The sequence below is a fragment of the uncultured Bradyrhizobium sp. genome (assembly GCF_936928535.1).
GTDB lineage: Bacteria > Pseudomonadota > Alphaproteobacteria > Rhizobiales > Xanthobacteraceae > Bradyrhizobium.
The window spans coordinates 1-48,462 of the sequence record NZ_CAKZHY010000079.1; the positions used below are offsets into that span (position 1 = coordinate 1).

General features: G+C 64.5%; 47 protein-coding genes and 1 riboswitch. Of the genes, 30 read left to right on the plus strand and 17 right to left on the minus strand.

The features are described from left to right. Window positions 1–96 precede the first annotated feature (96 nt). Window positions 97–651 (minus strand): 6,7-dimethyl-8-ribityllumazine synthase, encoded by a 555-nt coding sequence (locus Q0687_RS12255; protein ID WP_298876678.1) that lies wholly within the window; start codon window positions 649–651, stop codon window positions 97–99. A gap of 74 nt (window positions 652–725) precedes the next feature. Then, window positions 726–884: riboswitch (FMN riboswitch) on the minus strand. A 409-nt stretch (window positions 885–1,293) separates the two neighbouring features. Between Q0687_RS12255 and Q0687_RS12260 the strand changes: the two genes are divergently transcribed. After that, window positions 1,294–1,794 (plus strand): YbjN domain-containing protein, encoded by a 501-nt coding sequence (locus Q0687_RS12260; protein ID WP_298876681.1) that lies wholly within the window; start codon window positions 1,294–1,296, stop codon window positions 1,792–1,794. 123 nt (window positions 1,795–1,917) lie between these two features. Then, window positions 1,918–2,790: a pyrroline-5-carboxylate reductase gene (gene proC, locus Q0687_RS12265; RefSeq protein WP_298876684.1), complete on the plus strand. Its 873-nt coding sequence runs from the start codon at window positions 1,918–1,920 to the stop codon at window positions 2,788–2,790. Between the two features lie 94 nt (window positions 2,791–2,884). Here proC and Q0687_RS12270 read toward each other — a convergent pair whose 3' ends face one another. The 5 genes from Q0687_RS12270 to Q0687_RS12290 all read right to left on the minus strand — a co-directional run bounded on the left by Q0687_RS12270 (window position 2,885) and on the right by Q0687_RS12290 (window position 7,139). Next, window positions 2,885–3,289, minus strand: coding sequence for a thioesterase family protein (locus Q0687_RS12270; protein WP_298876686.1), 405 nt, complete (start codon window positions 3,287–3,289; stop codon window positions 2,885–2,887). Window positions 3,290–3,466: 177 nt separating this feature from the next. Then, window positions 3,467–3,733, minus strand: coding sequence for a tautomerase family protein (locus tag Q0687_RS12275; protein ID WP_298876689.1), 267 nt, complete (start codon window positions 3,731–3,733; stop codon window positions 3,467–3,469). A 55-nt stretch (window positions 3,734–3,788) separates the two neighbouring features. Further along, window positions 3,789–5,309 carry a histidine--tRNA ligase gene (gene hisS, locus Q0687_RS12280; protein ID WP_298876692.1) on the minus strand — a complete coding sequence of 507 codons (1,521 nt, stop codon included), beginning with the start codon at window positions 5,307–5,309 and terminating at the stop codon, window positions 3,789–3,791. A gap of 47 nt (window positions 5,310–5,356) precedes the next feature. After that, entirely contained in the window at window positions 5,357–5,770 is a 414-nt protein-coding gene (locus tag Q0687_RS12285) for a DUF2314 domain-containing protein (protein WP_298876696.1), read from the minus strand. A 286-nt stretch (window positions 5,771–6,056) separates the two neighbouring features. Then, complete coding sequence (locus Q0687_RS12290; protein ID WP_298876698.1) at window positions 6,057–7,139, minus strand: branched-chain amino acid aminotransferase; 1,083 nt, start codon at window positions 7,137–7,139, stop codon at window positions 6,057–6,059. A 404-nt stretch (window positions 7,140–7,543) separates the two neighbouring features. On the opposite strand from Q0687_RS12290, the gene Q0687_RS12295 reads away from it, so the two are divergent. Genes Q0687_RS12295 through Q0687_RS12305 form a run of 3 tightly spaced genes read left to right on the plus strand, consistent with a single transcriptional unit; the run spans window position 7,544 to window position 10,140 of the window. After that, a complete protein-coding gene (locus tag Q0687_RS12295; RefSeq protein ID WP_363323947.1) occupies window positions 7,544–8,008 on the plus strand; it encodes a MarR family transcriptional regulator in 465 nt (154 codons plus the stop codon). Then, window positions 8,005–8,736 carry a response regulator transcription factor gene (locus tag Q0687_RS12300; RefSeq protein WP_298876708.1) on the plus strand — a complete coding sequence of 244 codons (732 nt, stop codon included), beginning with the start codon at window positions 8,005–8,007 and terminating at the stop codon, window positions 8,734–8,736. Before Q0687_RS12295 ends, Q0687_RS12300 begins: the two co-directional genes overlap by 4 nt. Window positions 8,737–8,754: 18 nt before the next feature. Further along, window positions 8,755–10,140 (plus strand): ATP-binding protein, encoded by a 1,386-nt coding sequence (locus tag Q0687_RS12305; RefSeq protein ID WP_298876710.1) that lies wholly within the window; start codon window positions 8,755–8,757, stop codon window positions 10,138–10,140. 54 nt (window positions 10,141–10,194) lie between these two features. On the opposite strand, the gene Q0687_RS12310 is transcribed toward Q0687_RS12305, so the two are convergent. Both Q0687_RS12310 and Q0687_RS12315 read right to left on the minus strand, forming a co-directional pair. Beyond that, the gene (locus tag Q0687_RS12310; protein ID WP_298876713.1) at window positions 10,195–10,728 is read right to left on the minus strand and encodes a DUF3617 family protein; all 534 of its coding nucleotides are present in this window, start codon (window positions 10,726–10,728) and stop codon (window positions 10,195–10,197) included. Between the two features lie 47 nt (window positions 10,729–10,775). Beyond that, entirely contained in the window at window positions 10,776–11,069 is a 294-nt protein-coding gene (locus Q0687_RS12315; RefSeq protein WP_298876716.1) for a hypothetical protein, read from the minus strand. Window positions 11,070–11,251: 182 nt separating this feature from the next. Between Q0687_RS12315 and Q0687_RS12320 the strand changes: the two genes are divergently transcribed. The 4 genes from Q0687_RS12320 to Q0687_RS12335 all read left to right on the plus strand — a co-directional run bounded on the left by Q0687_RS12320 (window position 11,252) and on the right by Q0687_RS12335 (window position 13,997). Continuing rightward, window positions 11,252–11,713: a hypothetical protein gene (locus tag Q0687_RS12320; protein WP_298876718.1), complete on the plus strand. Its 462-nt coding sequence runs from the start codon at window positions 11,252–11,254 to the stop codon at window positions 11,711–11,713. A 118-nt stretch (window positions 11,714–11,831) separates the two neighbouring features. Then, window positions 11,832–12,533: a ribonuclease T2 gene (locus tag Q0687_RS12325; RefSeq protein ID WP_298876721.1), complete on the plus strand. Its 702-nt coding sequence runs from the start codon at window positions 11,832–11,834 to the stop codon at window positions 12,531–12,533. Between the two features lie 136 nt (window positions 12,534–12,669). Beyond that, window positions 12,670–13,530, plus strand: coding sequence for a 23S rRNA (adenine(2030)-N(6))-methyltransferase RlmJ (gene rlmJ / locus Q0687_RS12330; RefSeq protein WP_298876724.1), 861 nt, complete (start codon window positions 12,670–12,672; stop codon window positions 13,528–13,530). A 251-nt stretch (window positions 13,531–13,781) separates the two neighbouring features. After that, a complete protein-coding gene (locus Q0687_RS12335) occupies window positions 13,782–13,997 on the plus strand; it encodes a cold-shock protein (RefSeq protein ID WP_027534220.1) in 216 nt (71 codons plus the stop codon). Between the two features lie 86 nt (window positions 13,998–14,083). On the opposite strand, the gene Q0687_RS12340 is transcribed toward Q0687_RS12335, so the two are convergent. Continuing rightward, window positions 14,084–14,707, minus strand: a complete 624-nt coding sequence (locus tag Q0687_RS12340) for an outer membrane protein (protein ID WP_298876733.1) — start codon at window positions 14,705–14,707, stop codon at window positions 14,084–14,086. 252 nt (window positions 14,708–14,959) lie between these two features. Here Q0687_RS12340 and uvrC point away from each other — a divergent pair, with 252 nt between their 5' ends. From uvrC to Q0687_RS12385, 9 genes are all read left to right on the plus strand, one after another. Further along, window positions 14,960–17,029 (plus strand): excinuclease ABC subunit UvrC, encoded by a 2,070-nt coding sequence (uvrC, locus tag Q0687_RS12345; RefSeq protein ID WP_298876735.1) that lies wholly within the window; start codon window positions 14,960–14,962, stop codon window positions 17,027–17,029. Between the two features lie 93 nt (window positions 17,030–17,122). Continuing rightward, complete coding sequence (gene pgsA / locus Q0687_RS12350) at window positions 17,123–17,740, plus strand: CDP-diacylglycerol--glycerol-3-phosphate 3-phosphatidyltransferase (RefSeq protein WP_148751106.1); 618 nt, start codon at window positions 17,123–17,125, stop codon at window positions 17,738–17,740. Next, window positions 17,737–17,988 carry a molybdopterin converting factor subunit 1 gene (gene moaD, locus Q0687_RS12355; RefSeq protein WP_237864493.1) on the plus strand — a complete coding sequence of 84 codons (252 nt, stop codon included), beginning with the start codon at window positions 17,737–17,739 and terminating at the stop codon, window positions 17,986–17,988. The genes pgsA and moaD overlap by 4 nt, the downstream gene beginning before the upstream one ends. Window positions 17,989–17,991: 3 nt before the next feature. Further along, window positions 17,992–18,474, plus strand: coding sequence for a molybdenum cofactor biosynthesis protein MoaE (locus Q0687_RS12360; protein ID WP_298876752.1), 483 nt, complete (start codon window positions 17,992–17,994; stop codon window positions 18,472–18,474). Continuing rightward, a complete protein-coding gene (gene prmB, locus Q0687_RS12365) occupies window positions 18,474–19,433 on the plus strand; it encodes a 50S ribosomal protein L3 N(5)-glutamine methyltransferase (RefSeq protein WP_298876755.1) in 960 nt (319 codons plus the stop codon). The genes Q0687_RS12360 and prmB overlap by 1 nt, the downstream gene beginning before the upstream one ends. A gap of 78 nt (window positions 19,434–19,511) precedes the next feature. Next, window positions 19,512–20,099, plus strand: a complete 588-nt coding sequence (locus tag Q0687_RS12370) for a phage holin family protein (protein WP_298876757.1) — start codon at window positions 19,512–19,514, stop codon at window positions 20,097–20,099. Between the two features lies 1 nt (window position 20,100). Beyond that, complete coding sequence (locus tag Q0687_RS12375; protein WP_298876759.1) at window positions 20,101–21,231, plus strand: YihY/virulence factor BrkB family protein; 1,131 nt, start codon at window positions 20,101–20,103, stop codon at window positions 21,229–21,231. 150 nt (window positions 21,232–21,381) lie between these two features. Further along, window positions 21,382–22,875, plus strand: a complete 1,494-nt coding sequence (locus Q0687_RS12380; RefSeq protein WP_298876761.1) for an EAL domain-containing protein — start codon at window positions 21,382–21,384, stop codon at window positions 22,873–22,875. A gap of 15 nt (window positions 22,876–22,890) precedes the next feature. Then, complete coding sequence (locus Q0687_RS12385) at window positions 22,891–23,745, plus strand: TIGR01459 family HAD-type hydrolase (protein WP_298876763.1); 855 nt, start codon at window positions 22,891–22,893, stop codon at window positions 23,743–23,745. A 69-nt stretch (window positions 23,746–23,814) separates the two neighbouring features. Here Q0687_RS12385 and Q0687_RS12390 read toward each other — a convergent pair whose 3' ends face one another. Further along, on the minus strand, window positions 23,815–24,210 hold the full coding sequence (locus tag Q0687_RS12390) for a response regulator (RefSeq protein WP_027551917.1): 396 nt from the start codon (window positions 24,208–24,210) through the stop codon (window positions 23,815–23,817). 229 nt (window positions 24,211–24,439) lie between these two features. On the opposite strand from Q0687_RS12390, the gene Q0687_RS12395 reads away from it, so the two are divergent. The 8 genes from Q0687_RS12395 to mutL all read left to right on the plus strand — a co-directional run bounded on the left by Q0687_RS12395 (window position 24,440) and on the right by mutL (window position 35,543). After that, a complete protein-coding gene (locus Q0687_RS12395) occupies window positions 24,440–25,411 on the plus strand; it encodes a bifunctional riboflavin kinase/FAD synthetase (protein WP_298876776.1) in 972 nt (323 codons plus the stop codon). A 205-nt stretch (window positions 25,412–25,616) separates the two neighbouring features. Beyond that, a complete protein-coding gene (gene ileS, locus Q0687_RS12400) occupies window positions 25,617–28,625 on the plus strand; it encodes an isoleucine--tRNA ligase (protein ID WP_298876778.1) in 3,009 nt (1,002 codons plus the stop codon). Between the two features lie 177 nt (window positions 28,626–28,802). Then, entirely contained in the window at window positions 28,803–29,297 is a 495-nt protein-coding gene (gene lspA, locus Q0687_RS12405; RefSeq protein WP_298876780.1) for a signal peptidase II, read from the plus strand. Between the two features lie 101 nt (window positions 29,298–29,398). Then, entirely contained in the window at window positions 29,399–30,127 is a 729-nt protein-coding gene (locus Q0687_RS12410; RefSeq protein WP_298876782.1) for a hypothetical protein, read from the plus strand. Window positions 30,128–30,320: 193 nt separating this feature from the next. Next, complete coding sequence (locus tag Q0687_RS12415) at window positions 30,321–31,715, plus strand: pitrilysin family protein (protein WP_298876784.1); 1,395 nt, start codon at window positions 30,321–30,323, stop codon at window positions 31,713–31,715. After that, entirely contained in the window at window positions 31,712–33,085 is a 1,374-nt protein-coding gene (locus tag Q0687_RS12420; protein WP_298876786.1) for a pitrilysin family protein, read from the plus strand. Before Q0687_RS12415 ends, Q0687_RS12420 begins: the two co-directional genes overlap by 4 nt. A 118-nt stretch (window positions 33,086–33,203) precedes the next feature. Beyond that, window positions 33,204–33,620, plus strand: a complete 417-nt coding sequence (gene arfB / locus Q0687_RS12425; RefSeq protein WP_298876788.1) for an alternative ribosome rescue aminoacyl-tRNA hydrolase ArfB — start codon at window positions 33,204–33,206, stop codon at window positions 33,618–33,620. Window positions 33,621–33,728: 108 nt separating this feature from the next. After that, a complete protein-coding gene (gene mutL / locus Q0687_RS12430) occupies window positions 33,729–35,543 on the plus strand; it encodes a DNA mismatch repair endonuclease MutL (RefSeq protein WP_298876789.1) in 1,815 nt (604 codons plus the stop codon). Between the two features lie 108 nt (window positions 35,544–35,651). On the opposite strand, the gene rsmD is transcribed toward mutL, so the two are convergent. Next, window positions 35,652–36,206 (minus strand): 16S rRNA (guanine(966)-N(2))-methyltransferase RsmD, encoded by a 555-nt coding sequence (rsmD, locus tag Q0687_RS12435; RefSeq protein ID WP_298876790.1) that lies wholly within the window; start codon window positions 36,204–36,206, stop codon window positions 35,652–35,654. A gap of 1 nt (window position 36,207) precedes the next feature. Next, window positions 36,208–38,217, minus strand: a complete 2,010-nt coding sequence (locus Q0687_RS12440) for a pseudouridine synthase (RefSeq protein WP_298876792.1) — start codon at window positions 38,215–38,217, stop codon at window positions 36,208–36,210. Window positions 38,218–38,337: 120 nt separating this feature from the next. Here Q0687_RS12440 and Q0687_RS12445 point away from each other — a divergent pair, with 120 nt between their 5' ends. Next, window positions 38,338–38,796, plus strand: a complete 459-nt coding sequence (locus tag Q0687_RS12445; RefSeq protein WP_298876794.1) for a nucleoside deaminase — start codon at window positions 38,338–38,340, stop codon at window positions 38,794–38,796. Here Q0687_RS12445 and Q0687_RS12450 read toward each other — a convergent pair. After that, window positions 38,793–39,698 (minus strand): alpha/beta hydrolase, encoded by a 906-nt coding sequence (locus tag Q0687_RS12450; RefSeq protein WP_298876796.1) that lies wholly within the window; start codon window positions 39,696–39,698, stop codon window positions 38,793–38,795. The genes Q0687_RS12445 and Q0687_RS12450 overlap by 4 nt on opposite strands. A 212-nt stretch (window positions 39,699–39,910) precedes the next feature. Next, a complete protein-coding gene (gene purD, locus Q0687_RS12455) occupies window positions 39,911–41,194 on the minus strand; it encodes a phosphoribosylamine--glycine ligase (RefSeq protein ID WP_298876798.1) in 1,284 nt (427 codons plus the stop codon). 353 nt (window positions 41,195–41,547) lie between these two features. Between purD and Q0687_RS12460 the strand changes: the two genes are divergently transcribed. Together Q0687_RS12460 and Q0687_RS12465 are read left to right on the plus strand one after the other, a co-directional pair. Continuing rightward, window positions 41,548–42,792 (plus strand): hypothetical protein, encoded by a 1,245-nt coding sequence (locus Q0687_RS12460; protein ID WP_298876800.1) that lies wholly within the window; start codon window positions 41,548–41,550, stop codon window positions 42,790–42,792. Window positions 42,793–43,091: 299 nt separating this feature from the next. Continuing rightward, on the plus strand, window positions 43,092–43,694 hold the full coding sequence (locus tag Q0687_RS12465) for a hypothetical protein (RefSeq protein WP_298876803.1): 603 nt from the start codon (window positions 43,092–43,094) through the stop codon (window positions 43,692–43,694). Between the two features lie 731 nt (window positions 43,695–44,425). On the opposite strand, the gene Q0687_RS12470 is transcribed toward Q0687_RS12465, so the two are convergent. From Q0687_RS12470 to Q0687_RS12480, 3 genes are all read right to left on the minus strand, one after another. After that, window positions 44,426–44,725 (minus strand): transcriptional regulator, encoded by a 300-nt coding sequence (locus Q0687_RS12470; RefSeq protein WP_298876806.1) that lies wholly within the window; start codon window positions 44,723–44,725, stop codon window positions 44,426–44,428. Next, window positions 44,725–45,276, minus strand: a complete 552-nt coding sequence (locus Q0687_RS12475) for a hypothetical protein (RefSeq protein ID WP_298876808.1) — start codon at window positions 45,274–45,276, stop codon at window positions 44,725–44,727. The genes Q0687_RS12470 and Q0687_RS12475 overlap by 1 nt, the downstream gene beginning before the upstream one ends. A 247-nt stretch (window positions 45,277–45,523) precedes the next feature. Then, window positions 45,524–46,534 carry an alpha/beta hydrolase gene (locus Q0687_RS12480; protein ID WP_298876811.1) on the minus strand — a complete coding sequence of 337 codons (1,011 nt, stop codon included), beginning with the start codon at window positions 46,532–46,534 and terminating at the stop codon, window positions 45,524–45,526. A 119-nt stretch (window positions 46,535–46,653) separates the two neighbouring features. Between Q0687_RS12480 and xseA the strand changes: the two genes are divergently transcribed. Further along, window positions 46,654–48,294 carry an exodeoxyribonuclease VII large subunit gene (xseA, locus tag Q0687_RS12485; protein WP_298876814.1) on the plus strand — a complete coding sequence of 547 codons (1,641 nt, stop codon included), beginning with the start codon at window positions 46,654–46,656 and terminating at the stop codon, window positions 48,292–48,294. Window positions 48,295–48,462 lie beyond the last annotated feature (168 nt).

A 48,462-nucleotide genomic window follows, 5' to 3' on the forward strand; every position in this document is an offset into this window, starting at 1 on the left:
GCCGGGCCGTCGCCCTTCGAGGCTCGCCGAAGAGGCGAGCACCTCAGGGTGACGGGTCTCGCTCCTCAGAATGACGAGCGCGAGTCTTTGCGACCGTTACACAATTCCCGCCGCGACCTGGCCGCGCAGGCGCTCCAGGCCGTGCAACGTCTCGGCACAGGCGGTCGCGACCTCGATGCCTTTGATGGTGAAGTGCCTGCGGAAGAAATCGTAATGCACTTCGGTCTCGTGGAATTGCTGCGGCGTCAGCACGGCCGAGAACACCGGCACCTCGGTGCGCAGCTGCACGTCCATCAGCGCCTTGATCACCGTGTCGGCGACGAATTCGTGGCGATAGATGCCACCGTCAACGACCAGGCCTGCCGCGACGATGGCGGTGTAGCGCCGCGTCTTGGCGAGGATTTGCGCATGCAACGGGATCTCGAACGAGCCCGGCACCTCGAACACGTCGACATGGGTGAGATGCCGTGCCTCGGCCTCCTTCAGGAAGGCGATGCGGGCTTCCGCGACCACGTCGCGATGCCAGCAGGCCTGCACGAAGGCCACCCGCTGCGGCTTTGCGAAGCGCGGATGCTCGGTCGCCGGTCCTCGCGGAACCGGTGGCTGTGCTTGGGACGTTTCGGTTTGGGGATCTTGCAACATCTGATTCATGGTTTTCCTCTTCAGGACCAGAATCAGGGCACACGGAACGACAAACAGCCGCATCTTGCGATGCGTCTGCCACCGACCGTTCTCTTTCATCCGGACTTTAACCGTCGGCTTCGGAGTTGCACCGAATCTGCTGACCCTTTCCCTCGGCCACGACCTTGGGGAAGGCGCTCGCGGGCTTAGGCCTTTCGGCCCTTACCGCCGGTGGGGACTTTCACCCCGCCCTGAGAACATCGGCCGCCCGGGATTGAGCGACCTGAGAGAAATATGCCGCCGGTCCGGGGCCGCAAGCAAGCGTGTTCCCTAGCCAAAAATCGCATGGTCCCATGCCGCCAGGGCGGTGCGGCCTCGCACAGCGGAATTAACGATTGGCGGCGCTCGGGAATCCGATTCCGATTTGTTCTCAATCGTTAACAATTGTGGCCGAGATGAGCTGTGGACGAACGAGTCATGGCTTGTGGACGGACTCGGGACCCAGTTGCGCAGATTCCGCAAATCACATCAGTTGATCCGCGACAAGCCCGCGCTGATCCCGGGATCGCGATAGCGACTCTCAAGGATCGCCTTAAGCGAAATTGAGGAAGCGCGCGCCGGACCAACCGCGTGCGTATCAAAGACAACAAGAAGGCAAGAGGTCGAGACGGCATGTCCCTGCTCGAAGGTACCATCGATTCCCGAAATCACCCGCTTGCGGTGGTCGAGGATATCGCTGCCAGCAACAACTGGCCGTTCGAACGCTCCGGCGAGGACGAGCTGACCATTGTCTCGAAGGGACAATGGACCGACTACCAGATCTCCTTCACCTGGATGGGTGAGATCGAGGCGCTGCACCTGGCCTGCGCTTTCGACATGAAGATTCCAACCGCGCGACGGGGCGAGGTGCAGCGGCTCGTTGCCGCGGTCAACGAGCAATTGTGGATCGGCCATTTCGACCTCTGGACCAACACCGGCATGATCATGCATCGCCAGGCGCTGGTGCTGCCGGGCGGCCTCACCGCCTCGACCGCACAGTGCGAAGCCATGCTCGCCGGCGCGATCCACGCCTGCGAGCGCTACTTCCCGGCGTTCCAGTTCGTGGTGTGGGCCGGCAAGACCACCGCGCAAGCCATGGACGCCGCGATGTTCGATACGGTGGGCGAGGCTTAGGAACCAAACCACAGCTCCCTCCGCGACGTCGTCCCGGCGAAGGCCGGGACCCATACTGCGTGATTTCGCTTGTGGCACGCGGCTTGTTGCCAACATCTTGATCCACTAGAACCGGCTGTGGTTATGGGTCCCGGCCTTCGCCGGGACGACACCGAATTTGTGGTGATCACAGTGGCAAACAGCACTCTCCAGAACATCACCGGCACCATCCTGCTTGCCGGCGCCGGCAAGATGGGCGGTGCGATGTTGACCGGGTGGCTGGCCGGCGGGCTCGATCCGCGCCGCGTCGCCGTGGTCGATCCGTATCTATCGCCCGAGATCACCGCGCTCGCCGCCAAGGGCGTTGCGCTCCATCCCGATGCGAACGCGGCAGGCTTTGTCGAGACGATGATCGTCGCCGTGAAGCCGCAGATGTTCCGCGAGGCCGGCGCGAAGCTGAAATCGTTCGTCTCGGACAAGACGTCCGTGGTCTCGATCATGGCGGGAACCACGATCGCCGCACTCGAGGAAGTCTGCGGCGGCGCCGTGGTGCGCGCGATGCCGAACACGCCGGCCGCGATCGGCCGCGGCATCACGGTCGCTGTCGCGGCGAACAATGTCAGCGCCGCGCAGCGCGCAGTCGCCGATGCCCTGCTGCGCGCCACCGGCTCGGTCGAATGGGTCGAAGATGAAAGCCTGATGGATGCGGTGACGGCCGTATCCGGCTCGGGCCCGGCCTATGTGTTCCTGCTCGCCGAGGAGCTCGCGCGCGCCGGCGTGGAAGCGGGATTGCCCGAAGCGCTGGCGACCAAGCTCGCCCGCGAGACGGTCACCGGCTCCGGCGAGCTGCTGCATCAATCGGAGCTGCCGGCCGCCACACTGCGGCAGAACGTCACCTCGCCCGGCGGCACGACAGCCGCGGCACTCGGCGTACTGATGGGCGAGCCGGGCCTGCGCGATCTCATGATCCGCGCCATTGCGGCGGCGACGAAGCGGTCGAAGGAATTGGCGAAGTAAGACGATGCCGTAGGGTGGGCAAAGCGAAGTGTGCCCACGATCTGTGTCTATCGCGGCGAGATCGTGGGCACGGCGCTTCGCGCCTTTGCCCACCCTACGATTTCGGGCCCGCGGCTAGCCGCTTGTTGAACATCTCGACATTGACCAGCCCGCGCGCGTGACGGCCTTCGCCGAGCTTGCGTGCGCCTTCGAATGCTTCGACCTCGAAGCGGATGACGCGGCGCTCGACGGCGATCACTTTCGCCGTGGTCCGCACCGTCGCACCGACCAGCGCCGCCGCAAGATGGCGGATGTCGACCTCGGTGCCGACAGTGACCCAGCCCGGCTGAAGCGCGGCGCGGATTGCATCGCCCGACGTCATCTCCATTTCCAGGATCATCATCGGGGTCGCATAGACCATCGGCATGCCTGGTACGAAATGCCCGACCGTGCGCTCGGCCGGCACGACCAGCGTACGCTCGGCGCTCATGCCTGGTGTGATGAAGTCGCGTGCGTCCATGGTTTACCTCGTCGTCCTGGACAAGCGAGCAAAGCGAACGCTGATCCAGGACCCACTACCCCAACTGCATAGCGTTTGGCGTGATCTTGACCACGACCTCCCGCAACAACACAAAGCCGGGGTAATGGGTCCTGGCGTTCGCCAGGACGACGGCTGTGTGTGCCGCGCGAGCGCGTCCTACTTCTTCGCAGCCGCGGCGCGCTCCACGAAGGTCTTGCCGCCCTTCATCTTGTGGCGGAGCGGGGCTTCGTTGATCTGGATGACGACGGCATCGGCGTCGACGCCGAGATTCTTCACCAGCGCCTGCGTGATGTCGCGCATCATGCCGGCCTTCTGCTCGTCGGTGCGGCCTTCGGCCATGCTGACGGTGATCTCAGGCATTGTCTTCTCCCTGCTGCTGTCGTCATGGCCGGGCCTGTCCCGGCCATCCACGTTCTTTTCCATCAAACAAGACTGACATGCCCGGGACAAGCCCGGGCATGAAGACGTCTGCGAATGGCTAGCCCCACTTTACGTCATGGCGCGCCAAGACTTCGCGCACCTTGGTGACGAGATCGGCTTCGCTGCACGAGAACTGTGCCGGGCGCGTCTCGCGCCATTCCTGGTTGGAGGCGATCGCGGCGGCGGCCTTGGCGCCTTCGATGAGATCCTTGATCTGAAGCTCGCCGCGCGCTTTTTCATCCGAGCCCTGGATGATCACGCAAGGCGAGTTGCGGCGGTCGGCATATTTGAGCTGGTTGCCCATATTCTTGGGATTGCCGAGATAGAGTTCGGCGCGGATGCCGGCAGTGCGAAGGCTTGCGACCATCTTCTGGTAGTCGGCGACGCGGTCACGCTCGAACACGGTGACGACGACGGGGCCGACCTCTCGCCGCGTGTCGAGCTTGCCGAGCAGCGTCAGTGCAGCCTGGAGCCGCGACACGCCGATCGAGAAACCGGTCGCCGGCACCGGCTCGCCGCGGAAGCGGGAGACGAGACCATCATAACGACCACCGCCACCGACCGAGCCGAAGCGCACCGGACGGCCCTTTTCGTCCTTGGTGTCGAGCAGCAGTTCGACCTCGTAGACGGGACCGGTGTAATATTCGAGGCCGCGCACGACGGAGGGATCGATCTTGATGCGGTCGGCGCCGTAACCCGATGCCGTCACCAGTTTTGCAATTTCTTCCAGCTCGCTCACGCCGGCCTGACCGATCTCGCTCTTGGCGAGGTAGGTTTCTGCCGCAGCAATGGCTTCTTTCCAATCCTCGCGTGGCTTGGTGATGGCGAGGACGACGTCGGCCTCCGCCGCACTGAGGTTGGCGCCCTTGGTGAAGTCGCCCTTGCCTTCTTCGCCGCCATCCCATCGTCCGGGACCGAGCAGCTTGCGCACTTCGTCGGCGGAAAACTTGTCGAGCTTGTCGATCGCGCGCAGCACGGTCAGCCTGCGGCCGGCGTTCTCCTCGCCCGCGAGCCCGATGGCTTCAAGAACGCCATCGAGCACCTTGCGGTTGTTGACCTTCACGACGTATTGGCCGCGCGCAATTCCGAGCGCCTCCATCGTGTCGGCGGCCATCATGCAGATCTCGGCATCCGCTGCCGGCGTCGCCGAACCGACCGTGTCGGCATCGAACTGCATGAACTGACGGAAGCGGCCCGGGCCGGGCTTCTCGTTGCGGAAGACGTAGCCGACGCGATAGCTGCGATAGGGCAGCACCAGGCCGTCGGTGCCGTAGCGCTCACCGACGTAACGGGCCAGCGGCGCGGTCAGGTCGTAGCGGAGCGAGATCCACTGCTCGTCGTCGTCCTGGAACGAGAACACGCCCTCGTTCGGACGATCCTGATCGGGCAGGAACTTGCCGAGCGCGTCGGTGTATTCCATCGCCGGCGTCTCCACCGGCTCGAACCCGTAGAGCTCGTAGACGGCGCGGATCTTCTCGACCATCTCGCGAGTCGCCCGGATCGCGGCGGGATCGCGATCCTCAAGCCCGCGCGGCAGCCGCGCCTTCAGTTTCTGGGGTTTTTTGGGTTTTTCGGCCATGCGGGCGTTTACCAGCCGACGCGCGATGCGGCAACTGCCGGCTGGCCCTAAGGCTGCTCCATCCGAGCCCGGAGCGCGTCGGCGTCGGTCCTCGGCATGGATTTGAGCAGCGGCTTGATGGTTTCGCCGCCGACGATCTTGCCGTTGCGCATGAACATCCAGTCCGAAATGTCGGCATCCTTGAACCCAGTGAGGTCTCCAAACTGCTTTCCGGGCATGTTCCGAGGCGTGTCGGCGAACCGCGCCGCATAGTCCCCGCCCGGAAGCTTCTTCACATCACTCATCCAGATGTACTCGTCATTCCCGCCGATCTGAAATCGCACCTTAAGAGAGTGGTCCGTCTCCCCGCGTTTTGGCGCGTCGTACGAAGCCCAGAAGATCGGCAGCGTGGCGCGAGCGTGAACGATCGCCGCGTTCATTTCCGCGTCAGTGTCGGACACGCTGATGACGCGGTCCACCATCTCGAGCTCGGGCCCGCGCCCCCATGACAGAATAGCGAAGAGAAAAACGGCCGTTAGGACCGCAGACGCGACCCATTTTGCCAGCTGAGGGGCAGAGGTGAACATGACTGCAATATCTGAGAACCTTGATGTCTCAGAAGTTGTCGCACAGTTGCACTCATGTATTCAACAACTAAGGGTTATTGCCATCGGACGGGGCGCAACGCGCCGCCTTCGCAACTGGCGCGCTGCCGATCCGCTAGTCGCTCGAGAGCGCGGTCCCGGCTCTCGGTCCGGGACACGGGGATCAAATCACCTTGCGGATCCAGTTGTGCGGATCGTTGGTGCGGCCGTACTGGATGTCGACGAGCTGCTTGCGCAGGCCCATGGCGACCGGACCGGCGACGCCGCCGCTGATCTCGAAGTCGCCGCTGACCGAGCGCACCTTGCCGATCGGCGAGATCACGGCCGCAGTGCCGCAGGCGAACGCTTCCTTCAGTCGGCCCGAGGCCGCATCCTTGCGCCACTGGTCGAGCGAGTACGGCTCCTCGCGCACGGTCTTCCCGGCATCGCGGGCGAGCGCGATGATGGAGTCGCGGGTGATGCCGGGCAGGATGGTGCCGAGTGGCGGCGTCGAGAGCGAGCCGTCGTCGAACACGAAGAACACGTTCATGCCGCCGAGCTCCTCGATGTAGCGGCGCTCGACCGCATCGAGGAAGACGACCTGATCGCAGCCATGCTGGATCGCCTCGGCCTGCGCGCGCAGGCTCGCCGCGTAATTGCCGCCGCATTTGACCGCGCCGGTGCCGCCGACGGCGGCACGCGTGTAATTCTCCGAGACCCAGATCGAGACCGGCGCGGGGCCGCCCTTGAAGTAGGAGCCGACGGGCGAAGCGATGACTGAAAAGATGTATTCGGACGACGGCTTGACGCCGAGGAAGGTCTCGCTCGCGATCATGAAGGGCCGCAGATAGAGGCTGCCCTCGCCGCCCGGCATCCAGGCGCGATCGATCCGCACGACCTGCTCGACCGCCTCGATGAAGACGTCCTCCGGCAGCTGCGCCATCGCCATGCGGTCGGCGGAATCCTTGAAGCGGCGCGCATTGGCGTCGGGGCGGAACAGGTTCACGCCGCCGTCGTCGCGCTTGTAGGCCTTGAGACCTTCGAAAATCTCCTGGGCGTAGTGCAGGACCGCGCCGGCCGGATCGATCTGGAAGTTGGCGCGCGCCTCGATCTTCGCCTCGTACCAGCCGCCCTTGGCCTGGTTGTAGCGGACCACAGCCATGTGATCGGTGAAGACCCGCCCGAAGCCGGGGTCCACCAGCTTGGCGACCCGGTCCTTCTCTGACGTCGGATTGGATGCGGGTTGGATGTCGAATTTCATGCTCATGTTCTTGCCTCCCGCTGCCGGTGGCGGCGCTGATTCTCGCGCCCGCCTGCCCAGCTGGCTTGATGTGGTTTCTGGCCGAACCACCGCCAGCCTTGTTACGGCCGGTTTCCGTGGCCAGCATGTCCTCCGAGGACATGCTTTTGCGGAAGGCGGAAGTCCAGTATGTTTTGCCGAAATGCCGTTCGACAGTCGCACGGTAGATCTGATCCGGCCGTCGCCGCCTGTCCGGCTAGTCTCCGGCCACTGTTCGGAATGCCACCCGATGCGAAGCGATCTAAAATTTCGTGCGGGCTGATCGTTTTGTAACATTGAACCCAAGATACGTCAATATGCCTGACATAAATTTCGCAACTCCCCCTCAAGACGTTGCCGAGCCACGGCCGGCGGCAGGCGAAGGAGGCAATTTGCGCTGGGATATCATCGAGCTGCTGTTCTTCGCCTATCGCGACTTCGTCGGCGATCCCGACCAGGAGCTGGAGGCGTTCGGCTTCGGCCGGGCCCATCACCGGGTCATGCACTTCGTCTACCGCTATCCGGGCCTGAAGGTCGCCGACCTGCTTGACGTGCTCCGGATCACCAAGCAATCACTCGGCCGGGTGCTCAAGCAGCTGCTGGACGAGGGCTACATCGTGCAGAAGACCGGCGACAATGATCGACGCCAGCGCCTGCTCTACGCAACGCCGAAGGGCGAGGCGCTGGTGCAGAAGCTCGCCGGCCTTCAGACCACGCGCATCACCAAGGCACTCGCCGAGATGGCGCCTGATGATGCCGAGACGGTCAAGCGCTTCCTGCGCGCGATGATCGACCGCGACGATCCGGACAAGGTGCTGGAGACGATCTTCGCCACCAATCAAGACCCAAAGGAGTGACGGTGCCGCTCGCTGCCACGCTCGCCCGCCCGCCGGCGCAACCCGCCGACGATGCCCCGCATCTGCTGCTGGTCGACGACGACCGCCGCATCCGCGATCTGCTCTCGCGCTTCCTCGCAGCCGAAGGCTATCGCGTCTCCACCGCCGCCAGTGCCAGCGATGCCCGCGCAAAACTGCTCGGGCTGCATTTCGACCTGCTGATCCTCGACGTGATGATGCCCGGCGAGACCGGCTTCGATCTCGCCCGCTTCATCCGCACATCCTCCTCGGTGCCGATCGTGATGCTGACGGCGCGGCACGAGGCCGAGGCCCGCATCGAGGGCCTGCAGATCGGCGCCGACGATTATGTCGCAAAACCGTTCGAGCCGCGCGAGCTGGCGCTGCGCATCAACAACATCCTCAAGCGCGCCGCGCCGCCGGTCCAGGCCGCCGCGGTGGAGAAGATCGCGTTCGGCCCTTACGTCTATCACCTCGATCGCGGCGAGTTGCGCCAGGGCGAGGAGGTGATCCATCTCACCGATCGCGAGCGCGAGATGCTGCGCATTCTCTCGGAGACGCCGGGCGAGACCGTGCCGCGCAGCGCGCTGACCGGCAACGGCAGCGTCAACGAGCGCGCCGTCGACGTGCAGATCAACCGCCTCAGGCGCAAGATCGAGACCGATCCCGCCAATCCGCTGTTCCTGCAAGCCGTGCGCGGCATCGGCTACCGGCTGGTCGCCTCGCCATAGTCAAGTGAAGCGCGTCCTATGAGCACGATCGATACCGGCCTGACGCTGCTCCGAAGCGCCGCCGGGCGCGTCTCTGCCGTCAATGGCTGGATGGGCAACGCATTCAAGAGCTGGATGCCAACCGGCCTCTATGCGCGCGCCTTGCTGATCATGATCGTGCCGATGGTGATCCTGCAGACCGTGGTCGCCTTCGTGTTCATGGAGCGGCACTGGAACACGGTGACGCGGCGCCTGTCGCAAGCCGTGGCGCAGGACGTCGGCAGTCTCGTTGAGGTCTACAAGACCTATCCGCAGGACAAGGACCGCGCGCAACTGCGCGCCATCGCGATGCGTATGCAGCTGTTGGTCGATTTCCTTCCCGTCGGCGACATGCCGCCGCCCGGACCGAAGCCATTCTTCTCGCTGCTTGATCAGACGCTCTCGGTGCAGCTCAGGCGGCAGCTCAATCGACCGTTCTGGATCGATACGGTCGGCAATTCCAATCAGGTCGAAATTCGCGTCCAGCTCGACGATGCCGTGATGCGCATCTTCGCACAGCGCAGTGCGGCCTATGCCTCGAACTCCGAGATCTTCATCTTCTGGATGGTCGGCACGTCCTCGATCCTGCTGATCGTGTCGGTGCTGTTCCTGCGCAACCAGATCAAGCCGATCCTGCGGCTTGCGGACGCGGCGGAGAGTTTCGGCAAGGGCCGCGAGGCGCCGAACTTCCGCCCGCGCGGCGCGCGCGAGGTGCGGCGCGCGGCGGGCGCTTTCCTCGAGATGAAGTCGCGCATCGAACGCGCGATGGAACAGCGCACCGCGATGCTCGCCGGCGTCAGCCATGATCTGCGCACCATCCTGACCCGCTTCAAGCTCGAGCTGGAGCTGATCGGCGATAGTCCCGAGCTCGAGGGCATGCGCAAGGACGTCGACGAGATGTCGATGATGCTGGAGGATTACCTCGCTTTTGCCCGCGGCGATTCCGGCGAACAGTCGCAGCCGACCGACATGGCACAGGCGCTCGAGGAATTGCGCAGCGACGCCGAACGCCACGGCCACACCGCGACCGTGACATTCAACGGCCTGCCTGTCGTGACGGTGAAGCCGGCCTCGTTCAAGCGCTGCCTCGCCAATCTCGTCACCAATGCCGCGCGCTACGGCAAGGCCATCGCCATCTCCGGCCAGCGCGACCATCGCTATCTGACTGTCACGGTCGACGACGACGGCCCCGGCATTCCCGCGCATTTGCGCGAGGAAGTGTTCAAGCCGTTCCTGCGGCTCGACAACGCCCGCAACCAGGACGAAGGCGGCACCGGGCTCGGGCTCGCGATCGCCCGCGACATCGCCCGCTCCCATGGCGGCGACATCACGCTGGGCGACAGCCCGATGGGTGGGCTAAGGGCGAGTGTGCGGATTCCGGTGTAGTCGTTCTTACCTCGCCCCGTTTGCGGGGGAGAGGGAGCGCACCGGTTTCCGGTACTACTTTTTCGGCAGCAGCGCCTTCAGCTTGTCGACGTCGCGGACGTTCATCTTGAAGCCGCCGGGCATCACGATGTCGCCGGGCTTCTGGTCCGGCTTGCAGGCGCCGAGCCATTTCGCCTCCAGCGTCATGGTGGTGTCGCGTCCCGCTGTGCCGGCGGCGCCGCCTTGCGCATGCGACGACGTCTTCACGGTGTAGGCCGAATTGAAGTCACCGGTGATCTCGGCATGCGAGGTCGTGGACATGCCTGCGACGCTGCATTCGGAATCGCTGACATAGCCAGTGGCCGTCTTCTTGATGTCCTGCTTGGAGCAGACCTGCTTGGCCATCGGCGAGATGTTGTTGCTCATCTCCTTGTCGACGGCCTCGTCGGTGCAATGCTGCATGGTCATCTCCGGCATCGCCGAGCCAGTCCGGACCATCTTCATTTCCCAGAGACCAGCCTTGCGCACCGGCAGATCGTCGGCGATGGCGCTACTTGCCGACAACACGAAGCAAACGGCTGATCCGAGCAAAGCAAGCTTGCGCGTCATAGCAGGGACTCCCGGCTGAGATGTCGTGGCTGGCGTTCCGAAACGCCTCAGTAGAGCGTGCGGATCGGCCGGTTGGCGGCGCCATAGGGCACCCAGCGGCAGGAAAACGAGATGTAGCCGCCCTCATAGGCCTGCACCGCGAGGAATTTCACCACCTTGCCGTAGCGCGCGCAGTGATCGACCGCGACCTGGCGCGCATCGACCTGCGTCGCCATCGAATAGGCGATGATGCCGCCGGTGTCGTTGCCCTTGAAAGGCGGCACCGGAAACAGGTCGGCGCGCGCCGACTGGCTCGCCATCATCCCCAAGGCAAGAAGGCCCGCGGCCGCAATGATTCGCATTCCCGTCACTCCGATTGGTTGGCCCCAGTCTACGGTGCCGGCGTGGCGGTGAAAAGAACGGAAGGCCTGTCGGCTGCGACGTTGTGATCAACTCGTGGCCGAGTGTTGCCGCGCTGCACTTGACCTCCCCCGCCCTTCGCGGCACCGTCCGACCCTCTCAGATCATGCTGTCTGGATTGCCCATGCGCGCCCTCTCCCTGAAATCGCTCCGCTTTGCCGCCGTTCTTGGCTTCATGCTGGGGGCACTGTCGCTCGGTGAGGCCAAGGCAGCCAATCCGCTAGAGCTGAACTTCTGGCTGAGCGGGCCGCGTTACGATGGCAATGTCGCCGAATGCGACAGGGCGCTGCCGACGATCTCGACCCAGTTCTGGGAGAAGGAAAGCTCGTTCTGGAATTCGCCGCTGCGGATCACGGGCTTCGCTAACGTTCACGAGACCGCCTTCCGCCCCTGGGCATCGGACAACATTCCGCGCCGCTACTGCACCGGCGAGGCCATGCTCACTGACGGCAAGATGCGCCGCGTGCACTTCTCGATCATCGAAGATGGCGGCTTTGCCGGTTACGGCCAGGGCGTCGAATGGTGCGTGGTCGGGCTCGACCGCAACTGGGCCTACAATCCGTCCTGCCGCGCCGCCAAGCCTTAAGCTGAAGCGCCTGATTCGGCCGGAGCAAGCGACCGGACGTCGGTCGCCTGAATTTTGTTCTTGAAATGTTCTCCATGGCTGCTAGGCTGATTGCACAGTCTGGTTGAGGGGCGTCGCCATGTTTCATTTTAGATTGCAATCACTCTCCCGTCTCGTGATCTCCCTGACCCTTGCTGCCGGGTTGGTCTCGCTCGCGGGCGGCGCGAGGGCCCAGGACAAGCGGCAGAACGCGCCCGGCGAATTCGATTTCTATGTGCTGTCACTGTCGTGGTCGCCGTCCTTCTGCGAGGAAGCGGCCGAGCGCGGTCGCAGCGGCGGGCGTTCGAACATCCAGTGCGAGGGACGGCCCTATTCCTTCGTGGTGCACGGCCTGTGGCCGCAATATGAAAGCGGCTTTCCGGAATATTGCCAGCGGCCCTCGCCGCGGCTGAACCGCAACATCGTCTCCTCGATGCTCGATTTGATGCCGGCGCCAGGCCTGATCTTCAACGAGTGGGACAAGCACGGCACCTGCTCCGGGCTCGACGGCCGCAACTATTTCGAGACGATCCGCAAAGCGCGCGCCGCGATCAAGATTCCTGCCGAATATCTCGACCTGTCGGAGGCCAAGACGGTGGCGCCTGGTGAGGTCGAAGAAGCCTTCATCAAGGCCAATCCGGGCCTGAGCAGCGCAGCCGTGTCGGTCACCTGCAACCGGACCCGGCTGTCCGAGGTTCGCATCTGCCTCAGCAAGGACCTGCAATTCCACGCCTGCGAGGAGCTCGAACGCCGCAGCTGCCGCCGCGACCAGGTGACGATGCCGCCGATCAGAGGCGGGTGAGAGGGCGCCGTCTCCGTAGTCATTCCGGGATGGCGCGTTAGCACCAGACCCGGAATCTCGAGATTCCGGGTTCACGCTTCGCGTGCCCCGGAATGACGGCAGTTACTTTCGTCGCGCGATGTCGTAACTCTCCGTCATGAACTATCGCCACGCCTTTCATGCCGGCAACTTCGCCGATGTCATCAAGCACATCGTGCTCGCGCGCATCCTGACTTATCTGCAGGACAAGCCGGCCGCCTTTCGGGTCATCGACACCCATGCGGGTGCAGGGCTCTATGATCTCGACAGCGACGAGGCGCGCCGTAGCGGCGAGTGGCTGACCGGGATCGCGCGACTGATGCAGGCACGCCTCTCGAACGAGACAGTGGCGCTGACCAAGCCCTACATGGATATCGTTCGCGCCTTCAATCCGAAGGGCGAGCTCAAGGCCTATCCGGGCTCGCCCCTGATCGCCCGCGGCTTGATGCGGCCGCAGGACCGGCTCGTCGCCTGCGAGCTCGAACCGAAGGCGCGCAAGGCGCTGATCGACGTGCTGCGGCGCGACGAACAAGCCCGCGTCGTCGATCTCGATGGCTGGATGGCGCTGCCGGCTTTCGTGCCGCCGAAGGAGCGGCGCGGGCTCGTGCTGATCGACCCGCCCTTCGAGGCGAAAGACGAGTTCGAAAGGTTGGGCGAGGCCTTCGCCACGGCGTTCGCGAAATGGCCGACCGGTATCTATGTAATCTGGTACCCCGCCAAATCCAGGCGAGCGACCGACACGCTGGCGCAACTCGTGGCACGCACCGCAGCCGCAGCAAAGACTCGGGGAAAATGTCTCCGCCTCGAATTCAGCGTCGCGCCGCAAGCCGATGGCGCGGCGCTCACCTCGAGCGGACTTCTGATCGTCAATCCGCCCTACACGCTGCAGAGCGAGCTCAAGACGATCCTGCCTGAGCTCGAAATGCCGCTCGGACAAGGTGGTGCTGCCAGATTCCGATTAGAGGTGCCGAAGCCCTAAGCCGCCGCCATCCTTGGGAAAAATATGCAGGAGCGGTAGTCAATCTGCAAAGAACCGTATTATGCTGTTTCCGTGACTGGCTTTACGTTCCGCTTCCGCGAATGGTTGCGGCGGAGTGAAGGCCTAAAAAGATCCGGTCGGACCTGAGGGTCTGCCCAAGGATGGCCAGCTCTCCCGGGCTTCGTAAGGCCCGGTCATGTCGCGACGCGCGTCTGCGTTACGACGGAGGAGCAATGAGGGGGAGTTTCCCGATGGCCAATACGGGAACGGTCAAGTTCTTCAACGGCGAGCGCGGCTATGGCTTTATCAAGCCGGACGACGGCGGTCGCGATGTCTTCGTTCACATCACCGCAGTGGAGCGGGCGGGACTGAAGGACCTTGCCGAAGGACAGCGTATCACATTCGAAGTCGAACCGGACAAGAAGGGGAAGGGGCCGAAGGCGGTCAATCTCGTGATCCTTTCGTAGCGGACCTGCCCCAAAAAACCTGACGCAAAAAAGTCCCGGCCGCGAGCGGCCGGGAGGCTGTAGTCCGGTATTTTCTTATTTCGCTATCAGAAGTGATAGTTCACGCCTGCGCGCACAACGCTGGCGCTATAGCCGTTTGAAACGCCTGTAATTGCGAACTGGCTCGACGACAGGTCGATGTAGAGATATTCGAGCTTCGCGCTCCAGTTCGGCGCAAGGCCGACTTCCGCGCCGACGCCCGCGGTCCAGCCGGCCGTCGTGTGCGACTCCGTCCAGCCGAAGGTCTGCGCGCGCAGCTCACCGAAGGCGAGGCCCGCGGTGCCGTAGACCAGGACGTTGCTGAAGGCGTAGCCGGCGCGGCCGCGCAACGTGCCGAACCAGGGATTGGAGAACTTCCACGGCGCGAAGGTGTCATCGGCACCTGCAGCCTGGATGTCGCCCTCGACGCCGAACACCCACGGACCGTTCTGGAAATTGTAGCCCGCCTGCACGCCGCCGACGAAGCCGGAGGGCTTTGCGGGATTGTTGCTCACCGAGCCCCATTCATAACCGAGGTTGGCGCCGAGATACGGGCCGGCCCAGCTATAGGCATTGAGCGGCTGATTGACCGTATAGGGCGCTCGCTGCCCGTAATTGAGATCGGCGGCTCCTGCCGAAGCCGCCCAACCGGCTGCAACCAACGCGGCCGCGCCTATCACGAGCCCCTTCATCACTTAACTCCAACGCAACTGCCGTAACCGGTGCGCTGCCGGCACCGCCGCGCCGGGCCAAACCGCATGGTTACGGAACCACCATTTTTTCGCGTAAGATTTATCGAGAGTTTTAAGTTAAAGGGCTGTTAAGACCCGTTACCGCGCTGTTAACAGACTTAAGGAAACGTTACCGGGAACTGCGCGCGCCATCCTGTGCGCGCGGCGCCGCCGGAACTTCAAATCGGCCTCCCCAGCGCCTAAATTCGCACCATGGTTCACGATTCCCCCGACAAGCCGGGCGAGGCAGGCGCGCGCAAAGCGCGGCAAGCCGCGACCGACGCCCCGCCCCAAGACACGGCGCCGCCCGACCTCGATCCCGCCACCAGCGGCGGCGACGACGAGGACGATGCGCGGCTGCCTGACATTCTGGAAGAGAGCGGCGCGATCGGCGACGAACCGCTGGCGTCAGGCCACGAGGCGATCGAGCGCGCCGTCCGGCTCGCGCCCACCTCGCCCGGCGTCTACCGCATGCTCAGCGCGAATGCCGACGTGCTCTATGTCGGCAAGGCCAAGAACGTCAAAAAGCGCCTGTCCAATTATGCGCGCCAGAGCGCACCGCTGCCGGCGCGCATCCTGCGCATGATCGCCGCCACGGTGACCGTGGAGATCGTCTCGACCACGACCGAGACCGAGGCCCTGCTGCTGGAAGCCAATTTGATCAAGCAGCTGCGGCCGCGCTTCAACGTGCAGCTGCGCGACGACAAGTCTTTTCCCTATATCCTGATCACCGGCGACCATTGGGCGCCGCAGATCCTGAAGCATCGCGGCGCGCAGACCCGGCAGGGGCGCTATTTCGGTCCCTTCGCCTCCGCCGGCGCGGTCAATCGCACGATCACCGCACTTCAGCGCGCGTTCCTGATTCGCTCCTGCACGGATTCCTTCTTCGAGAGCCGCACCAGGCCCTGCCTGCTCTACCAGATCCGCCGCTGCGCCGGTCCCTGCACCCGCGAGATCGACTTCGGCGGTTATACGACGCTGGTGCGCGAAGCGACCGACTTCCTCTCCGGCAAGAGCCAGGCGGTGAAGCAGGAGCTTGCCGCCGAGATGGAGAAAGCCTCCGGCGAACTCGAGTTCGAGAGCGCGGCGCTCTACCGCGACCGCCTCGCCGCGCTGTCGGCGATCCAGTCGCAGCAGGGCATCAATCCGCGCACGGTGGAAGAGGCCGACGTGTTCGCCATCCATCAGGAGGGCGGCTTCTCATGCGTCGAAGTGTTCTTCTTCCGCACCGGCCAAAACTGGGGCAACCGCGCTTATTTTCCGCGTGCCGAGAAGACCTATACGCCTGAGGAGGTGCTCGGGTCCTTCCTCGCCCAGTTCTACGACGACAAGCCGCCGCCGAAGACCATCCTGCTCTCGCACGAGATCGAGGAAACCGACCTGCTCGCCAACGCGCTGTCGATCAAGGCCGGCCACAAGGTCGAGGTCATCGCGCCCAAGCGCGGCGAGAAGAAGGAGCTCGTCACCCACGCGCTGACCAACGCGCGCGAGGCGCTCGGCCGCAAGCTCGCGGATACGGCAACCCAGAGCCGCCTACTCGATGCCATGTCCGCGACGCTCAACCTGCCACATGCGCCCAAGCGCATCGAGGTTTACGACAACAGCCACATCCAGGGCACTAATGCAGTCGGCGCCATGATCGTGGCCGGCCCCGACGGTTTCGTGAAAAACCAATACCGCAAGTTCAACATCAAGTCGGAAGGGATCACGCCGGGTGACGACTTCGCCATGATGCGCGAGGTGCTCGAGCGCCGCTTCAAGCGCCTGATCAACCCGCCGGACGAGAGCGCGACCAAGGACAGCAAGGCCAAGGACGACGACTTCCCGCAATGGCCTGACCTCGTGATCATCGACGGCGGCCGCGGCCAGCTCAACGCCGTCCGGGAGATCTTTGCCAATCTCGGCCTGACCCAGGTCTCGTTGATGTCGGTCGCCAAGGGCCCGGACCGGGACGCCGGCCGCGAGACCCTGTTCATGCCGGAGCGCGAGGCGATCAAGCTGGAGCCGCGCGACCCCGTGCTTTATTTCATCCAGCGCCTGCGGGACGAGGCCCACCGCTTCGTGATCGGCTCGCACCGCAAGCTGCGCAAGAAGGACATCCGCGAGGCCGGTTTGCAGGAGATTCCGGGCATCGGCCCGTCACGCAAACGTGCCTTGCTGCATCATTTCGGAACCCTGAAGGAGATCGAACGGGCCTCGATCGCCGATCTCGGCAAGGTTCCTGGCGTGAGCGCCGAGAGCGCCCGCAGGATATTCGACTATTTCCATCCCCAGCCGGGGTGAACTAAAGGGGCGGTAGTCATATGGTCGTCGCATCCTGTACCCCAATGGGGGCGGACGGTTGACCTTCAGGCTCGAGCGGTATTGGTAGGACGGATGAACATCGCCACGACACGAGGGACGACGAGCCGCGCGATGTCCCTCCCGAACATCCTGACCTATGGCCGGATCGCTGCGATCCCGGTCGTGGTCGGATGCATCTATGCGCAGTCGATCATGGACTATCCGTTGTGGCTGCGCTGGGTCGCGGTCGCGATTTTCATTGGCGCTGCGGTAACGGATTATCTCGACGGCTATTACGCCCGCATCTGGAATCAGCAATCGGCGTTCGGCCGGATGCTCGACCCGATCGCCGACAAGCTGCTGGTCGCCTCCTGCCTGCTGATGCTGGCTGCCGACGGCATCATCCATGGCTGGTCGCTCTGGGCCGCCATCGTGATCCTGTGCCGCGAGATCCTGGTTTCGGGCCTGCGCGAATATCTGGCGGCGCTGCGCGTCAGCGTGCCGGTGACCAAGCTCGCCAAGTGGAAGACCACGGTTCAGCTCGTCGCCATCGGCTTCCTGCTCGCCGGTCCCGCCGGTGACGAGGTCGTCCCCATGGTCTCGCTGATCGGCCTTGTCCTGCTGTGGGCGTCGGCGATCCTGACCATGTACACCGGCTACGACTATTTCCGCGCCGGCATCCACCACCTCATCAAGGAGGATGAGGGATGAAGGTGAAGTATTTCGCCTGGGTGCGCGAGCGCGTCGGCAAGGCCGAGGAAATCATCGAGCCGCCCGCGACCGTGCGCACCGTCGAGGAGCTGATCGCCTGGTTGTCCGCCAGAAGCGAGGCCTATGCGTATGCGTTCGAGAAGCCGAAGGTGATCCGCACTGCGATCGACCACGCCCATGTCAAGGCGGACGCTGCGATCGCCGGCGCCCGCGAGATCGCGTTCTTCCCGCCGATGACCGGCGGTTAGGCCATGATCTCCCCTGTCACCACCTGCCCCGTCGCCATCCGCATCCAGGAAGACGATTTCGACATCGCGCGCGAGATCGCGGTCCTGACCAAGGGCCGCACCGATATCGGCGCCGTCGTCAGCTTCTCCGGCATCTGCCGCGCCGACGAGGATAGCTCTGATATCGCAGCGCTCACGCTCGAACATTATCCCGGGATGGCCGAGGAAGAGATCAAGCGCCATGTCGACGAGGCCATGTCGCGCTGGCCGCTGAGTGGCGTCACGGTCATCCATCGCGTCGGGCGGTTCGAGCCCGGCCAGAACATCGTTCTGGTGCTCACCGCCTCGCAGCACCGCCGCGGCGCGTTCGAGGCGGGCGAATTCTTGATGGATTATCTCAAGACCAGCGCCCCTTTCTGGAAGAAAGAAGAGAGCGCCACCGGCACCGGCTGGGTCGAGGCCCACGCCCGTGACGACGAGGCCGCCGCACGCTGGACCAAATCCTGATGGCAAAAGCATCCAAGACGCCTGCGCGCGGCCGCGCCGCGCCGAAACTCGCGAAGGTCGGCCGCGGCGAGCTGCTCACGCTGATCGATTTCGTCCGCTATGCGGTGAGCCGCTTCAATGAAGCGAAGCTCACCTTCGCCCATGGTACGACCGATCCGGTCGCCGAAGCCGCCTTCCTGGTCTGCGAGGCCCTGCATCTGCATCCCGACCAGTTCGAGAGCTTTGCTCACGCGCGCGTCACGGCGGCGGAAGCCAAGACCCTGCTCGACCTGATCCATCGGCGCGTCACGACGCGCAAACCCGCCGCCTATCTGGTCAACAAGATCTACATGCGCGGCCTGCCCTTCTATGTCGACGAGCGCGTCATCGTGCCACGCTCCTTCATCGGCGAGCTCCTGGATTCGCATTTCGGCGGCGACGGCGAGGCCGGATCGCTGATCGACGACCCCACGTCCGTCGCGCGCGTGCTCGACCTCTGCACGGGATCGGGATGTCTCGCCATCCTCGCGGCGTATCACTTCCCGAACGCTGTGGTTGATGCCGTCGACATCTCCAAGGGGGCGCTTGAAGTCGCTGCGCGCAATGTCAGCGAGCACGGGCTGGATGAACGGATTACGCTCCACCGCGGTGACCTGTTCGCACCGCTCGGCGACGTCAAATACGATCTGATCATCACCAACCCGCCTTACGTCGACGCCGAAGGCATGGCGGCGCTGCCGCCGGAATGCCGGGCCGAGCCGAAGATTGCCTTTGACGGCGGCGCCGACGGTCTCGACGTGGTCCGCCGCATCCTGCGCGACGCACCCGATCATTTGACGCCGGACGGCGGCTTGATCTGCGAGATCGGCCGCGGCCGGGAGCTGGTCGACGAGGCTTTTCCGGAACTGCCCCTTCTCTGGCTCGACACCGAGGACTCCGAGGGCGAGGTGTTCTGGGTCGCGGCCGCCGATCTCGGCTGATCGAGCGCGCGCAGCGGAACAAGTCAAATTCGGCCACGTTCATCCCCGACGAATGTTTCGTTCTCGGAGGATGTCCACATGCTCGCGCCATCGGGCGAATTGCTGCGCGCCGGCATGGCGCTGAAACTCAACCATCTCAAGCGTGCCGCCCAGTCTTACCTGCGTGATCGCGCCAATCAGACCACCGGACGGGTGACCTCCTATGCGGTCGCCGCGGGATTGTTCGCGGTATCAGGGCTTTTTGTGATCGCAGCCTGTTTCGTCGGACTGATCGCCCTCTACCGCTGGGTCGCAATCACCCATGGACAGTTCTGGGGCTTCGGCGCCGTCGCAGGCGTGCTGCTCATCCTGGCCGCGGGCTGCGCCGGGGTGGCGATGGCGCAAACGAAGCGTCAGACCAGGCCGATCGTGCCGCTCACCAGCCGGATGCGCGTTGCAATCGCCACGCCGCGGATCCCGCGCGGAACGGTCAAGCAGGCGGTGAAAGAGGTCGCGACGACGATTCCGCTGGTGCCGCTCGCGCCGGGCGAACGCAGCCGTGGCGGCAAGGCTTGGCCCATTCGCTCCAATCGCCCCGTGCAGCTTGGCCTGATGCTCGCGGCAGTTGGGCTGGCGGGGTTCACTGCGGCGCGGCGAAGGCGTCTCAGCCAAAGATTAGACGCCTGACATGCTGGCGCGGCGTTCCGAGCGGGTCGACTCCTGGCTGCTGGTGGCGGCAACCGCTGTCTTCGTGCTGACCGCGGAGCGTTACTTGCAGGAGTCCGGTGTGATCCCGTCGGGACCTCCGCTGGACCGCCGTAACAGCGAAGCGAATTCACCCGAGACAAATCCGGCGCGCGCGGCCACGCAGCCCGGACACGGCCGCGGCGCAAAAAGCCCGTTCGAGATCCCCTGGAGCGGCTGGAAGGATATCTTCTGGCGCACCTATCAGCGCATCGACGATGATCGCCTGCTCGCAACCGCAGGCGGCGTCGTGTTCTTCGGGCTGCTCGCGATCTTTCCCGCCGTGACCGCACTGGTGTCGTCCTATGGCCTGTTCGCCGATCCATCGACCATCAGTGCCAATCTGCAGACACTTGCCTCGATGCTGCCCGCGGGCTCGTTCCAGATCGTCGAGGATCAGGTCGCGCGCGTGGTATCGCACGGCAACACGACGCTCGGGGTCACCTTCCTGCTCGGGCTTCTGCTTGCAATCTGGAGCGCCAATGCCGGCGTCAAGGCAATCTTCGACGCGCTCAACGTTGCCTATGAGGAACGCGAGAAGCGCAGCTTCGTCCGACTGAACCTGGTGTCGCTGGCCTTCACGGTCGGCGGCATCGTGGCGTTGCTGCTGATGGTCGGCGCCGTGGTCGCCTTTCCGCTCGCGCTCGACCATCTCGGCATGGCCCCCGAGAGCAAGCTGATCGTGGCGCTGGCCCGATGGCCGCTGCTGTTCCTGATTCTGCTGGTCGCGCTCGCCATCCTCTACCGCTTCGCGCCCAGCCGCGACGCGCCGCGCTGGCAATGGCTGAGCCTCGGTGCAGTGGCCGCCGCCCTGCTCTGGATCGCCGGCTCGGCGCTCCTGTCCTGGTACCTTTCGGAATTCGCCAACTACAACGCCACCTACGGCTCGCTCGGTGCCGCGGTCGGCTTGATGACGTGGATGTGGATGTCGGCGATCGTCGTCATGTTCGGGGCCGAGCTGAACTCGGAGATCGAACGGCAGACCTTGCGCGACACCACCACGGGACAGCCGAGGCCCCTTGGCAGCCGCAAGGCCGTTTCGGCCGACACGGTCGGCGCCGCCGCGCCTGCCTGACTGCTCGCGCGCCGGCGCACCGCTATCCCCTCGAATCAACAATGATGTTAGGATCACGCATGCTTGGGGAGCATGAGGCGTGACGGGTGCGAATTGCTGCCCGTGTTTTCCCGGGGTGAGGCAGTCAGCTCTTGAGGCGTAACGCGCGGCATGATTCGCATTTCGACGATCTTCATCGCCATCTGCATGGTTCTGGTCGCGGCATCGCTCGGGCTCGTGCTCTATTCGGTCGCCGGCATCAACGGAACCGAATCCGCGATCGTCGCGCTGACCGCGCTGACCTTCCTGATCCTCTACAATGCGGTCTCGATGCGGCTGCGCGACCGCAGCGACGTCGGCGGCCAGATCGCCGACCTGTCGCGCGGCACTGCCGACCTCGCCCGCCAGGTGGCCGAGTTCGGGCGCCGGCTCGCTGCGATCGAAGGCCGCATCGCCTCGTCCAACTCGGCCAATTCCGATCGCGTCCAGTCGGTGGTCGGCGAGATCAACGAACTCGGCGGGCTGGTCAGGCAGCTTGCTGCCACGGTGTCGACCCATGAGGATATGCTGGCCGGTCAGGCGCCGGCCCCCGCTCCGGCCGCAAAGCCGGTGCCGGACGCGCCTCTCGACTTGATCGCGTCCTTCGATGAGCGGCCGGCCGCTCCTCCGCCGCTCCCTGCTGCGCCGCCGCGGCCGACGCCGCCGGTGGCGCCGCCCCAGACCGGCAGTGCCGTTCACGCCGCCAACGGCCGCAACCAGACCCAGATGCTGGCGACGCTGCGTAGCGCCATCGACGACAACCGCATCGACATCTTCCTTCAGCCGATGGTCACGCTGCCGCAGCGCAAGGTCCGGTTCTACGAAGCCGTGACCCGGGTGCGCGACGAGCGCGACCAGCTGATTGCCGCCGAGGAGTTCATCAGCATCGCCGAGGCCTCCGGGTTGATCGGGCGGATCGATAACATGGTGTTGCTGCGCTGCGTCCAGGTGCTGCGCCGCCTGATGGTCAGCAACAAGGATGTCGGCGTGTTCTGCAACGTCGCGGCTTCGACGCTCGGCAATTCCACCACCTTCGCACAATGCCTCGACTTCCTCGAGGCCAACCGCGCGCTGGCGCCGTCTCTGGTGCTGGAGTTCAAGCAGTCGACCTTCCGCGCGCTCGGTCCGGCCGAGACGGAAAATCTGGCGGCGCTCGCGCAGCGCGGCTTCCGCTTCTCGATGGACCATGTCACGGACCTCAGGATCGAACCGCGCGAACTCGCCGATCGCGGCGTACGCTTCATCAAGGTTCCGGCGTCACTCCTGCTCGACCCGAAGCAGGCCTCGACCTCGGACATTCACCCTTCCGATCTGTCCGACTTGCTCGGCCGCTTCGGCATCGACCTGATCGCGGAGCGGATCGAGGGTGAGCGCGCAGTGGTCGATTTGCTCGACTATGACGTGCGGTTCGGCCAGGGCTTTCTGTTCGCGCCGCCCCGGCCATTGCGGCCCGAGGGGGCATCTGCTACCGGCGGGGCCTCGCCGAACCAGGCGCAAGACATTCAGGGATCCAATGGCCCCGGTACAGCAAGCCAAGCCACGACATCAGGCGCGACATCAGCTGCGCCGCCTGCCGCCCCGTCGCAGCGCATCACCGGCAACGCGGCGCTCGCGCGCCGCATCTGATCGGCTGCGCGCCTCATGACCACGCTGCATTTTGCCCAAAGCCTGCGCGAGCTCGTGGGGGGAGTTGATGTCGTGCTCAGCGACATCTGGGGCGTAGTGCATAACGGCCTGGAATCTTTCCCCGAGGCCTGCGAGGCGCTGCACACCTACCGCAGTCATGGCGGTACGGTGATCCTGATCACCAATGCGCCGCGCCCGGCCGACTCCGTGCAGCGGCAGTTGCGCAAGCTCGGCGTTGCCGACGAAACCTACGACGCCATCGTCTCCTCCGGCGATCTGACGCGGCTCTATGTCGCCGAGCATCCCGGTCGGAAGATGTTCTGGCTCGGCCCCGAGCGCGACAACTCGATCTATCGCGGCCTCGATGCAACGACTGCGCCGCTGGAAGAGGCCGACTACATCGTCTGCACCGGCCTCTATGACGACGAGACCGAAACCGCGGAAGACTATCGCGGCATGATGTTGAAAGCGCGCGAGCGCAAGCTGACGCTGGTCTGCGCCAACCCTGACATCGTAGTCGAGCGCGGCGACCGGTTGATCTATTGCGCCGGGGCGATTGCGGAGCTGTACCGCGAACTCGGCGGCGAGGTGATCTTCTACGGCAAGCCGCACCGGCCGATCTATGAGCGCGCGATGGCGCTCGCCGGCGAACGCCAGGGCCACCCGATCGACCGGAAAAAGGTGCTGGCGATCGGCGATTCCGTCCGCACCGATCTTACCGGCGCGCGCGAATTCGGCATCGATTGCCTGTTCGTCACCCGCGGCATCCATGCCGAGGAGTTCGAGGGCCTCGACCAGCTCGATCCGAAGTCGGTGATGGAATTGTTCGGCCACCCCCCGAAGGCGCTGATGCGCGAATTGAAGTGGTGAACTCCGAAAAACAGAAAGCCCGGGACGAACGCCCGGGCTTTCCAAATTCGGCTGGTGGCTTGTTCGCGCTTACGCGCTCGCCATGTCCGGGAAGACCGCCTCGATCTTGGTCTTCAGCGTCGCCGCGTTGAACGGCTTGACGATGTAGTTGTTCACGCCGGCCTTCTTGGCCGCGATCACGTTCTCGGTCTTCGATTCCGCCGTGATCATGATGAAGGGCGTGGTGGCGAGGTTCGGATCCGCGCGCACTTCACGGAGCAGGTCGTAACCCGTCATCGGCTCCATGTTCCAGTCGGAGATCACGAGCCCGTATTTCTTGCCGCGCATCTTGTTCAGCGCCGCCGAACCGTCGCTGGCATCATCGATATTATCGAAGCCAAGCTGCTTCAGCAGATTCCGAATGATACGGATCATGGTGCTGTAGTCATCCACCACCAAAACCGGCATCGACAAATCAACCGCCATCTCGACTCCCCCAACGCAAAACCAGGATTATTCAAAATCGGAGCTGACAGGCGGGGCCCCTCAGTTCCATCTCCCAAGCACTAGCACCAAGGCGTTAAACAGCGCGTTAATTGGGGCGGACCGCGATGGACCGAAATGAGGTCCTTGCGAAAAGCCCCCTCCCGCTTGACTTCATCGGCCGGGTCACGCCACGGTCCCGGCCGGTCCCGCCGGCTCGAGAATTCCCCTGATGGCTCCGCAATTTACCGTTATCCGCGATACCACGCCGGATTCTGCCATCCTGAAGGGCGCGGTGGTCGCCATGGGCAATTTCGACGGCGTCCATCTCGGCCACCGGGCCGTCATTGCGGCAGCCCTGGAAATGGGCCGGGCGCACGGCCGCCCTGCGCTGGCGCTGACCTTCGAGCCGCATCCGCGCCGGTTTTTCAGCCCCAACACCCCGCAATTCCGCCTGACGGACGAGCGCGCCAAGCTGCGGTTGCTGGCCGGCACCGGGCTCGCCGGCGCGGTGGTCATGACCTTCGACAAGGCCCGCGCCGGGACCAGCGCGCAAGATTTCATTCACCATGAGCTGATCGGGCGCCTCGGCGTCAGGGGCATTGCGGTCGGTTACGACTTCCATTTCGGCAAGGGCCGGGTTGGCTCGCCAAGCCTGCTGGTGAACGAGGCTCCCCGGCTCGGCATCGAGGTCGACGTGCAGGCGCATGTCGATATCGACGAGCGACCGGTCTCTTCCAGCGCCATCCGGATTGCGCTCGCGGAGGGGCTGATCGACGAGGCCTCGACCATGCTGGGCGCGCCCTGGTTCATCACCGGCGAGGTCATCCATGGCGAGAAACGCGGGCGCGACCTCGGCTATCCCACCGCAAATATCCGGCTCGATGCCAATTGCGGCCTGAAGCACGGAATCTACGCCGTGCGGGTCGGCCGCGGTCCCGAACGGCTGAACGGGGTGGCGAGCTTCGGCCGCCGCCCGACCTTTGATAATGGCGCGCCGCTCCTGGAAATCTTCCTGTTCGACTTCAAGGGCGACCTTTACGGGCAGGCGCTGGACTGCGCCTTTGTCGGCTTCATCCGCGAGGAGCTGAAATTCGACAGCCTTCAGGCCCTGATCCGCCAGATGGACGACGATTCCGCCCGCGCCCGCGCCATGCTGGCGGCCGCCCCGGACGCCTTTCCACGGCTCGGAACGCTCGATTAAGCGCCCAAGGCCGGCCGAGCCGGGCCTTTGCGCTTCCTCCGCCCGGCTGCTATGGAGAGCCCATGTTTGCGCGGCGCATCATAGGGATTAGCGGCCCGGCTTCCGCCTGAGCCTCAAGGCTCGGCGCAAGACCGGGATTTTGTCGTTTCACCCCGCGATTCCGCATCGCCATCCGTTCCCGCGCCATTCCGAGCCAGTCAGCCTCATGTCCGAAAAGCCGCAGAAGTCCCAAAAGTCTGAAGCCAAAGACTATTCGAAAACCCTGTTCCTGCCGCAGACCGAATTCCCGATGCGTGCCGGCCTGCCGCAACGCGAGCCGGAGATCCTCAAACGCTGGTACGAGATCGGCCTCTACGAGAAGCTGCGCGAGGCGGCCCACGGCCGCGACAAGTTCGTGCTGCATGACGGCCCGCCCTATGCCAACGGCAACATCCACATCGGCACGGCGCTGAACAAGATCCTCAAGGATCTCGTCACCAAGAGCCAGCAGATGCTCGGCTTCGATTCCAACTATGTGCCCGGCTGGGACTGCCACGGCCTGCCGATCGAATGGAAGGTCGAGGAAGAGAACTATCGCAAGAAGGGCAAGCAGAAGCCCGACTTCCGCGACAGTGCCGCGATGGTCGCCTTCCGCCAGGAGTGCCGCGCCTACGCCACGCACTGGCTCAACGTGCAGCGCGAGGAATTCAAGCGGTTAGGGGTGATCGGCGACTGGGCGCATCCCTACGCCACCATGAATTACCCGGCCGAAGCCCAGATCGCGCGCGAGCTGATGAAGTTCGCCGCCAACGGCACGCTCTATCGCGGCTCCAAGCCGGTGATGTGGAGCGTGGTCGAGAAGACTGCGCTCGCCGAGGCCGAGGTCGAGTACGAGGACTACACGAGCGACATGGTCTGGGTGAAATTCCCGGTGACCTCGCCCGCGCATGGCGCGCTGGCATCGGCGAGTGTCGTGATCTGGACCACCACGCCCTGGACCTTGCCCGGCAACCGCGCCATCTCGTTCTCGCCGAAGATCGCCTATGGCCTCTACAAGGTGACGGACGCCCCTGCCGACAATTGGGCCAAGACCGGCGACCTCCTGATCCTGGCCGACGCGCTCGCTGCAGAAGTGTTCAAGCAGGCGCGCGTGACATCTTACGAGAAGGTCCGCGACATCCCCGGCGATACCATGGATGCGATCGAATGCGCCCATCCGCTCAAGGGGCTTGCCGGCGGCTATGAATTTACCGTGCCGCTCTTGTCCGGCGATCACGTCACCGATGACACCGGCACCGGCTTCGTGCACACCGCGCCCAGCCACGGCCGCGAGGATTTCGACGTCTGGATGGCGAACACCCGCGATCTCGATGCGCGCGGCATCAACAGCGCAATCCCCTATACTGTCGACGAGAACGGTGCCTATACCGAGCAGGCGCCGGGCTTTACCGGCAAGCGCGTCATCAACGACAAGGGCGAGAAGGGTGACGCCAACGAGGCCGTGATCAAGGCGCTGATCGAGGGCGGCAAGCTGCTCGCGCGCGGCCGGCTCAAGCACCAATATCCGCATTCCTGGCGCTCGAAGAAGCCGGTGATCTTCCGCAACACACCGCAATGGTTCATCGCGATGGACAAGGACATCGCAACGGGTGGCAAGGCGAAGAGCGGCGACACGCTGCGCGCCCGCGCGCTGCACGCGATCTCGGTCACGCAATGGGTCCCGCCGTCGGGCGAGAACCGCATCAACGGCATGATCGAGGCTCGTCCCGACTGGGTGATCTCGCGTCAACGCGCCTGGGGCGTGCCGATCGCCGTGTTCGTCCGCGAGAAGGGCGACGGCTCGGCCGAGATCCTCCAGGACGAAGCCGTCAACACCCGCATCGGCGATGCCTTCGAAAAGGAAGGCGCAGATGCCTGGTACGCAACGGGCGCCCGCGAGCGCTTCCTCGGGTCGCGCGCCAATGAGGGCTGGCAGAAAGTCGACGACATTCTCGACGTCTGGTTCGATTCCGGCTCGACGCACGCCTTCGTGCTGGAAGATCCCGTGCAATTCCCTGGGCTATCAGGCATCAAGCGCAAGGTCGACGGCGGCGCCGACACCGTGATGTATCTCGAAGGCTCGGACCAGCATCGCGGCTGGTTCCACTCCTCGCTGCTGGAGAGCTGCGGCACGCGCGGTCGCGCGCCCTACGACATCGTGCTGACCCACGGCTTCACGCAGGCCGAGGACGGCCGCAAGATGTCGAAGTCGCTCGGCAACACCATCGAGCCGCAGGCCGTCATCAAGGAATCCGGCGCCGACATCCTGCGGCTCTGGGTTGCGTCCTGCGACTATACCGACGACCAGCGCATCGGCCCCGAGATCCTGAAGAACACGGTCGAGACCTACCGCAAGCTGCGCAACACCGTGCGCTGGATGCTCGGCACCTTGCATCACTACAAGCCCGCCGACGCCGTCGCGCCCGCGGAGATGCCCGAGCTCGAGCGGCTGATGCTCCACGAGCTCGCGCTCCGCGCCGAATTGGTCCGCAAGGCCTATGAGACGTTCGACTACAAGAGCGTGGTCGCGACCTTGTCCGCCTTCATGAACAGCGAGCTCTCGGCGTTCTATTTCGATATCCGCAAGGACACGCTCTATTGCGATCCGCCATCCTCGCTGACGCGCAAGGCGGCGCTGACCACGATCGACCTGCTGTGCAATTCGATCCTGAAATGGCTGGCGCCGATCCTGAGCTTCACCGCGGAAGAGGGCTGGCGCATGTACAGGCCGGACGCCGAACCGTCGGTGCATCTGACGCTGTTCCCGCAAGGCCTCGAAAAGCTGCGCGACGACACGCTCGCCGCGAAGTGGGAGACGATCCGCAACGTTCGACGCGTCGTCACCGGCGCGCTCGAACTCGAACGCGCCGCCAAGAACATCGGCTCCTCGCTCGAGGCCTCGCCGGTGATCTATGTCGCTGACCGCGACATGCTGGGGACATTGTTCGACATCGATCTCGCCGAGATCTGCATCACCTCCAATTACGAGGTGCGCGAGGGCGAGGCGCCGGCCTCCGCATTCCGCCTCGATGCGGTGCCCGGCGTGGCCGTCGTGGTCGAGAAGGCCGTCGGCACCAAATGCGCGCGCTCCTGGAAGATCTCGCCAACCGTCGGCGAGGACGCTGAATATCCCGACGTCACCCCGCGCGACGCCAAGGCGCTGCGCGAATGGAAGGCGCTTGGGGTGGAAGTTTAGCTCTCAACTGTCGTCCCGGCCTAGTGCGCAATTGCGCACGGGAGCCGGGACCCATAACCACCACAGTTCATCTTCGCGAAGGCTGATGACTCCGAGTCATTCCAACAACACTCGCCTCGAAGTATGGGTCCCGGCCTTCGCTGGGACGACGGCGGTATTTGCGGCGAGCACCTCATCATGACCCCGCTCCGCGCCGGCATCACCGCGGCCGTGGTGACACTCGTGGCCGACCAGGCCTCGAAGCTGTGGCTGCTGAACGGCTTCGACCTTGCCCGCCGCGGGGTGGTGAAGGTGACGCCGTTCTTCGACCTGGTGCTGGCCTGGAATATCGGGATCAGCTTCGGCTGGCTGCAGAACGACAGTCAGTCGGCGCAGATCGCGCTGATGGCGGTGAAGGTCGTCGCGGTGATCGCGCTGGCGATCTGGATGGCGCGCTCGCACACCCGGCTCGCCACCGTCGCGCTGGGGCTGATCATCGGCGGCGCCATCGGCAATGGCATCGACCGCTTCGCTTATGGTGCAGTGGTCGATTTCGCCCTGTTTCATGTCGAAATCGGCGGAAATACCTACAATTGGTACGTCTTCAACCTCGCGGACGTGGCCATCGTTGCTGGCGTGGCGGCCCTGTTGTATGACTCCTTCCTGGGGGTACCCGCCGTAAAAGCGCCCTGATCCCGGCCGATACGGGCCGGAGGCGGAACCTTGCTTGGCGAGGCGCGGTCGCGCGAGAGGCGGCGAGATTGCTCCTGCCACAATATGGAACAGGTACAGGTATGCGCAGCTTCGGGACCAGCGGTTCGATGGGTCGAGACTCCCGGCGGGGACTTTGGCTGGCGCTGAAATTGTCAGCCGTCGCACTCGGTATCGGTCTCGTCATGTCGGCAGGCCCTGTGCGTGCCGGTGACGACGATGACGATGACGACATGACCTTCGAAGAGAAGCTCATCGACAATCTGATGTCCGGCATCGGCGCCAAGAGCATGGAGAAGAAGGGCATCGAGTACCGCGAGCGGTCGCCGCTGGTGGTGCCGCCCAAGCTCGACCTGCCGCCGCCCAGTTCCGAAGCCAAGAACGCGCCGAACTGGCCGAAGGATCCCGACGAGAAGCGTCGCCAGGAGGCCATCGCCCTGCGCAAGAAGGCGGGCAACAAGTCACCGCAGCAGCAGTACATGAAGGATATCCAGCCGCTGTCGCCCGCCGAGTTGAACGCCCACAGGTCGGGCCCGCAGCAGGCCAACAATGATCCGCCCGCGCCGGGCAGCAACCCCAACAATCCGACGATGAGCCCGGCCGAGATGGGTTACACCGGCGGTCTGCTAAAATTGTTCAAGGGCGGCCAGCCGGAATCCAAGCCGTTCACGACCGAGCCCCCACGCCAATCGCTGGTCGAGCCGCCGCCGGGATATCAGACGCCTTCGCCGAACTACGTCTATGGCGCCGGAGAGGACACGACGCGGAAGACCTATTTCGACGTCCAGTCCGGCAAGGAAAAGGTGCAGTAAGCTCCTTGTCTGTCACGCACAGGCGCGCACAAGCCGCAATCGTCCGGTGTAGGCCGGATGCGGTAGATGACCTATTTTTAAGTACAATTCGACCGCGTTCTCTGCTTCGTGACCCGAAGCTCAAAGCCGCGCGGCGTAACATGCCGTGCTTTCACGCCCGGACATCAGCGTCCGGGCTTTCACAAGGATCGTGATGTCCTCACACCGATCGATTGCCTGCCTCTTCGCCGCGCTGCTCGCAACATCTGCCCTCGACGTCGGCAGCGCATTCGCCCAGACGACGGTCACCTCGGCGCCGCCCGCCAGCTTCACGCTTCCCAACGGCCTTCAGGTCGTGGTGATCCCGGATCACCGCACGCCCGTGGTCACGGAAATGATCTGGTACAAGGTCGGCTCGGCCGACGAGACGCCGGGCAAGTCGGGGCTTGCCCACTTCCTCGAACATCTGATGTTCAAGGGCACCGAGAAACATCCGGTCGGCGAATTCTCCCAGACCGTGCTCCGCGTCGGCGGCAACGAGAACGCCTCGACCTCGGTCGACTACACCAACTACTACCAGCGCGTGCCGAAAGAGCAGCTCCCGACCATGATGGAGTTCGAGGCCGATCGCATGACCGGCCTGGTCCTCAAGGACGAGAACGTGCTGCCCGAGCGCGACGTCGTGCTCGAAGAGTACAACATGCGCGTTGCCAACAGCCCGGACGCGCGCCTCAATGAACAGATCATGGCCGCGCTCTATCTCAACCATCCCTACGGCCGGCCGGTGATCGGCTGGCACCAGGAGATCGAGAAGCTCAATCGCGAGGACGCGCTTGCCTTCTATCGCCGGTTCTACGCGCCGAACAATGCGATCCTTGTCATCGCCGGCGATGTCGAGGCCGCCGACGTGCGTCCGCTGGTCGAGCGTAATTTCGGCCCGATCCCGGCCCAGCCGGCGATCCCGCCGCGGCGCATCCGGCCACAGGAGCCGGAGCCGGCGGCTCCGCGCACCGTCACACTGTCCGATCCGCGCGTCGAACAGCCGAGCCTGCGCCGCTATTATCTGGTGCCGTCGGCGACGACGGCCGCGGCCGGCGAGAGCGCCGCGCTCGACGTGCTCGCGCAGTTGATGGGCAGCGGCAGCAACTCCTACCTCTACCGCGCGCTCGTCGTCGACAAGCCGCTCGCAGTCTCCGCCAGCGCCAGCTACTCCAGCATCTCGCTCGATCCGACCCAGTTCGCGATCTCGGCCTCGCCGAAACCAGGCGTCAGCTTCGCCGAAATCGAGCAGGCGATCGACGGTGTGATCGCCGACGTTGCGCAGAACCCGATCCGCGCCGAGGATCTCGAGCGGGTCAAGACCCAGCTCATTGCGGAAGCGATCTACGCCCAGGACAATCAGGCGGTCTTGGCGCGCTGGTATGGCGGCGCACTGACGACGGGCCTGTCGATCGAGGACATCAGGAGCTGGCCCGATCGCATCCGCGCCGTCACCGCCGTGCAGGTCCGTGAAGCTGCGCAAAAATGGTTCGAGAAGAACCGATCGGTCACCGGCTATCTGATCAAGGACACCAGCACCGCTGCCAAGCGCGAGGAGAAGCGTTCGTGACCTATCCTTTTCTTCGCGCGCGCCACGTCGCGCTCTCCTTCGTCACCGGCGCGGCACTCGCGCTCGCCTCGGTCTCGCCGTCACAGGCGGCAGCAAAGATCCAGTACCTGGTGTCGCCGGGCGGCATCGAGGCATGGTTCGTCCAGGACGCGACCGTGCCGCTGATCGCCATGGAATATTCCTTTGCCGGCGGCTCGGCGCAGGATCCCAAGGACAAGCCCGGCGTTGCCAATCTCGTCGGCGACCTGCTCGACGAGGGCTCGGGCGATCTCGATTCCAAGACCTTCCATGAGCGGCTCGACCGCCGCGCCATCGAGCTCTCCTTCAGCGCCACCCGCGACACCTTCCGCGGCAGCCTGCGCATGCTGCGCGACAACAAGGACGAAGCCTTCGACCTGTTGCGCTCCGCGCTGACCTCGCCGCATTTCGAGACCGCCGATGTCGAACGCATCCGCTCGCAAGTCATCTCGGGCCTGCGCCGCGAGACCACCAACCCGACCTCGCTCGCGAGCAAGAAATTCCTGGAGATGGCGTTCGGCGACCATCCCTACGGACGGCAGACCAGCGGCACGCTGGAGAGCGTGCCGACCATCACGGTCGCCGACATGAAGGATTATGTCGCGCGCAACCTCGCCAAGGATACGCTGAAGGTCGCCGTCGTCGGCGACGTCGATCCGGCCACCCTCGGCGAGCTGCTCGACCACACGTTCGGCGCCCTGCCCGCCAAGGCCAATCTCGTGCCGGTTCCCGACATCGAGGCTGCCAAGCCGCCGCAGCGCGCCTTCGTGCCGCTCGACGTACCGCAGACCGTCATCACCTTCGGCGGCCCCGGCGTAATGCGCAATGATCCGAACTTCATGGCCTATTACGTCGTCAATCACATCCTCGGTGGTGGCGGCCTGTCCTCGCGGCTCTATCGCGAGGTCCGCGAAAAGCGCGGGCTGGCTTATTCGGTATTCGAATCGCTGCTCTGGATGGAACATTCGGGCATCTTCATCGGCAATACCGGCACCCGCGCCGACCGTGCCGGCGATACCATGGATGCCATCGAGAAAGAGGTCCGCCGCATCGCCGACGAAGGTCCGACCCAGAAGGAGCTTGACGAGGCCAAGTCCTACCTCAAGGGCTCGCAGATGCTGGTGCTCGACACCTCTTCCAAGCTCGCCCAGGCGCTGCTGCAATATCAGCAGGACAAGCTGCCGATCGATTATATCGAGAAGCGCAACGCCATCGTCGATGCCGTGACCCTGGACGATGCCAAGGCCGCGGCCAAGCGACTGTGGAGCCAGGGACTCCTGACGGTCATCGTTGGCCGCGCGCCGCAGGCTGCCGCGCAACCGGCCGCGGCACCGGCGACCAAGTCGAACTGACGTCTCCTGACATGACCTGAAATGGCCGGGCTCGCCCGGCCATTTGCGTTTCCGCCATCCCACCATTGCCGAACATGGAGGTTCCGCGATATGTCGGGGCATCACGAATGGTGCGATCATGCTGCGGATATCCCGCGATCTCGTTATCGACGAGGACGACATCGAGATCGGCTTTGTCCGCGCCTCCGGCCCGGGCGGGCAGAACGTCAACAAGGTCTCGACCTCGGCGCAACTGCGCTTCGACACGCGCAAGCTGACCATCCCGGAAGATGCGGCGATCCGGCTCGCCCGCATCGCCGGCCAGCGCATGACCAAGGATGGCGTGATAGTGATTCACGCCCAGCGCTTCCGCACCCAGGAACGTAACCGGCAGGATGCCATCGATCGACTCGTCGAGATCCTCACCGAGGCGATGATCCGGCCGACGCCGCGCCGCGCGACGCGGCCGACCTTTGCCTCCAAGCAGCGCCGCCTCGACGGCAAGAAACGTCGCAGCGACGTCAAGGCCAAGCGCGGGCGCGGTTTCGACGATTAGAGACCGCCTCGGGACCAACACAGCATGTGTGCAAGCCGGATCTTGCCCCATGCAATTGCCCCCCGGTCGGACTAGATTGGGCGCTGAACGCGCCCTTTGAGTCTCTCCATGCCCGTCCGCCAGCTTCCAGAACAGGTCGTCAACCGCATCGCCGCCGGCGAGGTGGTCGAGCGCCCCGCGAGCGTGGTCAAGGAACTCGTCGAGAATGCCATCGATGCCGGCGCGAGCCGCATCGACGTCTTCACCGATGGCGGCGGGCGGCGGCGGATCGGCATCACCGACGACGGCAGCGGCATGACCGCCAAGGACCTCGCACTCGCCGTCGAGCGCCACGCGACGTCAAAACTCGACGATGAGGATTTGCTTCAGATCCGCACCCTCGGGTTCCGTGGTGAGGCGTTACCGTCGATCGGGTCGGTCGCGCGTTTGTCGATCACCACGCGGCATGCGAGCGAGCCGCATGCCTGGGCGCTCACCGTCGAGGGCGGCGAGAAGTCCGAGATCATGCCGGCGGCCCTCGCGCACGGCACCCGCGTCGAGGTCAACGACCTCTTCTACGCGACGCCGGCGCGGCTGAAGTTTCTGAAGACCGATCGCACCGAGGCCGAAGCGATCCGCGAGGTGGTGCGACGGCTGGCGATGGCAAGGCCTGACATCGCCTTCACGCTTGCGGGCGAAGAGCGCGCGCCTGTGACCTGGGCCGCCGCGCTGCCCGGCGCGGCCGGACGGCTGACCCGGCTCGGCGACATTCTCGGCGCGGAATTCCGCAGCCACGCTTTTGAGGTTCACGCCGAGCGCGAAGGCGTCGTCGTGGCGGGCTATGCCGCTGCGCCTGCGCTGACGAAGGCCAACGCGCTCGGGCAGTATCTCTTCGTCAACGGCCGGCCGGTGCGCGACAAGCTGATCCTGGGCGCGGTGCGCGGCGCCTATGCCGATTATCTGCCGCGCGACCGGCATCCGGTGCTGGCGCTGTTCGTGACGCTCGACCCGCGCGAGGTCGACGCCAATGTGCATCCGGCGAAAACCGAAGTGCGCTTCCGCAATGCCGGCCTCGTGCGCGCACTGATCGTGCACGGGCTGAAGGAAGGTCTCGCGCGCGAAGGACGTCGCACCGCCGCCAATAGTGGCGAGAGCGCCTTGTCCTCGTTCCGCCCCGCCTTCACGCCGCCTCGGCCGGCAAGCTGGGACTGGCGCACCTCGCCTTCCGCGCCGGTTGCGCCGATGCCGTCATTCGACGGCGCAGCCGCGCCCGCTTTTGCCGAGCGCGCGCAGGCCGCCTTCGATGTCGGTGCGCCCAGCGCGGACGTGCGGTTCGACCCGCAGCTCGTGACCGATCTCGTCGACCGCCCGCTTGGTGCTGCGCGCACGCAACTGCACGAGACCTACATCGTGTCGCAGACCCGCGACGGCCTGATCATCGTCGACCAGCATGCCGCGCATGAGCGCATAGTTTATGAGCGGCTAAAAGCCTCGCTGGCCGATAACGGCGTGCAGCGACAGATCCTCTTGATCCCCGAGATCGTCGAGATGGACGAAGCGACGGTGGAACGCCTGCTCGAGCGCGGCGAGGAGCTCGCGTCCTTCGGTCTTGCGATCGAATCCTTCGGCCCTGGCGCGGTCGCGGTGCGCGAGACGCCCTCGCTGCTCGGCAAGACCAATGCAGGCGGGCTGCTCCGCGATCTCTCCGAACACATGGCCGAATGGGACGAGGCGCTGCCACTGGAACGCCGCCTGATGCACGTCGCCGCCACCATGGCCTGCCACGGCTCGGTGCGTGCCGGCCGCCGGCTGCGGCCGGAGGAGATGAACGCACTGCTCCGCGAGATGGAGGAGACGCCGAACTCCGGCCAGTGCAATCACGGCCGGCCGACCTATGTCGAGCTGAAGCTCGCCGACGTGGAAAAGCTGTTCGGGCGGCGATGACGGTGCCGTAGGGTGGATTAGCTGTAGGGTGGGCAAAGCGAAGCGTGCCCACCACCTCTCTCGATCATGCAGAGATCGTGGGCACGGCGCGTTGCGCCTTTGCCCACCCTACGAGAGCTTCAGAAACACAAATTCCGTATCGTCATACGCCCGCCGCTCGAGTTCCTCATAGCCTTCCGGCGTCACGAACTGCGCGGCCTTCGCTTCTTCCACCACGAGCAATGCGCCCGATGTCAGCCAGCCGCCGTCGCGCAAGCTCGCCAGCGCCTTCTCCGCGAGACCCTTGCCATAGGGCGGGTCGAGGAACACCAGCGAAAACGGCTCGACGGGATGCGCGGGGCCGAGGTCGGTCGCGTCGCGGCGATAGACTTTTGTCACGCCGCCGAGGCCAAGCGACTCCACATTATTGCGCAGCAGCGCCCGCGCCTCGGCACCGTTGTCGACGAACAGCGTGAATCTCGCGCCGCGCGAGGACGCCTCGATGCCGAGCGCGCCGGTGCCGGCAAAAAGATCGAGCACGCGCGCGTCCTCGATCGGATTGTCATAGGCATGCACGAGGATGTTGAACACGGACTCGCGCAGGCGATCCGCCGTGGGACGGATGTCACGCGAAGACGGTGAGGCGAGATTGCGCCCCTTCAAGCGACCGCCGACGACGCGCATGCTATTCGTCCCGCGGCGCCAGGTCGCGCTTGCCGTGATAGCCACGCTTGGCACGGCGCGGCGGGCCGTAGCCATTGGCCTCTTCCTCGTTGCGCTCGCGCGCCTCTTCGCTGCCGGTGCGCTGCACCAGCACGCGGCGGCCCTTACGATCGGCGATCACCTCGCGCTTGGACGTCTTCGCGGACGCATCGCCCTCGGAGGATTTCTTCGGCACGTCGAACTGCGCGCCCGATTTCTCGATCACCTTGTCACCGAGCTGATCGCGCAGCACGCGCGCGCGAACCTCTTCGACCTGGCCTTCGGGCACTTCGCCGAGCTGGAACGGGCCGTAGGAAACGCGGATCAGCCTGTTCACCTCGAGGCCGAGATGGGCGCAGACGTTGCGTACCTCGCGATTCTTGCCTTCGCGGATCGCGAACACCAGCCAGACATTGGCGCCCTGGTCGCGCTCCAGCGTCGCCTCGATCGGCCCGTACTTCACGCCATCGACCTCGATGCCTTCCTTGAGCTGATCGAGTTGCGCCTGGGTGACGTCGCCATGGGCGCGCACACGATAGCGGCGCAGCCAGCCGGTGTCAGGCAATTCGAGCGTGCGCGCGAGACCACCATCATTGGTGAGCAGCAAGAGGCCCTCGGTGTTGAAGTCGAGCCGGCCGATCGAAATCAGCCGCGGCAGGCCTTCGGGAAGATTGTCGAACACGGTCGGACGGCCCTCGGGGTCGTCATGCGTCGTCATCAGCCCGCGCGGCTTGTGATAGAGGAACAACCGCGTGCGCTCGCGCTCCGGCAACGGCTTGCCGTCGACCAGAACGACGTCATTCGCAGTGATGTCGAGCGCCGGCGAGTTGATCACGCGGCCGTTGACGGTGACGCGACCCTGCGTGACCATCTCTTCGGCGTCGCGGCGCGAGGCTAGGCCTGCGCGCGCCAGCGCCTTGGCGATGCGTTCGCCGGCCTTCTTCGGCTTCGGCGCCTCTTCCCGGCGCGGCCGTCCTTCGAAATCACGATTGCGCTCGCGATAGGCACCGCGGCCGCCGAAGGCCGGACGCTTCTCGAAGATGCGGCTGTCGTCCTCGTTGTCGCGGCGTGGACGGTCGCCGAAACGGCCTTCGCTGCGCGGATGCTCGTGCCAGTCGGAGCGACCCTCGGAGCGCTCGCGCGGACGATCGAATCTGGGACGATCGCCGCCACGCCCGCCGCGCTCACCATCGCCATCGCGACGGGGCCGATCGAATTTTGGACGATCACGGAACGGACGATCACCGGAGGCGCGATCGTCGCGCGAGCGCGAAAAGCGCGGCCGATCGTCGCCGCCCTCGCGCTTCTGCCAAGGTTTGTCCTCGCCGCGATCGCGGCCACCGAAATCCTTGCGCGGACCTTTGCTGAAATCCTTGCGAGGCGGACGGTCACCATGCGGACGATCGTCGCGCTTCTGCCACGGCTTGGAATCGCTGCGCTCGCCGCGATCGCGCGAAAACTTCCGCTCGCCGTCGAACTTGCGTTCCGGACGGTCGCCACGCGGCGCATAGGGCCGCTTGTCACCGGACTTCTTGTCGCCGAAGCGACCGGCGGGACGTGCATCGTCGCGATCGCGGCTGCGCGGCGGACGGTCGTCGCGACCATAGGACGGACGATCCCCGCGCGGCTTGAAAGAGCGCTTCTCGCCATCGCGCGCGCCGCGATCGGAGAAGGGGCGGTCGCCGCGCGGCTTGAAGCTGCGCTCGCCACGGCCCTCACCCGCACGATCGTCGCGCTTGAAGCGGGGACGGTCGGAGAAATCGCGGCGCGGGGCATCGCCCTCCTCGCGGCGGCGGAAGGGGCGGCTATCGCGGTCGCCGCGGGGCGGGCGGCTGTCGCGATCGCCCCTGCCCTCACCCTTGGCCTCGAAGCCGCGCTTGGCGAATTTCTTGTCGGGACCGCGGGGCTTGCCGCTGCGGCCACCCTTTGATGGGCCCTTGGGGGGGCCTCGCCGGCCGCGGGAATCGTTGTCTTTGTCGCTGTCGCGAGGCATGAATAATCTCACTCAGGGGGTGGCCGTTAAGCATTATGCGCGCTCGTTCCGAGCCGCATGCTCAGGCAAATTAGGTAAAGCACTTCTGCTGAAGGCGCAGCTACTAGCAGGTTTCTTCGGATGATACGAGGCTTGAAAGCCCCCTCTTTCATGGATTTGGCGCTCAAAACGGCCCAAAATGCCGGAAAGGCGGGCGAAGTTCCGATCGGCTGCGTGGTGGTCCGCAATTACGAGGTCATCGCCACCGCCGCTAACCGGACGCTGACCGATTACGACCCCACCGGCCACGCCGAGATCGTGGCGCTGCGCGAGGCCGCGAAGAAGATCGGCAGCGAGCGCCTGGTCGACTGCGACCTCTACGTGACGCTGGAGCCCTGCACCATGTGTGCGGGCGCGATCTCCTTTGCAAGGGTCCGCCGGCTCTATTACGGCGCGGCCGACCCCAAGGGCGGCGCGGTGGAGTCGGGCGTGCGGTTCTTTGCTTCGCCGACCTGCCACCACGCGCCCGAGGTCTATTCCGGGGTCGGCGAGAGCGAGGCGGCGCGGCTGCTCAAGGAGTTCTTTCGCGAGCGGCGCTAGCTGCCGGCGAAGAACGCGCGCAGCGCCTGCGCGGTGACGTCGGGGTTCTCCTCGGTGAGGAAGTGGCCGGAATCGACGGGCTGGCCTTCGACATTGGTGGCCCATTGCTTCCAGACGTCTAAAGGCGTCGCGGCGGCCTGGGCGATGCCGACGCCGCCCCACAGCGCCAGCATGGGCACGGTGATCTTCTTGCCCGAGTCGAAATCGGCCTTGTCGAGGTCGTAGTCGATATAGGCGCCGGCGCGGTAGTCCTCGCACATCGCGTGGACGCGGGCGGGATCGCGGAACGGGGCGATGTAGTGTTCGAGCGCGCGCGGATCGATCGCGTCCAGATTCTTCGACTTGGTCTGGCTCGCCATCTTGAAGCGCAGGAAGAATTCGCCGTTGCTGGATATCAGCGTCTCCGGCAGCGGCGCGGGCTGGGCGAGGAACGTCCAGTGATAGATCTTCAGCGCATAGGCGCGGTTCATGCGCTCCCAGTAATTATAGGTCGGCAGGATATCGAGCACGGCGAGCTTCGAGAGCCGGCCCGGATGATCGAGCGCGAGCCGATACGACACGCGGCCGCCGCGGTCGTGGCCGGCGAGCGCGAAGTGGACGTGGCCGAGCTTCTCCATCATCTCGACCATGGCCTTGGCCATCGCGCGCTTGCTGTAGGGCATGTGCAGCGCGTCGCTCTCGGGCATGTCGGACCAGCCATAGCCCGGCAGGTCGGCGATGATCAGCGTGAACTGGGAGGCCAACTCAGGCGCGACGCGGTGCCACATCACATGCGTCTCGGAGAAGCCGTGCAGCAGCAGCAGCGGCGGGCCCTTGCCGCCGACGCGGGCGAAGATGCGGCCGAACGAGGTGTTGATCCATTCGGAGGCAAAACCAGGGTAGAGGTCGGCGAGATCGGACATCTTGTTGCATCCTTGTCAGTCGCGAGGGGCCTTCGACCCAAAAGTCGAAAACAACCCCATGCACAGTAGCGGTATTATCAGCGGGGTGGCTAAGCCCAACAGCTGATTGTGCATTTCTGGGATGTCGATGTGGCGGCGCGAAGGCGATGCCCAAACCTCGAGATTCCGGATCGGCGCGTGCGCGCCGTCCGGAATGACGGCTCAGCCCTTGACTAGTTCTTGGCCTTCTCGGCCTCGACCGCCTGCCAGCCGATGTCGCGGCGGCAGAAGCCTTCCGGCCATCGGATGCGGTCGACGGCCTGATAGGCGCGCGCCTGCGCTTCGGTCACATCAGCGCCCAGCGCGCAGACATTGAGCACGCGGCCGCCATTGGCGAGGATGGCGCCGTCCTTCGCCACCGTGCCGGCGTGGAAGATCTCGACGGTGTCGACCTTGGCCGCGTCATCGAGCCCCTCGATCCGCGTGCCCTTCTGGTAATCGCCGGGATAGCCCTTCGCGGCCATCACCACCGTGATCGCGGATTCCGGATACCAGCGCAGGTCGAAATTCTTCAGCTGGCCGTCGCAGGACGCCAGCAACGCCGGCACGATGTCGCTCATCATGCGCAGCATCAGCACCTGGCATTCGGGGTCGCCGAAGCGGACGTTGAACTCGAACAGCTTTGGGCCCTGCGTCGTCAGCATGATCCCCGCATAGAGAATGCCGCGGAACGGCGTGCCGCGCTTTTTCATCCCCGCGACTGTCGGCAGGATGATCTTGGCCATGATCGCGTCGTGGACGGCAGGCGTCACCAGCGGCGTCGGCGAATAGGCGCCCATGCCGCCGGTGTTCGGGCCGACGTCGTGGTCGAACACGCGCTTGTGGTCCTGCGCGGAGGCGAGCGGAATGGCGGTCTCCCCGTCGCACAGCGCGAAGAAGCTGATCTCGCGGCCCGGCAGAAACTCCTCGATCACGACTTCAGCGCCGGCTTCGCCAAACGCGCCCTCGAACATCATGGCGATGGCGTCCTCCGCCTCGCGCACCGACTTCGCGACGACGACGCCCTTCCCGGCGGCAAGCCCGTCGGCCTTCACGACGATCGGCGCGCCCTGGCTGTGCACGTAAGCGAGCGCATCATCAGCGTTGGTGAATCGCTTGTAGGCGCCCGTGGGAATGCCGAACTCGGTGCACAGCGCCTTGGTAAAGCCCTTGGAGCTTTCGAGCTGGGCCGGGATTTTGTTGGGCCCGAACGCCTTGATGCCGGCGGCGGTGAGATCATCGACGATGCCGGCCGCCAGCGGCGTCTCCGGGCCGACCACGACGAGCTCGACCGCGTTTGTCCTGCAGAAGTCGATCACGGCCGCATGGTCGGCGACATCGAGCGCCACGCATTCCGCCTCGCGCGCGATGCCGGCATTGCCGGGCGCGCACCAGAGTTTGGTCACCAGGGGGGAGGCTGCGATCTTCCACGCCAGGGCATGTTCGCGGCCGCCGGAACCAAGCAGGAGAATGTGCATCGAAGGCTCGAAATGAGGGGTTTTGCTAGGGCCGGAGGTCGCACGAATCGGTGTGGGGCTCAAGGGGAAACGGCCTACGCTCCGCGTCATTCCGGGGCGCAGCGAAGCTCCTCTGCCCCTCCTGTCAGGGTCCTTCAAAGGGCCGCATGCGCGGGACCGCGCAACCGCGCCGTGCAAACATATTTGCAGCTCATCATATCGCGTCGAATTATGTGCCGATTCGCACAGAAGTGGCGACTCTGGGTGCCTAGCACATCGACAAAATGGGCCTTGTGCTCAGCCATTGCCGTTGCCGGTGGAAGCTCCCATCTATCGCTGGTTGCGACACCATTTCATACTTCTCGTGATGGTCCATGCCACGAAAAAGCGAACCTCCTTTCGTTTCAGAAGCACGTGTACGATTGACGCAAGCAAAAAAGCGCGTCGTGCGTCAGCAGCTCCGCGTTGAAAGAATGTCCGCAGCAGCACCGAACCGCGTTCGCGCCCAAGTGCTGCTCAAAGAGTTGCGGCGACGCGTATACAGGGCCGCCGGATATTTACGGATGGTTGAAGGCTGGTGGCGAAAGCACCGCCGGAGCAAGTTCCCGCGTGACATCAAGAATCGATTCGCCGGTCCGCCAAAGGCGCGCGAAACCGTGGATCAGCGGAAAGCGCGATGGGATCGGAGTGTTCGCACCTTCCTTGACAAACAGTATGCGGCAGCGCCGCATTACAAGTCGTGCGTTCTCCTAGCGTGGGAGAAATTTCTTGCCCTCAATTTGGCGTCCGAGCACTTCGTCACAGAACTGGTAAGCGGCAACAAGGCCAGAATTTTGCAGCGAGTATGGGAAATGATGGTAGCGCGCCATCTCGATGCGCTCGGCCTCAAGATCACAACTGCTTCCAAAGGGCCGGACTTCAGGTTCGAGCACGAAGGCAGGGTCTATTGGATTGAGGCGGTTTCGCCAGAGCCCATGGGAGTACCCGAAGACTATCTAGAGTTTCCGAAGCCCGGCGAATTCAAGGTTGGGGACGTGCCGCATGAGGAAGTGCGGCGACGGTGGATTGCCGCCATCGATGAGAAAGCGAAGAAGCTAAAGAAATATCGTGCCAAGAGCATTGTTGGAAGGAATGATGCATACATCATTGCTGTAAATGGCTGTCAGCTTGGTGCGCTTCCCATTCATCACGGTCTCTCTGGGCTCCCCTATGCCGTAGAAGCGGTCTATCCGGCGGGCCCTGTTTCAGTCCCCGTCGAAAAGGCGACCGGTGCGTTTGGAAAACCGTATATTGGGACCCAATGGTCTATAAACAGCGCCAATGGAAGCCCGGTACCAACCTCGATGTTCGTTAACAAGGAGCACGCCGGGGTTTCCGCTATCATCGCGTCGACTTCCGACCGCTCTGAAGATCCCATCTTGCCACTCGATGTTGTGCACAACAATTTTGCAGAGGTGCCGGTTGGACGCGGCCTATTGGGCATAAAGTCGAATGAATGGGTACCGTCTCCCGACGGCAATGGAGGCATCAACGTAACAAAGGTTAAACCCGAGCCCAACATGTCAGCCGGAGAGGCGGAAGCCAGCGCGACAAGAACAGAAGTTTTTCCTCCGGCATGACCCGGAAATTGCGGTGGTGGTGCTTGCCAGCACTGTCACCGTAATCTTATCGCTTAAGGCCGTGGTTAAATTGCTCGACTATGACAGCTGCCGAAGGAACCTCGCAATTTCTTCGTCAATCTCGGTGCTTTTGACCAAGGTAATCCCGTCGTCCTGCCACAGGTCATCCTCAAAATGCCTGTCACTGAAATTATCGTGTCTCACTTCAGGGGTGCAGTCCAGCACTGTCACCGTAATCCCGTCTGCACAGGAACTGACAGCTCGGTAGACAGATCAGGTCTCGCGCAAAGTAGAGCATCATGAGCGAAAGGGGATTTGAACCGGGATCTGCAGGCGGCAGAAGGGGGGCTGCGCCGTATACGCTCGTCTTTATGTTTCTCCTTTTTGTTCCGGGGATGGTCTTGTTGCTCTTGGGACGAGGGCGAGGCGCTCTTCTGCCTGAGCAGCTTCTTGAATTCATGTTTCCGTTCACGGTTCTTCCCTTCGAAAAACAATTGGTTCTACTGTTTGGTGTCGGGGGAATCTCGATCGGCGATTTTGATCACGTCAATCTGTTCGAGCAGCAGTTCTTTGTCTTGTCATTTTTGTTTTTCTTCTTGGTGATGGCTCTTTGCACCGTGCATGCGGTCTCGTCTGGGACATACGGATTAGTAGGGAGGCCACGACTTTCTCTGTTCTTGCTCCCGATAGTAAGTTGCATTCTACTGCGCGAGTTTCAAATCAACGTTCTGATTGTAAACCTTGCCTCGGTGAGGAGCCCGAATTCGAAAGGGTTTCTTGCGCTCATTTTGTGGCGCGCAATCGCGCCAGAAGCACTCATCTTTGCGACTTGCTTGATATCGCTTTTCATCTGGATGCTATTGAGCATGTTTGCTCGTTCTGTCTGCGAACGCTCATCATGACAGCCCAGCCTGTAGGATGGGTGGGAGCCCTTGCGAAACCCATCGCACTTGTTTCGTGGTAACGTCGCGGCATGACCGCGTACCGCCGCAACTTCGTTCCGGGTGGATGTTTCTTCTTCACCGTCAATCTGGAATTACGGTGACAGTGCACAAAACTCCAAAGCACGAGGACACCAGCGAAAGTGTTCCTTGAGGAGGAACCCCATCTCGACTTGCCAGTCATGGCCTTCGCCAACTAATCGTCGGCGAGGATATAGGTTGGGGATCTCTGAAATGCGCATTGTTGTGTTGGCCGTGGGGCTTGTCGTGCTTTCCGGTTGTGTGAGCACCGAAGATGCCGGCGTCAGAGCGGCTAAGATGGAAGCTCAAGACGACGCGTCTTGCAGGCAGTTGTCGGCGGGCAAGGGCGCTGAGGCCTACACCCAGTGTCGTAAGAACCTTCTCTACTATCGTCAGCAAGCGGCGGTAGAGGACCAGCAAAAGGCAGAGCGCTCTCGCAGGGTATCCGAAGGGCTGATGGAGATGAGCCGGTCCCTCCAGAGTATCAACCCGCCGCCGCAGGAGGTGAACGTCAACGTCACATGCACTTTCGGGTGCCGCTAAGCACCTTTTTTAAGGGGCGAAGGACTTTTGATGAGGAGGCGACCCCTCACCCAAGCGAGTGCGCGGCGATCGGCGGTGATGCCCTCTCCCGCAAGGGGAGAGGGCCCAGTAATCCGCACCGCGAGTACCTACACCTGCTTCCCCGCGATGATCTCTTGTAATGTCGCGACATGCCGCGCGAAGGCGCCGCGGCCAGTGGCGGTGGCTGTTACCGTCGTCTGCGGCTTCTTGCCGACGAAGGCCTTGTCGACCGAGACGTAGCCGGCTTTCGCCAGCGTCTCGATATGGGCGCCGAGATTACCGTCGGTCGCGCCGGTGAGCTTTTTCAGCCGCGCGAATTCCAGGCCTGACGCGACAGGCAGTGCGTTCAGCGCTGCCATGATCTTCAGCCGCAGGGGCTGATGGATGATGTCGTCGAGCTCGGCCATCAGATGCGCCGCATCCAGAGGCCGCCGACGATCAGGCCGCCGCCGTTGACGAAGGCCATCCAGAGCGGGAATGGCTCGCCGATGGTGAAGAAGCCGATCAGCGTCAGCGCGATGATGACGAGGCCGATGGCGACGAAAGCATAACCGAACCACAGACCGGCGAGCGTGTAGAACAGCATGAAATAGATGGGCCAGAAGGCGCCGAGCTCGCGCGGGCCGTAGTGACCGAGCACATTGGTGCAGATGTAGCCGAAGGCGAAGAACAGCACGAAGACCAGAACGAGCCTGACGTCGAAGGCGGCTGGCTGTGGCTGCGACGGCGTGAGCAACCGGATCGCGATCAGGCCGCCGACACCGAGGATGTCGACGGCGGGCCAGGCGTACCGCGCGTAGAACGGCCACAGCCAGGTGACGAGGTTGCCGGCGAACACCAGAACGCCCCACCACAGCGCGGCGAGGCTAGCCAGCTCATAGAGCTGCGATTGCTTCACGCGCTGGACGATGTCGTCGATATCGGCCAGCGCTGCGGAGGCTTCCTTGCTGTCGATCATGTCGTTCCTCATCGAGCCGGCATTGGTGCAACATCGCGTGGGCGGTCGCCGGCAATCGCAGATGACGTTTCGTGGCACCTGAGCGCACGCCTCGTCCTTCGAGACGACCGCTGCGCGGTCTCCTCAGGATGAGGCTAAGTGGCATCTTTACCCTTGAAATTGCTGCCAAGCACTCAGCCCTCATCCTGAGGGCCCGCCGAAGGCGGGCGTCTCGAAGGATGGCCGCGAGTGAGTTTCCTGCCACGCATCACGACTGCCCTGCCCCTCGCATCGCCACGTCCTCGGCGATCGCGTTCACCGCCTTCGGGTTCGTGACCATGCCCATGTGGTTGACGCCGTCGATGATCTTGACGTCGATATCGGGCTTGATGGCCTGCACGGTCTCGGCGTATTTGGCCGAGATCATCATCTCGTCCTCAGAGCCGCCGAAGATCGTCATCGGATGCGTCACGGCGGGGAGATCGAGGCGGTAGCCGTGGGTGGCGAAGTTGCGCATCAGGCGGTCGGAATAGGTCGCCGTCAGATAGCGTTCCGAATTCGGCGGCACCGCGAAGGCGAGCACCGGGAGCTGCGAACAGCAATCGATGCCGAGCTTGCGCAAGGCCGTGAGGCCGAGGAAGCGCGGGATGTCGGCATTGGCCCAGCCGCCGGAATGCGCGAAATTGGTCGGCGCGTCGTAGCCGAGATAGGGCGCGAGCAGCACGGTGCGGACGAACAGATCCTGGATGATCGGCGTCGCGGCGATGCGTAGCGAGAAGCCGGCGCCGGCGGAATGGCCGACCAATGTCAGCGGCAGATCAGGCGCGTTTCTGCGGACATGGGCGACGAAGTCGACGAGATCGTCCTCGAGCTGGCCGACATAGGCGATGTCGCCATGCGTGCCCGAGCCGCCGTGACCGCGCGTATCGAGCGCCCAGGTCTCGACGCCGTGCGCGGCAAGCGCCGCGGTCAGCGCGTGATTGACCGTGCCGGAGGAGCCGGACGAGCCATGGATGAAGATCGCTCCGCGGTCCGTCGCTGTGCCCTTCGCGGCGTAGTGCCGGTAGCCGAGCCAGGTGCCGTCGCGGGCCTGGAAGCGCTCCATCGGCGGCAAGGTGGACCAGTCGATGCCCTTGGCGGAATCCGACACCGACTGCATCTGCGGAGGCCGCTCGAGCGGCGTCGCGATCAGGGCGGTGAGGATCAGCGCCACGGCGCCGACCGCGACCAGACCCCATTTGAGCAAGCCCAAAGCACCTTTCAGCAATCGCATCGCCATGGTCGCAACTCCCTGACCAGATCATCAATAGAGAACTCTATATTACAGAGTACTCTTGAGATCAAGGGCGGGATTCGCGCTTGCGGGCGAAAATCCTTAACGTCCCGGACGACCCCAACATGCCGAATCGTTTGCCGATGCCGCCTGCGGAACCTCTTCACAACGCGCCCGAATTCACCGTTTCCGAGCTGTCCCAGTCCCTGAAAAGGACGGTCGAGGACACCTATGGCCATGTCCGGGTCCGCGGCGAGATCTCCGGGTTTCGCGGCGCCCACTCCTCCGGCCATTGCTATTTCGCGCTCAAGGACGAGAGCGCCAAGATCGAGGCGGTGATCTGGAAGGGCGTGCACGGCCGCATGCGCTTCAAGCCCCAGGAGGGGCTCGAGGTGATCGCGACGGGCAAGCTCACCACCTATCCGGGCTCGTCGAAGTACCAGATCGTCATTGAGGCGCTGGAGCCGGCCGGCATCGGCGCGCTGATGGCGCTGATGGAAGAGCGCAAGAAGAAGCTTGCCGCCGAAGGCCTGTTCGACGAGGCGCGCAAGCAGCTGCTGCCGTGGCTCCCTGACGTGATCGGCGTGGTGACCTCGCCGACCGGCGCCGTGATCCGCGACATCCTGCATCGGCTCGAGGACCGTTTTCCGCGCCATGTGCTGGTGTGGCCGGTGAAGGTGCAGGGCGAAGGCTCGGCCGAGCAGGTCGCGGCGGCGATCCGCGGCTTCAATGCGCTGCCGGAAGGCGGCAAGATTCCGCGGCCTGATGTGCTGATCGTCGCGCGCGGCGGCGGCTCGCTGGAGGATCTCTGGTCGTTCAACGAGGAGATCGTGGTGCGGACGGCGGCCGAGAGCATGATCCCGCTGATCTCGGCGGTGGGCCACGAGACAGACATCACGCTGATCGATTTCGTCGCCGACAAGCGCGCGCCGACGCCGACGGCGGCGGCCGAGATGGCGGTGCCGGTGCGCAGCGAATTGTTCGTCGAGGTCGCTGATCTCGCGCGGCGCACGCGGGCCTATTGGCAGCGCGCACACGAAAGCCGCCGCAGCGAATTGCGCGCGGCCGCACGCGCGCTGCCTGCGGCGACGGATCTGCTGGCGATTCCGCGGCAGCGGCTGGATTCGGCCGGCAGCGCCCTGCCCCGCGGGCTCAAGGCCAACACGCATGCGCATTTCCGCAGGTTCACGGCGGCAGCTTCGAAGCTGACGCTGCGGGTGCTGCACGGCCAGATCGCGCAGGCCGATCATCGCCTCACCGTGTGCGGCGAGCGGCTCGGCCTGTCCGCACGCTCGCTGCTGCGACGGCGGCGCGACCGCTTCGCCGGGCTTGAAGTGCGGCTGCGTGCCTCGAAGCTTTCCAACGCGCAGGCGCAGCGCAACGCGATTGCCCGCCAGCGCGAGCGCACGCATCGCCTCGCCGAGCGCGCCGGTCGCGCGCTGGTCACGCTGCTGCAGCGGCTGGATGCCCGCGTCGAGAACAGCGGCAAGCTGCTCTCGGCGCTGTCCTATCGCGGCGTGCTCGCGCGCGGCTTTGCGCTGGTGCGCGATGATGCAGGGCATCCCGTACATTCGGCCGACGCGATCGGTCCCGGCGCACGCGTGGAGATCGAGTTCGCCGACGGACGCGTGGGTGCGACGGCGGATGCGGACCGGCCGGCGCCGACGGCCAAGCGCGCGCCCGCGCCGCCGAAGCCGGCGGCGCAGGAGACCAAGCCGGCACTGAGGCGCGTGGCCAAGCCGGTGGATCAGGGCAGCTTGTTCTGAGGTGCGATGACGGCGCTCAGTTCCCGCCGTCGTCCCGGCGGAGATGGCAGCGCGGCATCCAGCCAACCCGTCATCCTGAGGTGCGAGTGGTGCGATGCGTAGCATCGCACCGGGAGCCTCGAAGGATGAACGGCCCCGATGCAGCCGGGCCGTCGCCCTTCGAGGCTC

Excerpts from the sequence above, each read along its gene's own strand:
- Q0687_RS12385 (WP_298876763.1), top strand. The coding sequence starts at position 22,891 with ATGACCACGCTGCATTTTGCCCAAAGCCTGCGCGAGCTCGTGGGGGGA.
- Q0687_RS12290 (WP_298876698.1), bottom strand. The coding sequence starts at position 7,139 with ATGAGCATGAAATTCGACATCCAACCCGCATCCAATCCGACGTCAGAG.
- ileS (WP_298876778.1), top strand. The coding sequence starts at position 25,617 with ATGTCCGAAAAGCCGCAGAAGTCCCAAAAGTCTGAAGCCAAAGACTAT.
- Q0687_RS12390 (WP_027551917.1), bottom strand. The coding sequence starts at position 24,210 with ATGGCGGTTGATTTGTCGATGCCGGTTTTGGTGGTGGATGACTACAGC.
- Q0687_RS12340 (WP_298876733.1), bottom strand. The coding sequence starts at position 14,707 with ATGAAGGGGCTCGTGATAGGCGCGGCCGCGTTGGTTGCAGCCGGTTGG.
- rsmD (WP_298876790.1), bottom strand. The coding sequence starts at position 36,206 with ATGCGCGTCGTCGGCGGTCGCTTGAAGGGGCGCAATCTCGCCTCACCG.
- Q0687_RS12460 (WP_298876800.1), top strand. The coding sequence starts at position 41,548 with ATGCCACGAAAAAGCGAACCTCCTTTCGTTTCAGAAGCACGTGTACGA.
- rlmJ (WP_298876724.1), top strand. The coding sequence starts at position 12,670 with ATGAACTATCGCCACGCCTTTCATGCCGGCAACTTCGCCGATGTCATC.
- Q0687_RS12475 (WP_298876808.1), bottom strand. The coding sequence starts at position 45,276 with ATGATCGACAGCAAGGAAGCCTCCGCAGCGCTGGCCGATATCGACGAC.
- Q0687_RS12275 (WP_298876689.1), bottom strand. The coding sequence starts at position 3,733 with ATGGAAAAGAACGTGGATGGCCGGGACAGGCCCGGCCATGACGACAGC.
- Q0687_RS12445 (WP_298876794.1), top strand. The coding sequence starts at position 38,338 with ATGATACGAGGCTTGAAAGCCCCCTCTTTCATGGATTTGGCGCTCAAA.
- arfB (WP_298876788.1), top strand. The coding sequence starts at position 33,204 with ATGCTGCGGATATCCCGCGATCTCGTTATCGACGAGGACGACATCGAG.
- Q0687_RS12285 (WP_298876696.1), bottom strand. The coding sequence starts at position 5,770 with ATGGTGGACCGCGTCATCAGCGTGTCCGACACTGACGCGGAAATGAAC.
- lspA (WP_298876780.1), top strand. The coding sequence starts at position 28,803 with ATGACCCCGCTCCGCGCCGGCATCACCGCGGCCGTGGTGACACTCGTG.
- Q0687_RS12255 (WP_298876678.1), bottom strand. The coding sequence starts at position 651 with ATGAATCAGATGTTGCAAGATCCCCAAACCGAAACGTCCCAAGCACAG.
- Q0687_RS12335 (WP_027534220.1), top strand. The coding sequence starts at position 13,782 with ATGGCCAATACGGGAACGGTCAAGTTCTTCAACGGCGAGCGCGGCTAT.
- Q0687_RS12315 (WP_298876716.1), bottom strand. The coding sequence starts at position 11,069 with ATGCGAATCATTGCGGCCGCGGGCCTTCTTGCCTTGGGGATGATGGCG.
- Q0687_RS12415 (WP_298876784.1), top strand. The coding sequence starts at position 30,321 with ATGTCCTCACACCGATCGATTGCCTGCCTCTTCGCCGCGCTGCTCGCA.
- Q0687_RS12410 (WP_298876782.1), top strand. The coding sequence starts at position 29,399 with ATGCGCAGCTTCGGGACCAGCGGTTCGATGGGTCGAGACTCCCGGCGG.
- pgsA (WP_148751106.1), top strand. The coding sequence starts at position 17,123 with ATGAACATCGCCACGACACGAGGGACGACGAGCCGCGCGATGTCCCTC.
- Q0687_RS12470 (WP_298876806.1), bottom strand. The coding sequence starts at position 44,725 with ATGGCCGAGCTCGACGACATCATCCATCAGCCCCTGCGGCTGAAGATC.
- Q0687_RS12465 (WP_298876803.1), top strand. The coding sequence starts at position 43,092 with ATGAGCGAAAGGGGATTTGAACCGGGATCTGCAGGCGGCAGAAGGGGG.
- Q0687_RS12270 (WP_298876686.1), bottom strand. The coding sequence starts at position 3,289 with ATGGACGCACGCGACTTCATCACACCAGGCATGAGCGCCGAGCGTACG.
- hisS (WP_298876692.1), bottom strand. The coding sequence starts at position 5,309 with ATGGCCGAAAAACCCAAAAAACCCCAGAAACTGAAGGCGCGGCTGCCG.
- Q0687_RS12360 (WP_298876752.1), top strand. The coding sequence starts at position 17,992 with ATGATCTCCCCTGTCACCACCTGCCCCGTCGCCATCCGCATCCAGGAA.
- Q0687_RS12375 (WP_298876759.1), top strand. The coding sequence starts at position 20,101 with ATGCTGGCGCGGCGTTCCGAGCGGGTCGACTCCTGGCTGCTGGTGGCG.
- Q0687_RS12370 (WP_298876757.1), top strand. The coding sequence starts at position 19,512 with ATGCTCGCGCCATCGGGCGAATTGCTGCGCGCCGGCATGGCGCTGAAA.
- moaD (WP_237864493.1), top strand. The coding sequence starts at position 17,737 with ATGAAGGTGAAGTATTTCGCCTGGGTGCGCGAGCGCGTCGGCAAGGCC.
- Q0687_RS12395 (WP_298876776.1), top strand. The coding sequence starts at position 24,440 with ATGGCTCCGCAATTTACCGTTATCCGCGATACCACGCCGGATTCTGCC.
- mutL (WP_298876789.1), top strand. The coding sequence starts at position 33,729 with ATGCCCGTCCGCCAGCTTCCAGAACAGGTCGTCAACCGCATCGCCGCC.
- Q0687_RS12380 (WP_298876761.1), top strand. The coding sequence starts at position 21,382 with ATGATTCGCATTTCGACGATCTTCATCGCCATCTGCATGGTTCTGGTC.
- Q0687_RS12320 (WP_298876718.1), top strand. The coding sequence starts at position 11,252 with ATGCGCGCCCTCTCCCTGAAATCGCTCCGCTTTGCCGCCGTTCTTGGC.
- xseA (WP_298876814.1), top strand. The coding sequence starts at position 46,654 with ATGCCGAATCGTTTGCCGATGCCGCCTGCGGAACCTCTTCACAACGCG.
- Q0687_RS12440 (WP_298876792.1), bottom strand. The coding sequence starts at position 38,217 with ATGCCTCGCGACAGCGACAAAGACAACGATTCCCGCGGCCGGCGAGGC.
- Q0687_RS12450 (WP_298876796.1), bottom strand. The coding sequence starts at position 39,698 with ATGTCCGATCTCGCCGACCTCTACCCTGGTTTTGCCTCCGAATGGATC.
- Q0687_RS12480 (WP_298876811.1), bottom strand. The coding sequence starts at position 46,534 with ATGGCGATGCGATTGCTGAAAGGTGCTTTGGGCTTGCTCAAATGGGGT.
- prmB (WP_298876755.1), top strand. The coding sequence starts at position 18,474 with ATGGCAAAAGCATCCAAGACGCCTGCGCGCGGCCGCGCCGCGCCGAAA.
- uvrC (WP_298876735.1), top strand. The coding sequence starts at position 14,960 with ATGGTTCACGATTCCCCCGACAAGCCGGGCGAGGCAGGCGCGCGCAAA.
- Q0687_RS12325 (WP_298876721.1), top strand. The coding sequence starts at position 11,832 with ATGTTTCATTTTAGATTGCAATCACTCTCCCGTCTCGTGATCTCCCTG.
- Q0687_RS12305 (WP_298876710.1), top strand. The coding sequence starts at position 8,755 with ATGAGCACGATCGATACCGGCCTGACGCTGCTCCGAAGCGCCGCCGGG.
- Q0687_RS12310 (WP_298876713.1), bottom strand. The coding sequence starts at position 10,728 with ATGACGCGCAAGCTTGCTTTGCTCGGATCAGCCGTTTGCTTCGTGTTG.
- Q0687_RS12260 (WP_298876681.1), top strand. The coding sequence starts at position 1,294 with ATGTCCCTGCTCGAAGGTACCATCGATTCCCGAAATCACCCGCTTGCG.
- proC (WP_298876684.1), top strand. The coding sequence starts at position 1,918 with ATGGGTCCCGGCCTTCGCCGGGACGACACCGAATTTGTGGTGATCACA.
- purD (WP_298876798.1), bottom strand. The coding sequence starts at position 41,194 with ATGCACATTCTCCTGCTTGGTTCCGGCGGCCGCGAACATGCCCTGGCG.